Origin of the sequence: Jiangella ureilytica (genome assembly GCF_004348545.1) — a bacterium.
Taxonomy (GTDB): Bacteria; Actinomycetota; Actinomycetes; order Jiangellales; family Jiangellaceae; genus Jiangella; species Jiangella ureilytica.
In genome coordinates, this window is the sequence record NZ_SMKL01000057.1 from 1 (window position 1) to 40,893 (window position 40,893).

At 73.4% G+C, this 40,893-nt stretch carries 33 protein-coding genes and 1 pseudogene; 11 read left to right on the forward strand and 23 right to left on the reverse strand.

The features are described 5' to 3' along the window. Positions 1-245 precede the first annotated feature (245 nt). The 9 genes and pseudogenes from E1212_RS21330 to E1212_RS21370 all read right to left on the reverse strand — a co-directional run bounded on the left by E1212_RS21330 (position 246) and on the right by E1212_RS21370 (position 12,950). Positions 246-1,430, reverse strand: a complete 1,185-nt coding sequence (locus tag E1212_RS21330) for a lysylphosphatidylglycerol synthase domain-containing protein (RefSeq protein ID WP_162605573.1) — start codon at positions 1,428-1,430, stop codon at positions 246-248. Positions 1,431-1,532: 102 nt separating this feature from the next. Then, a complete protein-coding gene (locus tag E1212_RS21335; RefSeq protein ID WP_131986187.1) occupies positions 1,533-2,804 on the reverse strand; it encodes a hypothetical protein in 1,272 nt (423 codons plus the stop codon). Beyond that, on the reverse strand, positions 2,801-4,729 hold the full coding sequence (pknB, locus tag E1212_RS21340) for a Stk1 family PASTA domain-containing Ser/Thr kinase (protein WP_131986189.1): 1,929 nt from the start codon (positions 4,727-4,729) through the stop codon (positions 2,801-2,803). Before pknB ends, E1212_RS21335 begins: the two co-directional genes overlap by 4 nt. Positions 4,730-4,731: 2 nt before the next feature. Then, on the reverse strand, positions 4,732-5,502 hold the full coding sequence (locus E1212_RS21345) for a lytic transglycosylase domain-containing protein (protein WP_131986191.1): 771 nt from the start codon (positions 5,500-5,502) through the stop codon (positions 4,732-4,734). Between the two features lie 16 nt (positions 5,503-5,518). Then, complete coding sequence (locus E1212_RS21350; protein WP_131986193.1) at positions 5,519-6,382, reverse strand: phosphate ABC transporter ATP-binding protein; 864 nt, start codon at positions 6,380-6,382, stop codon at positions 5,519-5,521. 99 nt (positions 6,383-6,481) lie between these two features. Further along, a complete protein-coding gene (locus tag E1212_RS21355) occupies positions 6,482-8,362 on the reverse strand; it encodes a LamG-like jellyroll fold domain-containing protein (RefSeq protein ID WP_131986195.1) in 1,881 nt (626 codons plus the stop codon). Between the two features lie 259 nt (positions 8,363-8,621). Next, positions 8,622-11,414, reverse strand: coding sequence for an ABC transporter permease (locus tag E1212_RS21360; protein WP_238992433.1), 2,793 nt, complete (start codon positions 11,412-11,414; stop codon positions 8,622-8,624). A gap of 74 nt (positions 11,415-11,488) precedes the next feature. Next, positions 11,489-11,746: pseudogene (locus E1212_RS31190) on the reverse strand (ATP-binding cassette domain-containing protein); the annotation flags it as partial. Positions 11,747-12,161: 415 nt separating this feature from the next. Then, positions 12,162-12,950 (reverse strand): ABC transporter ATP-binding protein, encoded by a 789-nt coding sequence (locus E1212_RS21370; RefSeq protein WP_131986201.1) that lies wholly within the window; start codon positions 12,948-12,950, stop codon positions 12,162-12,164. Positions 12,951-13,148: 198 nt separating this feature from the next. On the opposite strand from E1212_RS21370, the gene E1212_RS21375 reads away from it, so the two are divergent. The 3 genes from E1212_RS21375 (at position 13,149) to E1212_RS21385 (ending at position 15,496) form a co-directional block, all read left to right on the forward strand. Continuing rightward, entirely contained in the window at positions 13,149-13,784 is a 636-nt protein-coding gene (locus E1212_RS21375; RefSeq protein WP_203417066.1) for a PadR family transcriptional regulator, read from the forward strand. Between the two features lie 344 nt (positions 13,785-14,128). Next, positions 14,129-14,776, forward strand: a complete 648-nt coding sequence (locus E1212_RS21380) for a response regulator transcription factor (protein ID WP_046768881.1) — start codon at positions 14,129-14,131, stop codon at positions 14,774-14,776. Between the two features lie 105 nt (positions 14,777-14,881). After that, entirely contained in the window at positions 14,882-15,496 is a 615-nt protein-coding gene (locus E1212_RS21385; RefSeq protein ID WP_131986203.1) for an ACT domain-containing protein, read from the forward strand. 321 nt (positions 15,497-15,817) lie between these two features. Here the strand turns inward: E1212_RS21385 and E1212_RS21390 are convergent, their stop codons facing one another. The 5 genes from E1212_RS21390 to ligA form a co-directional block, all read right to left on the reverse strand. After that, positions 15,818-17,935 carry a RecQ family ATP-dependent DNA helicase gene (locus tag E1212_RS21390; RefSeq protein ID WP_131986205.1) on the reverse strand — a complete coding sequence of 706 codons (2,118 nt, stop codon included), beginning with the start codon at positions 17,933-17,935 and terminating at the stop codon, positions 15,818-15,820. 237 nt (positions 17,936-18,172) lie between these two features. Next, positions 18,173-18,586 (reverse strand): hypothetical protein, encoded by a 414-nt coding sequence (locus tag E1212_RS21395; RefSeq protein WP_131986207.1) that lies wholly within the window; start codon positions 18,584-18,586, stop codon positions 18,173-18,175. Positions 18,587-18,833: 247 nt separating this feature from the next. Further along, positions 18,834-21,368: a ThuA domain-containing protein gene (locus tag E1212_RS21400; RefSeq protein WP_131986209.1), complete on the reverse strand. Its 2,535-nt coding sequence runs from the start codon at positions 21,366-21,368 to the stop codon at positions 18,834-18,836. A 231-nt stretch (positions 21,369-21,599) separates the two neighbouring features. Beyond that, positions 21,600-22,706, reverse strand: coding sequence for a DUF1611 domain-containing protein (locus E1212_RS21405; protein WP_131986211.1), 1,107 nt, complete (start codon positions 22,704-22,706; stop codon positions 21,600-21,602). A gap of 572 nt (positions 22,707-23,278) precedes the next feature. Next, on the reverse strand, positions 23,279-25,549 hold the full coding sequence (gene ligA / locus E1212_RS21410) for an NAD-dependent DNA ligase LigA (protein ID WP_203417067.1): 2,271 nt from the start codon (positions 25,547-25,549) through the stop codon (positions 23,279-23,281). Positions 25,550-25,650: 101 nt separating this feature from the next. Between ligA and E1212_RS21415 the strand changes: the two genes are divergently transcribed. The 3 genes from E1212_RS21415 (at position 25,651) to E1212_RS21425 (ending at position 27,461) form a co-directional block, all read left to right on the forward strand. Then, the gene (locus E1212_RS21415) at positions 25,651-26,670 is read left to right on the forward strand and encodes a type IV toxin-antitoxin system AbiEi family antitoxin (RefSeq protein ID WP_131986215.1); all 1,020 of its coding nucleotides are present in this window, start codon (positions 25,651-25,653) and stop codon (positions 26,668-26,670) included. Beyond that, positions 26,648-27,196 (forward strand): hypothetical protein, encoded by a 549-nt coding sequence (locus E1212_RS21420; protein ID WP_131986217.1) that lies wholly within the window; start codon positions 26,648-26,650, stop codon positions 27,194-27,196. The genes E1212_RS21415 and E1212_RS21420 overlap by 23 nt, the downstream gene beginning before the upstream one ends. Positions 27,197-27,281: 85 nt before the next feature. Continuing rightward, complete coding sequence (locus E1212_RS21425; RefSeq protein WP_131986219.1) at positions 27,282-27,461, forward strand: hypothetical protein; 180 nt, start codon at positions 27,282-27,284, stop codon at positions 27,459-27,461. On the opposite strand, the gene E1212_RS21430 is transcribed toward E1212_RS21425, so the two are convergent. Beyond that, complete coding sequence (locus tag E1212_RS21430; RefSeq protein ID WP_420814407.1) at positions 27,458-28,486, reverse strand: methionine synthase; 1,029 nt, start codon at positions 28,484-28,486, stop codon at positions 27,458-27,460. The two genes, E1212_RS21425 and E1212_RS21430, sit on opposite strands and share 4 nt — an antisense overlap. Before the next feature lie 406 nt (positions 28,487-28,892). On the opposite strand from E1212_RS21430, the gene E1212_RS29600 reads away from it, so the two are divergent. Beyond that, positions 28,893-29,057: a hypothetical protein gene (locus tag E1212_RS29600; protein WP_162605575.1), complete on the forward strand. Its 165-nt coding sequence runs from the start codon at positions 28,893-28,895 to the stop codon at positions 29,055-29,057. Between the two features lie 521 nt (positions 29,058-29,578). On the opposite strand, the gene E1212_RS21435 is transcribed toward E1212_RS29600, so the two are convergent. The 3 genes from E1212_RS21435 to E1212_RS21445 all read right to left on the reverse strand — a co-directional run bounded on the left by E1212_RS21435 (position 29,579) and on the right by E1212_RS21445 (position 31,807). Continuing rightward, the gene (locus E1212_RS21435; RefSeq protein ID WP_131986223.1) at positions 29,579-29,788 is read right to left on the reverse strand and encodes a hypothetical protein; all 210 of its coding nucleotides are present in this window, start codon (positions 29,786-29,788) and stop codon (positions 29,579-29,581) included. Between the two features lie 330 nt (positions 29,789-30,118). Then, positions 30,119-30,847, reverse strand: coding sequence for a GAF and ANTAR domain-containing protein (locus tag E1212_RS21440; protein ID WP_131986225.1), 729 nt, complete (start codon positions 30,845-30,847; stop codon positions 30,119-30,121). A gap of 36 nt (positions 30,848-30,883) precedes the next feature. Then, positions 30,884-31,807, reverse strand: coding sequence for an ANTAR domain-containing protein (locus E1212_RS21445; protein WP_203417069.1), 924 nt, complete (start codon positions 31,805-31,807; stop codon positions 30,884-30,886). Between E1212_RS21445 and E1212_RS21450 the strand changes: the two genes are divergently transcribed. The 3 genes from E1212_RS21450 (at position 31,766) to E1212_RS21460 (ending at position 34,610) form a co-directional block, all read left to right on the forward strand. Continuing rightward, the gene (locus E1212_RS21450; RefSeq protein ID WP_131986229.1) at positions 31,766-32,488 is read left to right on the forward strand and encodes a VIT1/CCC1 transporter family protein; all 723 of its coding nucleotides are present in this window, start codon (positions 31,766-31,768) and stop codon (positions 32,486-32,488) included. The two genes, E1212_RS21445 and E1212_RS21450, sit on opposite strands and share 42 nt — an antisense overlap. A 437-nt stretch (positions 32,489-32,925) precedes the next feature. Next, positions 32,926-33,690 (forward strand): TetR/AcrR family transcriptional regulator, encoded by a 765-nt coding sequence (locus E1212_RS21455; protein WP_131986231.1) that lies wholly within the window; start codon positions 32,926-32,928, stop codon positions 33,688-33,690. Between the two features lie 23 nt (positions 33,691-33,713). Further along, entirely contained in the window at positions 33,714-34,610 is an 897-nt protein-coding gene (locus E1212_RS21460; RefSeq protein ID WP_131986233.1) for an alpha/beta fold hydrolase, read from the forward strand. Here E1212_RS21460 and E1212_RS21465 read toward each other — a convergent pair. From E1212_RS21465 to E1212_RS21485, 5 genes are all read right to left on the reverse strand, one after another. Beyond that, the gene (locus E1212_RS21465) at positions 34,600-35,241 is read right to left on the reverse strand and encodes a three-helix bundle dimerization domain-containing protein (RefSeq protein ID WP_131986235.1); all 642 of its coding nucleotides are present in this window, start codon (positions 35,239-35,241) and stop codon (positions 34,600-34,602) included. The two genes, E1212_RS21460 and E1212_RS21465, sit on opposite strands and share 11 nt — an antisense overlap. A 60-nt stretch (positions 35,242-35,301) precedes the next feature. After that, positions 35,302-36,405, reverse strand: a complete 1,104-nt coding sequence (gene mnmA / locus E1212_RS21470) for a tRNA 2-thiouridine(34) synthase MnmA (RefSeq protein ID WP_131986237.1) — start codon at positions 36,403-36,405, stop codon at positions 35,302-35,304. A 2-nt stretch (positions 36,406-36,407) separates the two neighbouring features. Further along, positions 36,408-37,607 (reverse strand): cysteine desulfurase family protein, encoded by a 1,200-nt coding sequence (locus E1212_RS21475; protein ID WP_131986239.1) that lies wholly within the window; start codon positions 37,605-37,607, stop codon positions 36,408-36,410. A gap of 94 nt (positions 37,608-37,701) precedes the next feature. After that, on the reverse strand, positions 37,702-38,652 hold the full coding sequence (locus E1212_RS21480; protein WP_131986241.1) for an electron transfer flavoprotein subunit alpha/FixB family protein: 951 nt from the start codon (positions 38,650-38,652) through the stop codon (positions 37,702-37,704). A gap of 11 nt (positions 38,653-38,663) precedes the next feature. Further along, positions 38,664-39,446, reverse strand: a complete 783-nt coding sequence (locus E1212_RS21485) for an electron transfer flavoprotein subunit beta/FixA family protein (RefSeq protein ID WP_131986243.1) — start codon at positions 39,444-39,446, stop codon at positions 38,664-38,666. 273 nt (positions 39,447-39,719) lie between these two features. Here E1212_RS21485 and E1212_RS21490 point away from each other — a divergent pair. Further along, a partial coding sequence (locus E1212_RS21490) for a glycosyltransferase family 4 protein (RefSeq protein ID WP_162605576.1) occupies positions 39,720-40,893 on the forward strand: 1,174 nt, incomplete at its 3' end.

Below are 40,893 nucleotides of genomic sequence, written 5' to 3' on the forward strand. Positions count from 1 at the left end.
AGAGAACCTCGTGATGGCCCGCGAAACGCGCCAAATCCCACATCGCGGACGTACCAGGGCCCGCCGACCCCGGACCCGTCGCCAGACTCCCCCCGTCCCCCTGATAGCTGCCCGTTCTTAGGCCGCGCGGGTGCGGTCAAGTCCAAGCGCCCCCAGGGCGCGCGGACTTGAGGGCACCCGGGCGGCTTGAGAGAATGGGCAGCAGGGGGACGGGGAACCCCACCCAACCCCACAAGACCCCAAGCTCAAGGAGCGGCGGCTTCGGGCGCGGGCGACGGCTCGATGGCGAGGATGACCGCGGGCATCGCGGGCAGAGCCGACAGGTGCGGGTGCGGCATGCGCGCCGTCCGCCGCCGGGCCCGGGCGGCCACGACCAGCCGGACGGACACCCAGGCCGCCGCCATGAGGGCCGCCGCGACCACTGGGGCGATGAGGATGACGGCGCGGAAGAGGAACACCGTCGGCAGGGCCTCGCCGAGGCTCGCGCCGGCCAGCATGAGCGTCCCGATGAGCGCGGTCTCGGCGGAGCCGATGCCGGCCGGGGTGGGTGTGGCGGCCGAGAGCGCGGTGCCGGCGAGGTAGGCGGCCATGGCGACGCCGACGCTGATGGGCACGCCGAAGCTCACCGCGGCCAGGGCGAAGCCGGTGGCCAGGCAGGCCGCCGCGGCGAGCTGGGCGGTCAGGGCCGCCAGCGCCAGGATCGGCCGGGCGCGGACGGCGTCGAGCACGTCGCGCGCCGTCAGGACCAGCCGGCGCCACTTCGAGGGCGGCGCCACCACGGCAGGCAGCGAGGAACCGGCCCGCGCCGTCCGAACGGCCGGGTGGGCGCCGAACCGGGCCGGCGAGGCGGCCACCCGCTCGGCCCGCGCCGCACGGCGTCGCGACAGCCAGCCGGCCAGCAGGCGCACCGCGACGACCAGCAGGGTGGCCAGCGCGACCACCGTCAGCAGTCCGCTCCAGCCCTCGCGCAGCCAGGCCACGCCGAGCAGCAGCCCGCCGGCGTGGGCCAGGCCGCCGGCCATGGCCCACAGCGCGATGACGCCGGCGGCGGCCGTGTTCGAGGCGCCGCCGCGGTGCAGGGCGGCGGCGAAGACGCCGGCCGCGCCGACGCCCGCCGGGACGATGCGGTTGGCGACCGTGCCGCCGATGTGGGCGGTGGCGGTCTCGGTCCAGCTCAGGTAGCCGGTGCAGATGGCCCGCTTGCCGGTGATGGACGCCACCGTCGCGAGCACCCAGAACAGCGCCACGATGAACGGCACGGTGGGGTTGCTGCGCATGGCCGTGACGAGGTTCGGCAGCGCCGCGGGAACCACGACCAGCCCCACGGCGACGAGTCCGGCGATGATCGCCAGCAGACCGACGACCCGGCGAGTGCTGCAGAGAATCGCACGCCGCCGGGTCCTCGTGGTGGTCTGCTCGTGGATCGCCACACCCCTATGGTGACCGACCGAAACGACCTGAGTCTGTAGTAGAGGCGTACAACTGGCGTCGAAACACCCTCTCACCAGGACTGTTGACGCGGAAAATTCGCGTCAGCCCACGCGCCGCAGCCACGTGAAACCGGTGTTCGCGCCGATGCAGGTCTGCAGGACGACGTCGCAGCGCTCGCCGCAGGTCCACTGCTCGGCCGGCCCGAGCTCCGCCGCCCGCCCCGGCGCGACGACCCGGTCGACCACCTCGTAGAGGCCGGCCTGCTCCCCGGTGAGCTGCACGTGGGCGCCCATGGCGAGCTCGTTCCACCAGGCGTTGCCGAGGAAGTCGTGCCCGACGACGAACACGCCGGCATCGACCGACGTGTAGTGACAGCCGACGCCGTGCGGGAGCGCGTCGACGGCGGCCTGGTCGGCGCAGGACCGCACGGGGATCGTCGCCGCCGAGACCGCCGTCACCGTCACGCCGGCACTGGTCACCGGCAGGTAGCGGGTGCCGCCGGGGTAGGCGGCGCGGTAGGCGGTGGTCGCGGCCGGGGTGACGGTGGCCGAGGCCGCGCCGTCGGAGCCGGTCGTCACCGTGGCGACCGCCGTCCAGGATCCGTCCACCCGCGCCTCCACGACGATGTCGCCGATGATCGGGACGGCGTCGGTGTTGTGCCAGCCGACCGTCAGCACCGCCGCGCCGCCGGCCGCGACCCGGGCGGGCGCCGCCGTCAGCGTCAGCGCCGACTCCATGCGGGTCTCGGCGATGACGGCGACCTCGTCGGACACCTGGGGGGCGATCGAGTCGCTGCCGGGGTAGGCGAGCCGGTAGATGGCCGACGCCGCGACGGCGACGCTGGTCGACGCGCGGCCGACGGACGTGGTCAGCTCGGCGACGGTGGCCCAGGTGTCGCCCTCGGCGCGCTGCAGCAGGACGACGCCGTCGACGCCGTAGCCCGCGCTGTCGATCCAGGTCGCGGTGAACACCTCGGTCGCGCCGGGATCGGTCAGCCCGGGCGCGGTGAGGTAGAGCTCGGTCGGTGCGGGCGCGGCCGGCGCGCCGGGGTCGCCGCCGGGCGGCTGGGCGGGCGGCGTTCCGGGCGACGACGGCGTGGGCTCCGGCCGGCCGGGGGCGGGACTCGCCGGCTGCGACCCGCCGGAGCCGGCGTCCGGGCCCGCCGGATCCGTGGCGGGCATTCCCGGTGCGCCGGGCGGTGCGGTCAGCGGCGTCGGCGCGGGGGCGAGGGGATCGTCGGCGGTGTGCGCGACCACCGGATGTGCGGCCGCGGGCACGTCGGGCAGCGCCGGCCGGCCGGTCGCCGACACGGAGAAGCCGACCGCCGCGGCCAGCGTCAGCATCGCGAGGATGCCGCCCAGGATCCGGTTCATCGCTCGCCGCCTCCGCTCGGGTCGGTGGGCCGGTCGGTCGGCTCGCCGAGCGACGGCCCGGTCGGGGTCGACGACGGCGTGCCGCTCGGATCGGGCGTGGACGTCGACGACGGCGACGCCGGCCCGCTGGGATCGTCGGTGGGCGACGGCCCGACGGCGACCACGAGCGTCACGGTCGAGCCCAGGCGCAGGCTGGTCCCCGCCGCCGGCTGTACTCCCAGCACCGTCCCCGGCGGCCGGTCGTCCTCGGCCGGCAGCACCTCGACGCCGAACCCGGCGTCCTGCACCTGGGCCCGGGCGATGCCGATGCCCAGCCCTGTCACGTCGGGAACCACCTGGTTGCCGCTGGCCAGCGTGAGGGCGACGACTGCGCCCGGCTCGAGCGTGGTGCCCACGCCGGGGTCGCTGGCCAGGACGGTGTCGGCGGGCCGGGCGGAGTCCTCGCGGGTCAGCTCGCCGAGCACGAGGCCGGCCCGCTCGATCATCGCCCGCGCCTCGGTGAGCGTGGCGCCGTCGAGCTGCGGCACCGAGACCGACGGCCGTGCCTGCGGTCCGCCGGACACCACGATGAGCACCGGTGACTCGGCCGCGACGGACTCCCCCGCCGCCGGGTCGGTGCGCACGACCAGCCCGGCGGGCACGGTGTCGTGCGCCTCGGTGCGCACGCTGCCGTCGCGCATGCCCGCGGTGTCGAGTGCCTGCCGGGCCGCCTCGGTGGTCTGCCCGGCGACGTCGGGGACGGTGACCGACGCCGGCACCACGGGGTCGGGCCGGAAGAACAGCCAGAGCAGCAGCGCGGCCAGCCCGGTGGTCGTCATGACCAGCAGCGTCACCGGCCAGAGCACCGAGCGCCGCCCGGGCTCCGGCGGGCGGGGCGCGACCAGTGGCCGGGCGTGCACGATGCAAACCGGCTCCTGCCGCCGTCGTTCTGCCAGCTCGCGCGCCACCGGGACCGGCACGGTCGCCGGGCCCGCCGGGCGCCGGACCGGGGCGAACGCCGTCGTCGTCGACACCCGCGGGATGACGGTGGTGGTGCTGTGGTCCGGGCCGGCGGCGCGCAGGCCGGCGGCCACGCGGAGCACCTCGTCGCGCAGCGCCCCCGCCGTGGCCGGGCGGTCGCCCGGGCGCTTGGCCAGCAGCCGCACCAGCAGCGCGTCGACCTCCGCCGGCACGCCGGGCAGCCGCGACGACGCGCGCGGCACCAGCGCCGTCACGTGCATCAGGGCGACGTCGCGCACCTCGTCGGCGAGGTACGGCGGCGCGCCGGTGACCAGCGCGAACAGCAGACAGCCGACGGAGTACAGGTCGCTGCGGCGATCGACGGGGACGCCCTGCGCCTGCTCCGGCGACACGTACGCGACGCTGCCGTGCACCACGTCGGACTCCGTGCGCTGCTCGCCGATCGCCGCGATGCCGAAGTCGAGGACCTTCACCGCGCCGTCGTCGGTGATCATGACGTTGCCGGGGCTGATGTCACGGTGCACCACCCCGCGCTGGTGGGCGTGGTCGAGCGCGGCCAGCACGTGCGCCGTCAGGTCGAGGGCGTCCACGGGATCCAGCGGCGGCACCGCGCCACTGGCCAGCAGCGAGCGGACGGTGCGCCCGCGAACCCGTTCCATGGCGATCCAGGCGATCGTCCGGTCGCCGACCTCGTCGGCGCCGACGTCGTGCACCGTCACGATCCCGGGGTGCGACAGCATCGCTGCCGCCGTCGCCTCGACCTGGAACGCCGCCTGCGCCCCGGCGTCGGCGGCGAGGTCGGGCCGCAGCACCTTGACGGCGACCGGCCGGCCCAGGCGGGTGTCGCGGCCGGCGAACACCGTCGCGGACCCGCCGGTGCCCAGGACCTCACCCACCTCGAACCGGCCGCCGAGCACGGTGCCCGGCGGGACCAGCGGCGGGATGGCGAGGTCGTGGGTGGTCATGGTCAGCTCCAGCTGGCGCGGGCGTAGCCGTTGGCGGTCTCGAGCACCTTCGCGGCGTACTCCGCGGACCGGTTGTAGGTGAGCACGGCGTGCTGCCAGTCGGCGCCGTCGCTGAGGTCGCCGCCGTCGGCGCACAGGTAGCGCCCGGCCGCGAGAGCCACGTCGTCGAGGTTGTGCACGTCGCTGACGCCGTCGCCGTTCCCGTCGGCGCCCCACCGCCGCCACGTCGACGGGATGAACTGCATGGGGCCGACCGCGCGGTCCCAGACGGTGTCGCCGTCGAGCGCGCCGCCGTCGGTGTCGCCGATGGCCGCGACGCCGGGGCCGCCGTCGAGCGCGATGCCGATGATCGGGTCGGCGGTGCGGCCGTCGGGCTCGACGTGGGTGCCGCCGAACGTCCCGTGGTGCGACTCGACGGCGCCGATGCCGGCCAGCGTCGGCCAGCTCAGCCCGCACGCGGGCTGCTCGTCGCCCAGCCGCACGGCCGCCGCCGCGTACGAGACCAGCGCGCGGACCGGGATCCCCGTCCGCCCGCCGACCTCGCGGGCCCAGTCCGGCGAGACGCCGAGCTCGGCCGCCGCTCCCAATTCAGCGGTGACGGGGTCCGCTGCGGGCGCGCTGCCTGCTGGGCCACCCGCGGACTGGCCGATGACGCCGTCGTCGATCGAGGCGGCGACGATCAGGGGCTGCGCGCTGCCGTCTGGCACGGTCCGGGACACGGCGAGCACCAACCCGACGACGGCGACGATCACGAACGCCGACAGGACGGTCATGCCGCGGCCGACCCCGTCACCCGAACCGCCCGTGCACGTAGTCGCTGGTCCGCTCGTCCTGCGGGCTCTCGAACATCACCGACGTGGGCCCGTGCTCGACGATGACGCCGGGGGTGCCGTGCGAGGCGAGGAAGAACGCGCACCGGTCCGAGACGCGGGCCGCCTGCTGCATGTTGTGCGTGACGATGACGATGGTGACCTCGGAGACGAGCTCGGCGATGGTCTCTTCGATGCGCCGGGTCGACGTCGGGTCGAGCGCGGAGCACGGCTCGTCCATCAGCAGCACCCGCGGCTGGATGGCCAGCGACCGGGCGATGCACAGACGCTGCTGCTGGCCGCCGGAGAGCGCGCCGCCGGGCTCGCGGAGGCGGTCGCGGACCTCCTTCCACAGACCGGCCTTCGTCAAGCAGGACTCGACGAGGTCGTCCTTGCTGCGCTTCGAGGCGCGCAGCCCGGTCAGCTTGAGCCCGGCCACGACGTTGTCGTAGATCGACATCGCCGGGAACGGGTTCGGCTTCTGGAACACCATGCCGATCTGGCGGCGCGCGTCGGTGAGCCGCCGGTTCGGGGCGTAGATGTCCTGCCCGTCGAGCATCACCTCGCCGGCCAGCGACGCCGACGGGATCAGCTCGTGCATGCGGTTGAGGATCCGCAGGAACGTCGACTTCCCGCAGCCGGACGGGCCGATGAGCGCCGTCACCTCACCGGCCCGCATGCTGAGCGAGACGCGGTCGAGCACCTTGTGGGTGCCGAACCAGGCCGAGATCGACCGCGCGTCCAGGCCCGCCAGCGACGCGACGTTCGCCGGCGCGCCGTTCGGTGACGGCCGGCTCGCGTGCACGGCGGGGAGGGCGGTGGTGTGGTCGGTCGATGCGGTCATGCCACCACGGTCGGCGGTGAGCGTGTGTATGCCGCGAATCCATTCCTTCGCGCGCGTGAACGCCAGACGGACATCGGGGCCGCCGCGGCAGGGCGTCGCTCACTCGAACGGCGTCATGAACTCCGTCGGCGCGAGGGCGCGCTTGCTGATCCGGACGTCGCCGAGGAGACCGTAGAAGCCCTGACCGAAGCCGAGGTCCCAGCCGGTGGCGCCGATGGTGAACGGCCGGCCGAGCGTCGCGATGCCGTGTGCCGGCTGGCGAGGGTTGCGGGTGATGGGCGAGCCCTCGACCCACACGACCGTCTGCGCGCCGTCGTTGACCACGGCGACGTGGAACCAGCGGCCGACGGGCAGCGCGTGGCTCCACGAGGTCGGCGAGGCGTCCTCGACGTGCGGGTAGAGGACATACTGCAGGAACCGCTCGGGCGACACGTTGAGGCTGCAGGTCGGCTCGAGCGGCGAGTAGCCGGCGGTCTTGCCGGCGTCGCCGGCGCGTCCCTGCCAGCTGAAGATGCCCATCCAGGCGTGGTTGCCCTCGAACGGCTCGGGCAACTTGAGGAAGACCTCGATGGTGTAGCCGCCGAGGAACTTCTCCTTGTTGATCGGCGCGTTCGCGACGGCCTCGAGGATCGCGCCGCGGTCGGGCGACTGGCCGCCGTCGAAGCGGAGGCTGGCGTGGGTGGGCGCGCCGTCGTGGTGGTCGAGCGAGCGGGTCAGCAGCCCCGCCGCCGTCGAGTGCAGTCGCCGCACCACCAGGTCGTTGCCCTTGCGGGTGAGGTCCTGGGCGACGGCGCCGTCGGCGACGGTCAGGCCCTCCTCGACCCGGCCGCGCAGGCCGAGCGCGTCGAAGCGCCAGTAGGCGACGGTGTCCTTGCCGATCACGCGCGTCGGCGGCACCTGCGGCGGCTTCGGCGCCGGCGCGAAGGCCTCGAACCGCGCCTCGAAGTCGACCGGCAGGCTGAACCGGTCGACGTCGCCGGTGAGCTCGATGACCTCGGCGCCGAGCGGCGGCCGCTCCCCCGCCTCGCGGGTCAGGAACCACGGCGCGAACGTCTCGACGTCGATGGTCCGGCGGGCCAGGTCGAACTGGTAGAGCCGGATCATGCCGGCTCCGCCGTAGTAGCGGTCCTGGTAGTTGGTGATGTGCACGTGGACGTCGTGGCCGGCGTCGTTGGTGAGGACGGTACGCCCGGGCGGCCAGTAGTGCCCGCCGAGGGCCAGGAAGATCTGGTCCTTGCCGCGGATGAGGCCGTCCCACAGTCGCCGCCCGTTGCCGGACAGCTCCGCGGCGCCGTCGTCGTCGGCGTAGGCGAGGTCGTGGGTGGTGACGATCGCGGGCAGCTTTGCGTGCGCGTCGACGACCCCGCGGGCCCAGGCGAGACCGGCGTCGGAGACCCGCCAGTCCAGGGCGAGCACCAGCCACTCGCGGCCGGCGGCCGGGATGACGTGGAAGCTGTTGTAGCCGTCGGGCGACGAGCCGCCGTACGTCTGGCTGCCGGCGAAGCGGGACGGGCCGAACGCGCGCAGGTACGGGGTGTCGCCGCGCTGGTCGTTGCCGCCGGGGATGTCGTGGTTGCCGGCCAGGACGCTGAACGGCACGACGCCGTCGATCGCCTCGAACGTCTGGTCGGCGAGGTCGATCTCGTCCTGCGTGCCGTGCTCGGTGATGTCGCCGAGGTGCGTCATGAACGCGACGTTGGCGAGGCCGCGCTGCTCGCTGAGGTACCGGAACGTCGTGGCCAGCGGCTGCGGGTCGGAACGGTCCTCGTCGAAGAGGTACTGCGTGTCCGGCAGGACGGCGAGCGCGAACCGCGGGCTCTCCGGGTCGAACCCGGCGGGGTTCGGCGGGACGACGGGCGCGGCGGCCGCGGTGCCGGCGGCGCCGCCGACGAGGCCCGGGACGGCGAGCGCCGCGGGCGCGGCGATCGCGCCCTGCAAGAGACGACGGCGGGCGACCCCGCCCGAACGGTTGTCAGACATGCGTAACCTCCGATGGGTGCTGCGGATCAGCACTCATCGGACCAACCGGACATGGCCGACCGGCGACGCGCACGTGGCCACTGGAGTGCGCCCGAACGAATCCCCGCCGACCGCAGCGTGCGTCACCAGCGCAAGCGGGCTGACCAGTGCCGAGGGGCGGAGGATGCGGAGCCGGCGTCAAGTGGCCGCGCCCGATGGACACCACGGTTGGCCGCAGAGCCGGCGCAGCATCCTCCGCCCCTCGGCACGAAACCAGTCCTCAGGCGTCCCTGGTCAGCGTCGACGCGACGGTCATGCGACGCAGGGCGGCGGCCGGGACGAGGCTGGCGAGGACGGGCACGGCGGTGCCACCCGCCACGGTCGTCGCCGCGGCGACCAGCAGCTCCGGGCGCAGCTCGCCGGCCAGGCCGGCCGCGATCGCCAGCCCGGCCAGCGTCCCGGCGGCGGCGCCGGTCAGGCCGATCAGCGCGGCCTCGGCCAGCACCACCCGGCGGACGCGGCCGTCGCCCCAGCCGACCGCCTGCAGGACGGCGAACTCGGCCCGCCGGTCGCGCATGTTGAGGAACACGACGTCGGCGACGGCGACGCTGGACAGCAGGATCGTCACCAGGACGGCGACGTAGTCGATCTCGCGGGCGCGGACGGAGACGGCATCGCCGAGCACGGAGCCGACGACGGCGCCGTTGAAGGCCAGCGTGATGCCGAGCAGGGCGGTGAGCGCGGCGCAGCCGAGGGCGACGGCGAGCATGCCGAGCACCGTCCGCCCCGGCGAGCGCACCACGTTGGCGACCGCAAGCGACCGCACGCCGCGCACCACCGGGGACCGCTGCCCGGGCAGGACCCGCGGCTGCAGCATGCCGGCGACCGCCGGCTTCGACGCCCGCCAGGCCGGCCAGGCCGCGGCGACGAGCGCGACGAACACCGAGACCGGCACGGCGACCACGGCCCGAGTCAGCGTGACCTCGAGCCCGGTGATCCAGCCGACCGCCACCGACACCAGCGCACCGACGAGGCCCGCGGCGACGCCCACCAGCACGACCTCGGCCAGCAGCAGCCGCAGCAGGTGCCGGCGGCTCCAGCCGACCCGGCTCAGCACCGACAGCTCGCCGCGCCGCGACCGGGCCGACGCCGCCGACACGTTCGCCACGAACAGCGCGCTCACCGCCAGGACCAGGACGAACAGCGCCAGACTCTTGTGATCGACGGCCTGCATGACGGCGGCGACCACGCCCTGGCGCATCCAGGTCTCGGCCACCGCCAGCTCAGGCCGGCCGAACGCGCCGGCCGGCAGCACCACCGTCTGCTCCGTGGCGGCGCTGCCGAGGACGACGTCGACGTCGAGCCCGGTGGCGGCGCGGATCTGGTCGGCGACCAGGCGGACCCGCTCGCGGTCGACCGGGCTGACGCCGTCGACGCCCGCGACCCGGACCCGGATCGCGCTGATCGGCGCCGCGGGGTCGGCCAGCTCGATGCCCGAGCCGGTGAAGGTGTCGAGGTCGGAGAGCCGGATGAACGCCGTCGGCGGCCCCAGGTGGTAGGCGGCCGGGCTGCCCGACGGCAGCAGCGGGCGGTCGCCGAGCAGCTCGCGGCTGCGCGCGTCGGCCGGCGGCAGGCCCTGGGCGCCGTCGAACTCGGCGGCCTCGAAGTCGGCCGAGTCGAAGAAGTCGACGATGCGCATCTGCGGCAGCGAGTGACCGGCCTGCGAGATGGCCTCGCCGGGGTGCGGGCGGACGGCGCGGAAGCCGGTGTCGGCGGCGACGGCCGGCGTCGGCACGAATCCCTCGAACCGCACCGTCGAGCGCCACACGTCCTGGGGGTTGTCCACCGGGCGCGGCTTCAGGACGCCGTCGGAGCCGACGTCGTACACCGTCGGCTCCGTGGTCCAGAAGCTGTCGACGAGGATATTCACCTCGCTCGCCCGGGCGCGGTCGATCAGCGCGTCGTAGGCCTGGTCGGCGGTGACGGTGTCCCTCGCGACGACGGGCCCGGGGGTGGACAGCAGCGCCCCGAACTGGTCGAGCGGCTGGCCCGCGGCGAACCGGTCGGCCGCCTCGTCGGGGAGCCGGCGCACCGTCACCTCGGCCTGCGCGTCGATGTCGGGAGCGGCCGCGACGACCACCGGGACCGGCCGGCTGCCGATGCCGGTGGCGGGCGCGAAGTCGGCCAGCGCCCGCAGCGACGGCGGCACCGCGCCGCCGTCGTCGAGCGCCGCCTCCTGGGCCGGGTCGACGGCCGCCACGAGGACCGGGAAGGACCACTCGAGCATGACGGTGCGCCGCACCGGCGCCTGCTGGGCGAGTGCGGCGGGATCGGACCCGGGCCGGGTGGTCAGGCAGCTGCCGGCGCGCTCACGGGCCGCGGTCGCCGGCGAGTCGGCGACGTCCTCGCGGCTCTCGTGCCGGGGGCAGACCAGGACCGTGGAGCCGTCGGGCATGGTCTCGGCCAGGCCGAACGGGGCGCCGTCGTCGTACGGTTCGCCGACCAGCGAGATCGGGTTCGGAGTGACGTAGGAGTACGACGCGGCCGGCTGCTCGATGGTGGTGAGCCCGCGGTCGCTGGTGTAGACGACGTCGGCGACCAGCAGCTCGCGGCCGCCGTCGGTGCGCGGCCCGGCGTCGACGGCGACCTGGGTCGCGGACATGACGTACCCGACCATGGCCACCGGCGCGGCCACCTCGACACCGGCGACGTCGCGGATGGCGTCGTAGTCCTCGAGCGAGATGCCGCCGAACTGGCCGGACAGCTGGTACGGCCGCACCAGCCCGCGATCGGCCTCGAGCTCGCTGCGCGTCCCCGGTGGCCGGACCAGCACGTGGTACGTGCCGGGGGCGGCGGCGACCTGGCCGCGCAGCTCCAGCCGTTCGACCTCGGACGCACCGGTCAGCACGGTGAACACCGACGTCGCCGCCACGACGCCCAGGCCGAGCGCCAGCGCGCGTCCCCAGTGCGCCCGCAGCTGCGCCCTGACCAGCGGGACCACGCTCGGGCGCGAGGGCCGGCGCGACGGCCGGCGCGGGACGGCGCCGCCGTGGGGGTCAGCCGGCGACGGCATCGACCGGCCTCCCGAATCCGTGCGCCTGCCGCCGGTGGAGCCGGGCGTCCTCGCCACCGGCGGCAGTCCTGGAACAGCACGCCGATGCGGCGCCGGACGGCGTCGGGGTCGAGGCCCGCGACGTCGTGACCGTCCCACCGGATCTGCCCGGACGTGGGCTCGTAGAGCCGGCAGAGCAGCGTGACGATGGTGGACTTGCCTGCACCGTTCGCCCCGACCAGCGCGACCATGGCGCCCGGCGGGATGCTGAACGTGACGCCACGCAGTACCGGCGCATGGTCGGGAGCGTAGCCGAAGGAGATGTCACAAAGGTCCACACCGGCCGCCCGCACCGGCCGCCCGCACCGGGCGCGGACCGGCGACCGGCCGGGCGGGTGGCACGGTGATCGCGGCTGCCGCCGGCACCAGCGCGGCCAGGCTCACCGTCGTGCCGGGAGCAGCACCCCAACCGGAACAGGTGGTCTCGAACCGGCGGTCGGCGGGCAGTCGCGCACCGCGTTGAGCGGCGCGAACACGGACCGCACCGCGGACATGATCCCGGTGGACATGGCCTGCTCCCCGAGTCGTGCTTCTGGCGCCATGGCCTCGTTTTCTCCCTTGTCTCTAGGTACTTGGCAGAGCGCCGCGTCGGCTGTGACGGACTGTCCGCCTGGGCGCGGCACGCCGCTCACCTGCGACGCCCGGACGCCGCACGGAGGTCACCGAACGATCATGCCGGGAACGGAGGGGCGCCGGATGAGCGCCCGCTCAGCCGAGGCCGGTGGCCCGGCGCAGCGTCTCCTCGGGCTGCGGGTCCCAGAGCGCGTGGTCGGCGACGACCGCGCCGTCGCGCAGGCTGACCACGCGCGAGCACTGGGCCGCGACCGCCGCCTCGTGGGTGGCGAGGACCATCGTCATGCCGTAGTCGGCCTGGATCTGAGCCAGCAGGTCGAGCACCTCGTCGCCGGTGCGGGAGTCGAGGGCGCCGGTGGGCTCGTCGGCGAGCAGCAGCCTCGGCCGGGCGACCAGCGCGCGTGCGATCGCGACCCGCTGCTGCTCACCGCCGGAGAGGTCGCCGACCCAGGCCGCGTGCTTCGCACCGAGGCCGACGGCGTCGAGCAGTTCGTGCGCCCGCTCGTGCCGGTCGAACGTCACGTGAATGGGCATGAGCGGGACCACGACGTTGTCGAGCGCGCTGAGTTGCGGGAGCAGGTGGTAGTGCTGGAACACGAAGCCGACGCCGCGCCGGAACGCCGCCGCGGCGCGCCGCGACAACTGCTCGACCCGGGTGCCCCCGACCACGACCGTGCCGGTGTCGGGGCGGTCCATGGCGCCGATGACATGCAGCAGGGTCGACTTGCCCGACCCCGACGGCCCGACGACGGCGACCGACTCGCCCGCGCGGACGTCCAGGGTGACGTCGACCAGGGCCGGCACCTCGGTGCCGCCCTGGCGGTAGTGGCGCGTCACGTTGTGCAGCGAGATGGGCGCTCCGGGGAAGCGGTCGTGATCCCCCGACCGGGCGTCCGCAGCCTCGCTGGGACCCTGCCGTCTCATGTGATCATCATGACCTTCGACTAGGCACGACTAACGGCCGGGGTCGATTCTCTCACTCTTGCGCAACCCCCGCCTCTTGCGAACGGCGTTCCCCATCGCGATCGGAAGACGGCCTGACCGCGCGACGAGGCGTGGTAAGCGGATTCCCGCCCTTCCAGGCTCGTGACAGTCGGAACGACCATGGATCAGCGGCCCTGAATGTCGATGGAACGGCCGGTTCACCCTTACAGTGTGAGAGTGCCGCTTCAGCATGCCGTTCTCGCCCTGCTGGCCGACGGACCCAGCTACGGGTATGAGCTCAAGGCGAATTTCGAGAAGGCCGTCGGACCCCAGTGGGGCGGGCTGAACATCGGCCACGTCTACCAGATCCTCGATCGACTGCACCGCGATGGCATGGTCAGTTCGCATACCGTGCCGCAGGATTCGCGGCCCGACCGGACGGTGTATCTCATCACGTCCGCCGGGCGCAGCGACCTCGACGAGTGGCTGGCCACGCCCACCACGCGCACGTCCGGCTATCGCGACGACTTCATCCTCAAGGTGCTCGCCGCGGGCCGCCGTGGGCCCGAGGCGATCCGCGAGGTCTGCCGCATCCAGCACGACTCCCGCCTTGCCGAGCTGCAGACGCTGCGCACCAGCCGGCGCACGCATCAGCACGACGCGCTCGCGGCGCTGACCATCGAGGCGGCCATCCTGCACACCCAGGCGGACATCAAGCTCATCGAGGCGGTCGAGGCGCGCGCCGACGAGCCACTGATGCCGATCGCGCAGGCCCCGGGTGCTCAGGCCAAGGACACCACCGAGCAGGACGGCAGCGCGCGGCACGCGTCCTGACCTCCACCGGCCCCACTCCCGCTGAGTTGCCGGCGTCACCCCATGTCCGCCGGACGACACCTGCTGTTCCCCTGACGGTCATCTCGCGGCCACCACGCACCGCTCAGTGCGGGCCCCGGGTCGCGGACCGGTCGTGCAGGGGGGCTGAGTGACGTGAGTGATGGTTCGTGCCCGGCGACGCTCGCGCCCGTCGTCGTCGACCTTTGCATCACCCACAGGCTGTCTGTGAATGCGGGTGATGCGGAAGCACAATCCACCTCGATTCCTCCGGCAGGCACGCACAGAACGCACGCGCCCGCCGTCGCCGTCGAGCCTCCGCATCACCCACCTGGCATGCTGTGCGGGTGCGTGTCGTACTTGCCGAGGATTCCCTGCTGCTCCGAGAAGGCCTCGTCCGTCTGCTGGGCGAGGCCGGCGCCGACGTGGTCGACGCCGTCGGCGACGGCGACACGCTGGTGCGGTCGGTGCAGGAGCACCGCCCCGACGTCGCGATCGTCGACGTCCGCATGCCGCCGACCTTCACCGACGAGGGCCTGCGGGCGGCGCTGGCGGCGCGGTCGGCGGTGCCCGGGACCGGCGTGCTGGTGCTGTCGCAGTACGTCGAGGAGTCGTACGCGGGCGACCTGCTCGCCGACGGCGCGGGCGGCGTGGGCTACCTGCTGAAGGACCGCGTGTCGGCACTGGCCGACCTGTCCGACGCGCTCGATCGGGTCGCGTCGGGCGGGACGGTCCTCGATCCCGAGGTGGTGGCGCAGCTGTTCGCCCGGCGCCGCCGCGACCCGCTGCAGACGCTGACGGCGCGCGAGCGCGAGGTATTGGCGCTCATGGCCGAGGGCCGCACGAACGTCGCGATCGCCCGGCTGCTGGTGGTCACTCAGGGCGCGGTCGAGAAGCACATCTCGTCGATCCTCACCAAGCTCGACCTCCCCCCGTCCGACGACGACCACCGGCGGGTGCTGGCGGTGCTGGCGTGGCTGCGCGCGGAACACTGAGGCACGCCTGAGCGCAATACGGTCGTGACAGTTCTGTGTCACGCTGTGCGGGTGTCGTTTCTCATGCGCGTGGTCGTACCGGATCGTCCCGGTTCGCTCGGTGCCGTGGCGTCCGCGGTGGGCGCCGCAGGCGGCGACATCGTCGGGGTCGACGTCGTCGAGCACCGCGGCGACGGTTTCGTGGTCGACGACTTCCTCGTCGACCTCCCCGGGGGGCGGCTGCCCGACTCGCTGGTGACGGCCTGCCGCTCGGTCGCCGACGTCACGGTCGAGTTCATCGGGCACTACTCCCCCGGCGCCAGCCTGCACCGCGACCTCGAAGCCGTCGAGGCCATGACCGACGAGCCCGACCGCGCCGAAGAGATCCTGGTCGACCTCATTCCCGGCATCTTCCGCTCCGGGTGGGGCCTGCTGCTGCCGGCCTCGGGATCGACGCTGAAGGTGCAGCGGGCCAGCGGCGGCGCCCCCGAGGACGACGGCTACGAGGCGCCCTGGCTGCCACTGACCGAGCCCACGCGCATCACCATCGGCGCCGACGCCCCCGAGCCCTGGCAGGACGTGGTGGCCGTGGGTGTCCCGGTCGACGACACCGGCCAGGCCATCGTCTTCGGCCGCGACGGCGGGCCGCGCATCCTCGACTCCGAGCTGGCCCGGCTGGCCCACCTCGTGGCGCTCGCCCAGGCCATACGCCGCGCCGCTCCCGCCGACGACGTCGCCTGACCCCCGGCGTCGGTCCGAGGCCGGAGCCCGCCTCGGCCCACGTCCGCCATGATCATGTCCTCTCGCGGCCGCCGACCCGCCGCCACCGAACATGATCAAGGAAACCGGCGCGCCACACCCGGGACGCCGACCCCGCACTCGTCGCCAGACTCCTCTCGGCCCCACTGATAGGTCCCCGTTCGTGGGCCGGAGCGGGTGCGGTCACGTCCAAGCGCCCAGCCGCGACGGCACGCAAGCACAGAGCGCGCGGACTCGAGGGCACCCGCGGGGTTCGAGAGACTGGGCAGCTGGGGGACGCAGGACCCCCCACCCACCCTGACATCACGCCGCGCTGGCCAGGGCGAACGGCAGCACCTGCCCGGCCCCGGCGCGGCGAACCTCGCGCCCGGCCACCGTCAAGGTCCAGCGCGAGTCGGCGAGGTCGTCGACCAGGAGGACGACCGGGTCGGGGCCGAGCGCGGCCAGGGCCTCTTGCGCAGCCGCGCCCACCCGCCAGCCGCCCCACACCGAGGCCAGGCGGAAGGCGCTGTTCCCACCCGGCTCGGTCGCGCCGTGCGAGCCGTCGCCACCCACCGCCTCGAGCTCGCCGAGGTCGGCCAGCCGGCCCACGGAGGCGAGGTAGCGGCCGACCGAGCCGACCAGTTGCGGGTGCCGCCGTGACGGCAGGCTGATGACGGCGTCGGGCCGGCGGTCCCAGCGCCACTCGCGCAGCACGTCGATGCAGGCGGCCAGCAGGGGCTCCGGCGCCGGCGCGTCGTCGGCGTCGAGGAGGGAGCGCAGCCGCTGGCCCCAGCCGAGGTCGGTGAGCCGGGCGACCACGCGGCCGGGCTCGACCTTCTCGTCCGGGCCGATCTTGCCCTTGACGTCGACCCCCAGGCGGCCCATGCCGGACGGCCACTGCACCCGCGGCTCGAGCAGCACGCCGGCCCGGGCCAGGGTGGTGCGGGCGGCGGCCCGGGCGCCGGCCGGGACCTCGTCGGTGAACCAGGGGCCGGCGCAGACGTCGCAGCGCCCGCACGGCGTCGCGCTGGGATCGTCGAGGGCGGCCTGCAGGAACGCCATGCGGCACTGCTCGCCGCGCTGGTAGGTGAGCATGGACCGGGCCTCGGCGTCGCGCGCGGCGGCGACCCGTTCGTACCGCTCGGCGTCGTAGGCCCACTCCTGCCCGGTGGCCTGCCAGCCGCCGCGGACCCGCTGCACGGCGCCGTCGACGTCGAGCACCTTGAGCAGCAGCTCGAGCCGTGTGCGGCGGACGTCGACCACGGTCTCGAGCGCCGCCGTCGACATCGCGTCGCCGGAGGCGGACAGCGCGCGGATGACCACCGTCGCCTGCTCCTGCCGCGGCATCGAGACGGTGGCGAAGTACTGCCAGATGGCCTGGTCCTCGGCCGCCGGGAGCAGCAGGACGTCGGCCCGCTCGGTGGCGCGCCCGGCCCGGCCCACCTGCTGGTAGTAGGCCACCGGCGAGGACGGCGCGCCGAGGTGCACGACGAAGCCGAGGTCGGGCTTGTCGAAGCCCATGCCCAGCGCGCTGGTGGCCACCAGCGCCTTGACCTCGTTGTGCAGCAGCGCCCGCTCGGCCTCGACGCGGTCGGCGGGGTCGGTGCGGCCGGTGTAGGCGATGACGTGGTGACCGGCCTCGCGCAGCAGCGCCGCGGTGTCCTCGGCCGCCGACACCGTGAGGGCGTAGACGATGCCGCTGCCGGGCAGCTCGCCGAGGTGCGCGGACAGCCAGGCGAGCCGGTGCTCGGCGTCGTCGAGCGACAGCACGCCCAGCCGCAGGCTCTCGCGCGCCAGCGAGCCGCGGATGGTGGTGACCTCGGCTCCCCCGGCGCCCAGTTGCTCGGCGACGTCGGCCACGACGCGAGCGTTCGCCGTCGCCGTCGTCGCCAGCACCGGGGTGCCGGCCGGAAGGGTGCCGAGCAGGTCGCGGATGCGGCGGTAGTCGGGCCGGAAGTCGTGGCCCCAGTCGGAGATGCAGTGCGCCTCGTCGACCACGATGAGCCCGGCGCTGGATGCGAGCGTGGGCAGCTGCTCGTCGCGGAATCGCGGGTTGTTCAGTCGCTCGGGGCTGACCAGCAGGACGTCGACGGAGTCGTCGGCGAGCTGCTTGGCGACGTCGCCCCACTCGTCGGCGTTGGCGGAGTTGATGGTGACCGCGCGCACGCCCGCCCGCGCCGCCGCGGCGACCTGGTCGCGCATGAGCGCCAGCAACGGCGACACGATGACCGTCGGACCCGCGCCGCGCGCCCGCTGCAACCCCGTCGCGACGAAGTACACCGCCGACTTGCCCCAGCCGGTGCGCTGCACGACCAGCACGCGACGTCGGTGCTCGACCAGGTCACGCACGGCGTCCCACTGGCCGTCGCGGAACTCGGCCGCGTCGTTGCCGACCAGCCGCCGCAGCAGTGCTTCCGCCTCGTCCTTCAGATCCACCATGCGATCACACCTCACGTGGCGGGCCACGCATGACCCGCACTATCGGTCAATCGCCGGACTCCGCGGACCGACGACCTCGTGGGAGCCTTCGGCCCCCGGTCGCCGCCGGGGTGCCTGGCCCTCCACCTGGACGCTAGCCGCCCCATCCGACAGCCCGCCACCGCGCTCGCCGCGATTGTGGACAACCTCGCGAACTCGGCGCCCCTGTGGACGACGGACCGGCGCGCCGCGCGAGCCTCAACCGAGGCGCGCACCCAGGTCCGCCGCCGACGGCGTCTTCAGGTGCACCTCGACCCGCCCGCTGCGGTCCGCGTGGAAGTCGCCCGGGTCGTAGCCGAACACGATCCGCCGGGGCTCGGCCCGCACCTCGATCCCCACCGGGCGCCCGTCGCGCAGCGGCACGTCGATGTGCTTGCCGCGGTGCGGGCCGCGGCTGGTCCACACGACCAGCCGGCCCGGCGTCAGCAGGATCGCGCCCGCCGTCCCCTCGATCTCGTTGTGCAGCCGCTGCCGCGCGTCGCGATAGTCGCGGTACCGGACCGACCCGGTCAGGCCCTCCTCGGCGAACACGATGCCTTCGGCGGCGAGCTCGCCCCGTAGGGCGTCGGAGATCCGTCCCGACCCCAGGAGCAGCCGCTTCACCGGATTCACGGGTGCGACGCTAGCGGCGGGCCCGAACCACCGCCACCACGCGGGAATGAACACCGGCGACACACCGTTGATCATCCAGGCCGGTAGACATACGGCAACTACCCACCAGGGTGAGGCGGTCCGAGGGATCCCCCCGCGCCCACATGCGAGGTTCGACTCCTCGCCCGGCCACCACGAGAACGGCGAAGCGGCCCGCCGCCCCCAACGCGAGGGCGACGGGCCGTCCGCAGACACGAACCCGGCAGGATCAGCCGACGCCCGACTGCGTCGCGGCGCGGACGATCGAGCCCTTCTGCCGTGCGGTGATCACACCGCGCTCGACGTAGTAGTCGGCCACCTCACCGACGTGGCGGACGAAGTCACCACTGCTCGCCCAGGAGGCCGGGTCGTCGTCGATCAGCTGGTTGACCGAGCAGCTCGCCCCCGCCACCCGGTTGGGCACGCCGGAGTCCACGCCGCCGATGACGACGGTGCTCGCCCCCACGTCCCGCGCCGAGCACGTCGGCCCGCCGGTGTAGTCGATCCGCTGGATCGTCGAGATGCCGGTCGTGCCGAACGTGTGCCCCCACTGGATGACGTAGAGGGCGCCGTCGGGCCCGAACTCGATCTCGTGCGGACGGGTCCACGGGTTGAAGACGCCGTGGAACAGCGGGCTGATCTCGTGGACCTGCTGCTGGTCGTCGAGGATGAAGTTGTACATGTTGTTGTTCGTCCGGCCCCACTCGCCGAAGAACGCCTGGCCGTCGTACGACTCCGGCCACCTCCGGCTCCCGGACAGCACCGGCACGTCGTCCGCCTCGTAGCGGTACACCGGCCCGACCGTGGGCGCGCCGCCGGTGCCGATGTCGGGCTGGTTGGCGCCGCCGCTGGCGAACGGCAGCCGGCCGTAGAAGATCTCCGGGTCGACCACCGGCGGCAGGTCGGTCATGCCGGTGTTGTTCGGCGACTCGTTGACCGGGTTGGCGCAGTCGAACGTCCCGGCGGCCGGCCCGCTCGGGAAGGCCCAGTCGCGGTAGGCGGCGCCGCCGTGGCAGTACGGCCAGCCGTAGTTGCCCGGCGTGATGACGTTCCACTCGACCCGGCCCTCGGGACCGCGGTCGGCGTTGGGCCCGCCCGCGTCCGGCCCGTAGTCGATCGCGTACAGCTGGCCGGTCTCGGGGTCGGCCTCGATGCGGTACGGGTTGCGGAAGCCCATGGCGTAGATCTCCGGCCTGGCGCCCAGCGTCCGCGGCGGGAAGAGGTTCCCCTCCGGGATGGTGTAGCCGCCGTTGGCGGTCGGGGTGATCTTGAGGATCTTGCCGCGCAGGTCGTTGGTGTTGGCCGACGATCTCTGCGCGTCGAACGGCTGCCGGCCCGGCCGCTCGTCGATCGGGGCGTAGCCCTGCGACTCGAACGGGTTGGTGTCGTCGCCGGTCGAGATGTAGAGGTTGCCGTCCTTGTCGAACTCCAGCGAGCCAGCCTCGTGGCAGCACTGCTCCCTCTGGACGGTGACGTCGAGCATGACCTTCTCCTCGGTCAGCCCCTCGCCGGTGAGCGTGAACCGCGACAGCCGGTTGACCCCGCAGCTCCCGCCCGTGATGTCGCTGGTCGGGCAGGCCACCGGCCCCGGCACCGACCGGAACAGGTACAGCCAGTTGTTGGTGTCGAACGACGGGTCCAGCGCGAGGCCGAGGAGCCCGTCCTCCTGGGCGTTGCCGGTGGCGATGCCGGTGTAGACGTCGAGGGTGTCGACGACGGTGGTCGTTTGCGTTCCGGGGTCGATCACCTTGAGGTTCGCGGGGGTCGTCGCCTGCCGGCGCTCGCCCATCTCGATGAAGAACACCCGGCCGTCGCCGGCGACGTCGAGCTCGCTCGGGAAGCGGGTGTTGGTGTCGATGGCGACCTTCTCGAAGTGCTCCCAGTCGGTGCCGCCGCAGTCGCCGCCGGCCGCGCCGGCCGCCCACTCGATGCCGCCGAGGATGTGCTGCAGGAAGGCCGGCTCGGTGTAGGACTGGTTGGTGTGGCCGAGCGCGGTGTACCAGGAGCGCCCGCCCTCGAAGGTGTGACACCACGCCATCGGGTGGTCGGTGCCCATGGCGCCGCTGCCGGGGTTGTACGACCGCTCGTCGATGGTCAGCAGCACGTGCACGTTGCCCCGCGGGTTGGCGGTGAAGTTGTACCACTCGTCGTGGCGGTTCCAGACCGTCGCCAGATGCGCGGTCGACGGGTGCGCGTCGTCGGCGACGACGAGCTTCGCGTCCTGGTTCGCCGGATGGTTGCGGAAGTACGCGCCGACGAGCTGGCCGTACCAGGGCCGGTTGTGCATGGTGTCGGTGGCGGCGTGGATGCCGGCGAAGCCGCCGCCGTTGCGGATGTAGCCCTGGAACGCCGCGAACTCGCTGTCGTTCAGCAGCGGCGCGTTGGCGGGGTTGTTGGTGCCGTCGACGGGCGACAGGAACACGATGGCGTCGTACTGCGCCAGGTTCTCGACCGTCGTGAACGGGGTGCTGGGCAGGGTGCGCGTCGGCTGGGCCGGGTCCCAGACGTCGACCTCGAAGCCGTTCTCGGCACCGAGCTGGATGATCGCCGTCGTGCCCGGGACGATGCTGCCGTGCCGGAAGCCGAGGGTCCGGCCCACCACGAGGATCGAGTAGTCCTCGTCCTGCTGGGCCTGGACCTCGGGTGCTGTCTCTTGCGCCGATGAGGTGGTCGCCGCGACGAGCGGGAGCGCCAGGGCTCCGGCCGCCAGGATCGCGAGAGCGCGGGTGCCCGCGTCTCGCGGGCGCCAGGTGACGTGTTTCACCGTTGTCTCCTTGGTGATCGGTTGGAACACGCGCTCCTGACCGGGACGTCTGCCCCGGGATCTCGGCCCAGTGTGGAGTTGTGTGACGATTGCGCCTACGGTGCCGGCGCAGCTTTCGAGGCGTCCGTCAGCCCCCCGACCTCCTCTCCATACCGGTGCCAAGGCCCCACGGTTGTACGGCCGGACCGGCCCGATGGATTGCCTGAACCTTGGCCTGTGCGCGGCCGTGCGTCAAGCGGCCTCGGAATCCTGCGTGACGAGTGCCGCGGCGATGGTGGGCTCCATGAGGTCCTTCGTGGCCACCACCGGGACGTCGACCAGCCCGGCCGCCTCGCGGGCGGCCAGCGGCGACGCCGTCACCATGCCTGTCACGGCCGTGACCCGCAGGTGCCACGACCGCAGCAGGTTCACCCCGGACAGCGCACCGAGCGCGTCGCCGGCCGCGAACAGCACGCCGCTCAGCGTGGCGCGGACGGCGGGCTCTGCCAGCAGCCGGGCGGTCTCGATGTGCGCGACGCCGTCGGCGATCTCGATGACCACCATGTCCGGTTCGGCCGCCGACACCGCCGACAGCAGCCCGAAATACGTCGCGACCAGGTCGTCGGACGACACCAGGTGCGTCGACGGGTACCCGGCGTCGGTGAAGTCGAGCACCGGCGCGCCGCCGGCGTCGATGAGGTGCCAGCGGTCGTTGCCGGCCCCGGTGCCGGTGACCTTGGCCGCGGCGACCCGCCGGCCGGCTCGGGTCATCCCCCGCACCAGCGACGCCGCCGACGTCGTCTTGCCGGCGTTCATCGAGGTGCCGACGACGGCGACGACCGGCGGGTGCACGGGCGGCGGCACCGGCGACGGAACGATGGGCGCGCCGTCGCGGACCGTCAGCCCGCTGCCGTCGCGCCCGGCCAGCTGGCCGATGGGCACGATGCGGGTGGGCGCGGCGAAGCCGGTGTACGCGCCGACCACGCGACCGGCCATGCCGCCGGCCGCCACGAGATCGCACGGCCCGAAGTCGTCGGGGACGACGGCCTCATAGGCGTCCGTGGCATAGCGGGCGCCGTAGGCGACGACGATCTCGTCGCCGGCGAACAGCCGCGCCTTGCGGCCGTCGGGCCGCTCGATCCAGTCGTGCGCGCCGATGGACTCGACCCGCGCGAGGATGACGTCGCCGGCCGACGGGATGGTCGCCGGCGCCAGCAGCAGCTCGTCGCCCGCGGGGACGAGATCGATGACGTGCCGGGTGATGTACGAGGTCTTCGCCGCTCCGAGCCGGCCCGGCCAGGAGGCTGCGCCGGGGAACAGCTCCGCCGCTGGAGCCACATGCTCAGCGAAAGAGGTCATGGGAACCTCACTCCGGGAACGGGCGCAGAGGTGGCACTGACGATGGTGTGACCACCGGGTGTTTCTGCGGCGAGACCTGCCTTGACGACGCAAGAATGCATGAGCGGATGCCTCGCGCGCCACCCCCTGAAGGTCACATTTTTCGCCGACGTAAAACAGCAGGCCAAACCGGGTATATCGCGCATAGCGGCGAGGCGCTTGACGCGCTCTCCGGGCGGAACGATCATGGAGGGACAACTGAACACTGGAGTCCCGCTCGGGACACCGGCACATCGTCTGGTTCCCGAGCGGTCGTGTGGCGGCTCGCGGAACCTCGTAGGTAGCGAGAGGACCCCCCATGAGTCGTCAGCACGGACGGAGATTCCTCAGCCGGCTGCGTTCCAGCCGGTACCTCGCCAAGGTGCGGCTGCAGGCGTACGCCGCCGTCGCAGGCCGGTTCTCGGCCCGGGCGTGAGGCGTCCTCCGTCTCCGGTTCCACGGAGCAGTTCGCCCGGCGCCCACGGGCGGCGGGCGAACGTCTGTGGACACGAAGGGTCTGGCATCTGCCGGACCCTTCGCGCGGTCTCCGCCCCTTACCCCTCGGCCTCGCTGCCGCCGTCGCCACCGTCGCCGTCGCCGTCGCCGTCGGCGCCCACCTGGGCGACCTTCGCCGCCTCGTCGGGACCGGACTCGAGGAGCACCCGGAAGCCGGCCTCGTCGAGCACCGGCACCTTCAGCTCGATGGCCTTGTCGTGCTTGGACCCGGCGTTCTCGCCGGCCACCACGAACGACGTCTTCTTCGACACCGAGCCGGACGCCTTGCCGCCGCGCGCCAGGATGGCCTCTTTCGCGTCGTCGCGGGAGAACTCCTGCAGCGACCCGGTGACGACGACGGTGATCCCCTCGAGCGTGCGGGGGATGGAGCCGTCGACCTCGTCGACCATGCGGACGCCGGCGTCGCGCCACTTGCGCACGATCTCACGATGCCAGTCGACCGCGAACCACTCCTTCACGGAGGCGGCGATGGTGGGGCCGACCCCGTCGGTGCCGGCCAGCTGCTCCTCGCTCGCGTCGACGATGGCGTCCATGGACCGCAGCGCCCCCGCGAGCGCGCGGGCCGCCGTCGGGCCGACGTGCCGGATGGAGAGGGAGACCAGGACCCGCCAGAGCGGCTGCTGCTTGGCCTTCTCGAGGTTGTCGAGCAGGCGGCGGCCGTTGACCGTCAGCTCACCGTCGGCGTTGGTGAACAGCGGCACCTGCTTCAGCCGGTCGGCGTCGAGCCCGAACACGTCGCCCTCGTCGACCACCACGCCGGCGTTGACGAGCGCGATGCCGGCCTCCCAGCCCATGGCCTCGATGTCGAAGCCGCTGCGCCCGGCGAGGTAGAACAGCCGCTCGCGCAGCTGCGACGGGCAGGATCGGCTGTTGGGGCAGCGGATGTCGACGTCGCCCTCTTTGGCCGGGGCCAGCGTGGTGCCGCAGGCGGGGCACTCGGTGGGCATGACGAACTCGCGCTCGGAGCCGTCGCGCAGCTCCGCCACCGGGCCGAGGATCTCGGGGATGACGTCGCCGGCCTTGCGCAGCACGACGGTGTCGCCGATGAGCACGCCCTTGCGCTTGACCTCGGACGCGTTGTGCAGGGTGGCGTTCTCGACCGTGGAGCCGGCCACCCTCACCGGCTCCATGACGCCGTACGGCGTGACCCGGCCGGTGCGCCCGACGTTGACCCTGATGTCGATGAGCTTGGTCGTCACCTCTTCGGGCGGGTACTTGAACGCGATGGCCCAGCGCGGTGCCCGCGACGTGGAGCCGAGCTGACGCTGCAGGTCGACCTGGTCGACCTTCACCACCACGCCGTCGATCTCGAACTCGACGTCGTGCCGGTGCCGGCCGTAGTGGTCGATGTACTCCTGGACCGCCTCGAGGTCGGGCACGACCTTCGGCCGGTCGCTGGCCGGCAGCCCCCACGCGCGCAGCGCCTCGTACGCCTCGGACTGGAACCGGATGTCGAAGCCGTCGCGCCGGCCGATGCCGTGGCAGACCAGGATCATGCGGTTGAGGTTGCGCCGGGCCCGCTCGTACTCCTCGAGCACCTTCTCGTAGGCGACCTGCGACCGGCCCTCGTTCCCCGCGGCGTCGGCCTTCGCCTTGGCGGCGTCGAGCTTCTCGCGGCGGCGGTCCATGCGCTGACGGAGCACGCCGGCGCCGGAGTTGCGCGCGTTGGCGAACAGCGGCAGCCCGAGGTCGGCGCGCTCGGCGTTGACCGCCTCGAACTCGGCGCTGGGGAAGACCGCCTCGCCGCGGATCTCGACCACCGACGGGACCGGGTAGTCCTTCGTGCCGGTCAGCTCGGCCGGGATGGCGTCGACGAACTGGGCGTTGTACGTGATGTCCTCGCCGGTGCGGCCGTCGCCGCGGGTGGCGAGCGTGGCCAGCTTGCCGTCGCGGTAGGTGAGGTCGACCGCGAGCCCGTCGACCTTCGGCTCGCACAGATACCGTGCGCCGGTGCCGACCTCGCGTTCGACCCGCTGCGCCCACTCGGCGATGTCCTCGGCGGAGAACGCGTTGTCGAGGCTCAGCATGCGCTCGAGGTGCTCGACCGGGGGCCAGGACGCCTCGACCCCGGCGCCGGGGTCGGCGACCGGCGCCCCCACCTTCTGCGTCGGGGAGTCGGGTGTGCGCAGCGACGTGTACTGCTCCTCGATGCCCTCGAGCTCGCGCATGAGCTGGTCGAACTCGGCGTCGCTGACGGTGGGCGTGGCGAAGTAGTACCGCTGGCGGTGGTCCTCGATCTCCTGCGAGAGCGTGGCGTGGCGTTCGCGAACGTCCGTCGGGACGTCGTTGATGTCGGCTGGCTCGGTCACAGCACAGACGGTAACGCCCACCACCGACGACGTTCGACAACGGTATGCGTTCAGTTTCCGCCGGAGTTCATTTTTCCTGAACGCGCTCCTAGAATGAACGCATGGCCGATGAACTGCCCGAACAGGGCGTGTTGAGCGAGGTCGCCGCTCGGCTGGACGAACTGGGCCTCAGCCCAGAGCTCGTGATCGAGCCTCCAGATCAGAGCACCGATGCGGTCATCAGGATGTCAGTGGACCATCGGCCAGTCACGCTACACGCCCTCGTCAAACTGTTTCGGACGCCCGCCGTGCTCACCATCGGCAATGAACTGCGGGCCCGCCGTCCTGAGGGGGACGCCGTGCTCGTGACCGAGCACGTGTCACGAGAAGCAGCACGGCAGTTTCGCAAGCACGAAGTGCAGTTCCTCGACGCTGCCGGCAACATGTACGTGCGACACGATGGGGTGTACCTCTGGGCAGTGGGCCAGCCGCCACGGGTCGTGCGGCCCCGGGAGCAACCGACCCGAGCGTTCCGGCGGGTCGGTCTCCAGGTGCTTCTCGGCCTGTTGGCCGAACCCACGCTCGTCCAAGCGCCATACCGAGAGATCGCCGGCGCGACGGGGGCCTCCCTCGGCGCGGTCCCCCCGGTCATCCGCGAGCTGCGCGGACTCGGCTACGTCGTCGGGCCGGACGAGCAGCGGTCTCTGCAACGCCAGGACGAGCTACTGACGTCCTGGGTGGATGCCTATGGCCAGACTCTTCGCCCGAAACTGCTCATCGACCGGTTCCGGGCCGACGACCCGCGATGGTGGGTGAACGTGCGGCCGTCGCGCCACGAGATCGCGTGGGGTGGCGAGACGGCCGCAGCAGTCCTCACGAACGTGTTGCGGCCGGAGGCCACCACGATCTACGCCGACTCGCTACCCAAGGACGTGATCGTGGCGGCGCGGCTGCGCCGCGATCCGAACGGGAACGTCGACATCCGCAGGCGGTTCTGGACGGGCCGGCTCCCCACACCGCACTCCGATGTCGTGCCTGCTCCCTTGATCTACGCCGATCTCATCGCCGCCGGCGATGCCCGCAGCGCACAGGCCGCAGAACGGATTCGTAAGGACTACCTTGATCGACCTGACCGGGCGTGACGAGGTTGCCCACCTCGTCGAGCCGCTCCGCCGCATCGACCGCCAAGCCGAGACGATGGGACTGCACGATCTCGTCGTGGGTGCCGCGGCGCGAGACATGCTCCTGCACGCTGGGCACGGCGTGCCGATCCGCCGCATGACAACCGACCTCGACATCGCCGTCGCGGTCGAGGACTGGCGTGGGTTCGAGGCACTGCGCTCGACGTTCCCGCACGCCAGCGGCGGGCCAGAACACCGCGTCACGGTGGGTGCGATGCAAGTCGACCTTGTCCCGTTCGGCGGCGTCGAACGCACGGACCGCACCATCGCCTGGCCACCGGCCGGCGATTGGGTGATGTCGGCCTTCGGCCTGGCGGAGGCGCTGACGACCGCCGATGAGACCGGGCTCGCCCCCCGATCTCGTGGTCCGGGTCGCTTCGCTGCCGGCACAGGCGGTCCTCAAGCTGACCGCATGGGAGGAGCGCCATCTCCTGCATCCCCGGCACGACAGCTTCGACCTCCAGCTGATACTGAAATCGTACGGTGAGCCCTGCAACTTCGACCGCCTGTACACCGGCGAGGGCGCTCCGATACTCGAACGGGCCGGCTACGACGTAGAGCTCGCCGGAGCGATGCTCCTCGGCTCCGACGTCCGCCGGATGCTGCCGCCGCCGGCGATGGGCCGGTTCGGCGATCTCCTGGCGGCGACCACGAGCGATACGAGTGGGCTCGCTGACGACATGTCCGGAGACCGGGACGCGAACGCGAAGCTGATCGAGGCGTTTCGCCAGGGAGTCGAGCAGCCGATCTAAGAAGCCTCGGTGACGAGGTCGGCGAAGGCGCGCCCCGTCGTGCGCGCGAGGATGTAGGCGCGCCGCGCCCAGTCGGGGTCGGCACCGGCCAGGCCGCACGAAGGAGTGACGACGGTGCGGGCGGCCATGTCCGCCGGGCTCTGGTCGAGCCGCCGCCACAGGCCGACGATCCGCTGGGCGAGCTCGCGGTCCGACGGCGGCGTCGACGGGCGCAGGGAGGGGACGATGCCGGGCCAGAGCGCCAGCCCAGCGTCCACCGCCTCGGCCAGCGGCTCCAGATCCGCGGCGCCCAACACCCCCACGTCCAGCGAGACCGCCACCGCTCCGGCGGACCGTACGACCCCGATCGGCACCGACGGCGCGCAGCAGTGCACCACCACCGGCACCCCGGCCCCCGACACGGCCGTCACCACCGACGACAACAGCGCAACCGCCTCCGGCGTGTCCACCGCCCGCACCCGCCCGAACCCGCTCACGGTCGGGATCGAGCCGGCCAGGACGGCGGGCAGCGAGGGTTCGTCGAGCTGGAGGACGACGGACGCGCCCGGCACCCGCCGGGCCACCTCGGCCACGAAGTCCGCGACCCCTTCGGCCAGCGACGCCGCCACATCCCGCCGCGCGCCGCCGTCGGACACCAGAGCACCGCCCCGGTTCAGTTCCACCGACGCCGCCAGCGTGAGCGGCCCCGCCACCTGCACCTTCAGCGGCCCCTGGTAGCCGTAGGCCGCGATCTCCAGCGCATCGACATCAGCCCCGAGGAACGATGCCGCCCGCCGTTCGTCCGCCCCCGCCCGGTCGACCAGGCGCCAGCCGGCCGGCTGCAGGTCGACGTGCAGGTCGACCAGGAGCGACGCGGCCCGGCCGATCATGTCCGCGCCGACCCCGCGCGCCGGCAGCTCCGGCAGGTGCGGGAAGTCGGGCAGCTCGCCGACGGCGATGCGCGCGGCCTCGTCACGATCCGTCAGCGGCAGAGAACCCACACCTGTCGCCGTCGCCGGCCCCCACGAGAAGTCCACGAGCGCCAACCCTAGGCGATCGCCCGCAGCAGCTCGATGAAGCGGCGCAGATGCCGGTCCGGCGGTGCAGCCGGTCGGCCGCCCGGCCGAAGTGGAGCTCCTCGGCGACGGCGACGAACGAGGCCAGCCAGCTGAGCCTGGGATCCATCGCGACATCTCTCACGCTCGGTCCGTGCACGGCAGGGCGCTTTCCGCGGCCGTCCGCGGCGACGGACCGACGACCCGTGGAGGCCTCCGGCCACCAGTCGTCGCCGCTGTGCGCGCCCCTCGACTTGGGACCCTCACCCTAGACGGAGGGCACGAACTCATCGTGAACGGCCGACGGACGATCGGGCCCGAACGCGGGACGATCGTTCAGGCCGCGGTCGCCGCCGGGACAGATCGTTCACGCCCGCGCTCTCTAGCGTCGCTGAACGTGACCAACGACCTGAACCCGTTCGCCGCCCCGCCGACACTGGAGCACTACCGCTCCGCGCTGGACGCCCTCCCCCTCGTGCGGCTGGTCCTCACACCGCCGTCATGTCCGCCGCCGTGGCGATGGGGCAGCTGGCCGTCGCCACACTGGCGGCGTACGGGCTGACGCAGTACCGCTTCCGCGCCAAGGGAGTGGCGTTCGCGCTGCTCATCGGCACCGCGCTGGTGCCACAGCAGGCGCTCGTCGTGCCGCACTACCTGCTCGTGTCGCGGCTCGGGCTGCTCGACTCCTACGCCGGACTGGTGCTGCCGCAGCTGGCGTCGTCCGCGCTGGCGGTGTTCCTGCTGCGCCAGCAGCTCGCGGCGTTCCCGGCCGAGCTGATCGAGCCGGCGAAGCTGGCCGGCGCCTCCGATCGGCTGATCCTGCTGCGCATCGTCGTCCCGAACCTGCGGCCGTGCTGGCCGCCGTCGGCATCGTCGTGTTCACCCAGACCTGGAACGAGTACCTGTGGCCCCCTGCTGGCGACCAGCGGGACGTCACGGGCGACGGTGCAGGTGGGGTCCCCTGATGGCCGCCGCTTCGCTGGTGGCGGCGCCGCTGGTCGTCGCGTACGCGCTGGCCCAGCGCCGGGTGACCGACGCGTTCCTGCGCTCCGGACTCGGCTGAGCCGACGAGGGGTCGCGGCATCAGTCCGAGATCACGCCGACCGACGACTGCCGCGCCAGTGCGCCGCGCTGCAAGTCGTCGGCCATGGCGTCGAGAGCGCCGAGCGCGATGCGCAGCGAGATCGCCCGCGACTGGTCGTCCACCTCGGCGAGCAGCACGCCGAGGTCCAGCCCGGCGGCATGGATGCGTTGCAGCAGCCCATCGTCCGTTCGACCGACAGCAGGGTCCACCGTCCACCCCCGTCTCCGGCAAGCCGAGCCCCACCCGACCGGCACGCTCGCCGCCGGGCACGCCCCCTATCGGCCGGGTGCGACCCGGCTTGTGCCCGGCGGCGAGCGGCCGGAATGGGCCGGCCGCCTCTTCAGCCCGGCCGCGGCCGGAACCGCGACCGGTGCTGCCGCCGAGGTCCAGGGCGACGTTCGTCAGTGCGGCCGGGGCGGCGGCGCCTCACTCGCCGGCACCACGATCAGCACTGCTCGGGACGCTACGCCGCAGGTGGACCGGGGGTCAAGGGGCCGCTATGCGGCGGGTCAGCGCTCGGCCCGCCGCTACGCGGCGGGTCAGCGCTCGGCCGGGCCCAGCTCGGTGATGCTCCCCCCGACCACGTCCTCGGCGACGTCGCGCAGCTTGGTGTTCGTCGAGCGCGCGTGGGCGCGCAGGACGGTGAACGCGTCGTCGACGCTGATGGCCAGCCGCTCGGCGAGCACGCCCTTGGCCTGCTCGATGATGATGCGGCTGTCGAGGGCGGACTGGAGCTGCCCGGCGACGGACTCGTACTGCCGGACGGCGCGCTCGTGCAGGATCCCGATGGTGGCGACGTCGGCCATGGCCTGGCCGAGCGCCAGCGACTCGCCGTCGAGGCGGCCGGTGGCAGTGCCGAAGAGGTTCATCGCCCCGATGACCACCTCGCGCAGCCGCATGGGCAGGGCGTGCACCGAGGTGAAGCCGGCCTCGCGCGCGGCGGGCGCGAACCGCGGCCAGCGGGCGTCGCCGTCGGCCGCGAGATCCTCCTCGGACACCGGCGCCCCGGTGCGGTAGGAGTCGAGGCACGGACCCTCGTCGTTCTGCAGCTGCGACAGCTCGAGGATGCGGGCCTCCTCGGTGGAGGCGGCGACGAGGTTGAGCGTGCCGTGGTGGTCGACCAGCACCACGCCGCAGGCCGTGACGTCGAGGAGCTCCACCACCCGGTGCGCGAGCAGGTCCAGCAGGCCGATGACGTCGTAGTCGTCGACCAGGGTGTCGGCCAGCTCCACGAACGTCTCACGGACCCGCCGGTCGGTGATGTTCATTCCTCGTCCTCCGTCTCCGGCTCGTTCGGAGGCGGGTCAGTCGATCCCTGCCCCTGTGCCGTCAATCGTGCCGTAAACCTCCGGTACGAACCGCAGCCGTCGCGCGACGACGTCGGCTGCCACGTCGGCCAGCCGCCGGTCGTGGACGTAGGCGTACGCGCGCAGCCTGACCAGGGCTTCGCCGATGCCCACACCGAGCTGGACGCTGACCATGCCGGCCGCTTGGTGCACCTCGGCCCGCCGCTCGGGCAGCAGGTCCCTGCCCTCGCGCGGCGCGCCGCCGGCCACGTGGCCCCGTTCGTCGAGCACCAGGACGAGGACGGCATCCGCGTAGGCTAGCGCGGTCGTCAGACGTTTCGCCCCGAGGTCCCCCGCAGCGGCGCGGTAGACGTCGAGGACGCCGATACGGGCGGCCCCCGCGGCGACCGGGAGCGCGAACAGCGCGCGGACGCCGTGGTGCATCGCGGCAGGCGCGAACACCGGCCACCGGCGCACGGCCTCGGGGCCGGCGAGATCGGGAACGAGGACCGGCCCCTCGCCCGACGCGGCGTCGATGCCGGGGCCCTGGCCGAGGGTGAACTGGAGCTCCTCGAGCTCGTCACAGTGGTCGCCGATCGCCAGGACCGGTTCGCGACTGCCCGACGCACCCATCATGGACAGCCCGCACCCCGCCGCGTCGACGGCCGCCGCACAGGCTTCCAGCACATGGCGCACCGACGGTTCCACACCCTCGGCCCGCGCTCGCTCGAAGATCGCCGCCCAGACGCGATCCGCGTGTCGCTCAGCGGACAACCGGCACCGCGTTTCCGTACGACTCCACCGTCTCTCCTCCCCGTGACCGGCCCATGCTGGCAGGCCGGCCCCCTGGATTCCAGTGCCTACCGACGCTGTATCGATCGCGTCGCTAGGCTCGGCGGCATGGCCGAGGCGACCGCGCCGCACGACGGCGAGCAGCACCATCACGGGCGGCTGGCCGGTCGGCTCAACTGGCTGCGCGCCGGGGTGCTGGGCGCCAACGACGGCATCATCTCCACCGCCGGCCTGGTGGTCGGCGTCGCCGGCGCGACCACCGACCGCGACTGGCTGCTGCTCACGGGACTGGCCGGGCTGGTCGCCGGCGCGTTCTCGATGGCCGGCGGCGAGTACACGTCCGTCAGCGCCCAGCGCGACACCGAGCAGGCGGCGCTGGCCCAGGAGCGGTGGGAGCTGGAGCACCTGCCGGGCGAGGAGCTGACCGAGCTCGCGCAGATCTACGAGCAGAAGGGCCTCTCGCCCGCGCTCGCGGCCCAGGTCGCACGGGAGCTGACGGCCGAGGACGCGCTGGCCGCGCACGCCGAGGCTGAGCTCGGCATCGACGCCGACGAGCACACCAGCCCGTGGCAGGCGGCGTTCTCGTCGTTCGTGTCGTTCGCGCTGGGCGCGGCGCTGCCGCTGCTGGCCATCGTGCTGCCGCCGCCGACGGCGCGCGTGCCGGTGACTATGGCGACGGTCGTGCTGGCACTGGCCCTGACGGGGTACGCGGGGGCACGGCTGGGTGGCGGGCGGCGTTCGCGTGCGGCCGCCCGGGCGGTGGTCGTCGGCCTGCTCACCATGGCGGTCGCGTACGCCGTCGGCTCCGCCCTCGGCGTCAGCGTGTCCTGACCACGCTCTGCCGCCGCGCCCGTGTTCACCGCTGGGGCCCGTCTCCACTGCTGGGGCCCGTCTTCACTGCTGGGGCCCGCCCTCACTGCTGGGGCCCGTCCTCACCACCGCCGCCCGTCCTCACCACCGCGGCCCGTCCTCACTCCCACGGCCCGTCCTCACCACCGCCGCCCGTCCTCACTCCCGCGGCCCGTCCTCACTCCCGCGGCCCGTCCTCACTGCTGGGGCTCGTCTTCACTGCCGCGAACCGGCTTCTGCGCGTTCTCGGGCGGTCAGAAGACGGTTCGCGGAAGTGAAGACGACCTTCGCGACTGAAGACACCCGGCAGCAGTGAGGACGGCCGGCGGTGTCGACGTCGAGCCGTTCTCGGTCGCGGCGAGTGACGTCGGTCGCATCGTATTGACAGTGGCACGAACGGTCGTGCTATTTTCACTCTCGTGACCAAGGGCGCCGAGACCCGGCAGGCCATCCTCCGCAAGGGAGTCGAGACGGCCTATCGCGTCGGCCTGGGCGGGCTCACCATCGGCGCGCTCGCCGCCGCCACCGACATGTCGAAGAGCGGCCTGTTCGCGCACTTCCGGTCCAAGGAACTGCTGCAGATGGAGGTCCTGCGCGAGGCCCGGACCGAGTTCGTCGACGCCGTCATCCGGCCCGCCGTCCTGGCGCCGCGCGGCGAGCCCCGGGTCCGCGAGCTGTTCGAGCGCTGGGTCGTGTGCGGCCGCACCCGCATGCCGGGCGGGTGCCTGTTCGTCAAGGCCTCCGCCGAGCTCGACGAGCAGGACGGCCCGGTGCGCGACCAGCTGGTCCGCGACCACCTCGACCTCTACGACTCCTGCGCGCGCATGTTCGCCACCGGCATCGCCGAGGGCCACTTCCGCGAGGACGCCGACCCCATGCAGTTCGCCGCCGACCTCGACGGCATCATGCTCGGTTTCTACCACGCCCACCGCCTGCTCGAGGACGCGCAGGCCGAGGCTCGGGCCCGGCACGCGTTCGAGCGGCTCATCGCCGACGCACGCGTCCCCGCGGGCGCGACGGCGGCACCCGCCGCTCCGCCCGCCGGCGCGACGACGGCACCCGCCGCGCCACCCGCCGGCGCGACGACGGCACCCGCCGCGCCACCCGCCGGCGCGACGACGGCACCCGCCGCGCCGCCCGCCGCCGCTCCGCCCACACCCGCATCCGCCGCCTCACCCGCGTAACCACCCGTCCGAAGGGACCGGCCATGACCACCACGACCACGACCACGTCCTCGCCGCAGAATCGCACGATCGTTCGTGCTGGAACGAAGCTCCGTGCGATCCGGGTCGCGTTCCGGGCCCTCGAGCGGGTCGCGCCGGGCATCGGCGCGCGCTGGGCGACGACCCTGTGGTGCACGCTGCCGAACACCGGCGGCCGCCGTCGCGACGAGCGGCCCCGGCCGGGTGAGCGCAGCACGCTCACGCTTGCCGACGGGCGGGTCGTCGCGGTCGAGAGCTGGGGGTTCGGCCCGCCGGTCTACCTGATGCACGGCTGGGGCGGCTGGCGCGGGCAGCTCGGCGCGTTCGTCCAGCCGCTGGTCGACGCCGGCCGCCGGGTGGTCGCCGTCGACGCTCCGAGCCACGGCGACTCCGGCCCGGGCCGGCTCGGCCGCGGCAGGGCCACCGGCGTCGAGTTCACCGAGGCGCTGGCCGCGGCCGCCGGCAAGCACGGCAAACCGGCCGCCGTCGTCGCCCACTCGCTCGGCGGCGCGGCCGCGGCGGTCGCCGTCCTCGACGGGCTGCCCGCGGCAAAGCTGGCGCTGGTCGCGCCGAGCACGCGGCTCAGCGAAGGGCTGGCGGCGTTCCAGCGCACCGTCGGCTTCGGCGAGCGGACCCGCACCCGCATGCTGACCCGCATGGAGGGACTGGCCGGCCGCCCGCTGGCCGACTACGACGTCATCGGACTCGCCCGCCGGGTCGAGCTGCCGCCCACCCTCGTCGTGCACGACCGCAACGACAAGGAGGTCCCCTACGACGACGGCGCGGAGCTCGCGGCCACCTGGCCGGAGGCCGAGCTGGCGACCACCGAGGGGCTGGGGCACCAGCGCATCCTGCGCGACCCCGCGGTGATCGACGTGGTCGTCGACTACGTCACGCGCTGACGCCCACCCCCAGCCGGGTCAGCAGGTCGCGGACCTTCTCCTCGATGCCGTCCCGGACGGCGCGGACACCGTCGAGGTCGCGGCCGGCGGTCTCGGGCACGTCCCAGTGCTCATACCGCTGGCCGGGCAGCTCCGGCACGGCGACCCCGCCCATGATGACCACGACGTCGGCGGCCTGGATGATCTCCTCGGTCCACGGCTTCGGGAACTCGTCGCCGAGGTCGATGCTGCGCTCGCGCATCGCCTCGGTGACACCGTCGTCGACGTCGAGCGCCGGCTCCGCACCGCCGGACCAGCCGAGGGCGCCGTCGCCGGACAGCTCCTCGAACAGGCCGAGCGCCAGCAGCGAGCGGCCGGCGTTGTCGGGGTCGAGGAACAGGACGGTGGGCTTGTCCTGCTCGCGCTCGACCCGGGCGAGCGCCCGCAGCCGCTGCCGCGAGAACCGCTCGGCCATGAGCGGCACGAACGTCGGGATGCGAGCACCGGCGGCGAAGTGCTCGTAGCTGGTCTCGAGGAACTGGTCGATGGTCTCGCGGCCGATGCCGGTGAACTCCTTGCCGAGGCGTTCGCCGGCCAGCCGCAGAGCGAGGTCGCGGTCGATTCCAGGTACACCGGTGGTCGGTGTGCTCATGCTGATGTTCCCTCCCTCGTGGGACACGACTGGTGCATACCCCGTGACGAGGGATCCGATTCAGGCGGAGGTGCGCACCGCCGAGCGCGTGGTGTCGATGGTGGCCGAGCCGACGACGCGGGTGCCGTCGTAGAGCACGATGGCCTGGCCTGGCGCGACGCCCTCCTGCGGCGCCGCGAACGCGACCCCCACGGAACCGTCGGCCGACACCGTCGCGACCGCCTCGACCGGTGCGCCGTGCGCCCGGAACTGCGCCTCGCACCGCACCTCGCCCTCGCTTGGCACCGGCGCGGAACCGCACCAGCGCGGCGCCACGGCGGTGAGGGCGTCGACGGCGAGCGCCTCGCGCGGGCCGACGGTGACCCGGCGGTCGACCGGCGAGATGTCGAGGACGTAGCGCGGCTTGCCGTCGGCGGCGGGCGTGCCGATGCGCAGCCCCTTGCGCTGGCCGATGGTGAACCCGTAGGTCCCGTCGTGCGAGCCGACCACCGCGCCGGACGCGTCGACGACCTCGCCCGGCTCGGAACCGAGGCGACCCCGCAGGAACCCGGCGGTGTCGCCGTCCGCGATGAAGCAGATGTCGTGGCTGTCGGGCTTGCGCGCGACGGCCAGGCCGCGCCGCTCCGCCTCGTCACGCACCTCGGACTTGACGGTGTCGCCCAGCGGGAAGATCGCGTGCGCCAGCTGGTCGGCCGTGAGCACGCCGAGCACGTAGGACTGGTCCTTCTCGGGGTCCGTGGCGCGGTGCAGCTCGCGGCCGTGCGGCCCCTCGAGCACACGCGCGTAGTGCCCGGTGCCGACGGCGTCGAAGCCCAGCGCGAGCGCGCGGTCGAGCACGGCGGAGAACTTGATCCTCTCGTTGCAGCGCAGGCACGGGTTGGGCGTCCGGCCGGCGGCGTACTCGGCGACGAAGTCGTCGACCACGTCGGCGCGGAACCGCTCGGCGAGGTCCCACACGTAGAACGGGATGCCGAGCACGTCGGCGGCGCGGCGGGCGTCGCGGGAGTCCTCGATGGTGCAGCAGCCGCGCGCGCCGGTGCGGAACGACTGCGGGTTGGCCGACAGCGCCAGGTGCACCCCGGTGACGTCGTGGCCGGCCTCGACGAGCCGTGCGGCCGCGACCGCCGAGTCGACTCCGCCGGACATCGCGGCGAGGACGCGCATGCTCAGCTCTCCCTGCTGGTCGAGACGTTGACGATGCCGGCCGCCCGGGCCCGCTCGACGGCCGGGCCGATGGCCGCCACCAGCGCGTCGACGTCGTCGGCCGTCGACGAGTGGCCGAGCGAGAAGCGCAGCGAGCCGCGGGCCCGCTCGCGCGGGGCGCCCATGGCGAGCAGCACGTGCGACGGCTCCGGCACGCCGGCCGTGCAGGCGCTCCCCGTGGAGCAGTCGATGCCCGCGGCGTCGAGCAGGAGCAGCAGGGAGTCGCCCTCGCAGCCGGGGAAGGAGACGTGCGCGATGCCGGGCAGCCGGCGGTCCGGGTCGCCGTTCAGGATCGCGTCGGGCACCGCGGCGCGCACGCCGGAGACCAGCCGGTCGCGCAGCCCCGCCAGCACGGCGGCTCGGCCCGGCACATCGGCCAGCGTCGCCCGCAGCGCGGCCGCGAGCCCGGCCACCGCGGGCGCGTCGAGCGTGCCGGAGCGGACGTCGCGCTCCTGGCCGCCGCCGTGCAGCACCGGCACGACGTCGGCCTCGCGCCGCAGCAGCAGGGCGCCGACGCCGACTGGGGCGCCGGCCTTGTGCCCGGACACCGTCATGGCGTCGAGCCCGGAGTCGCCGAAGTGCACCGGCAGCGCGCCGACCGCCTGCACGGCGTCGGAGTGCACCGGGATGCCGAACTCGTGCGCGACGGCGACGACCTCGCCGATGGGCTGCACGGTGCCGACCTCGTTGTTCGCCCACATGACGGTGATCAGCGCGACGGAGTCCGGGTCGGCGCCGACGACCCGCCGCAGCGCGTCGACGTCGAGCCGGCCGGTGTGGTCGACCGGCAGCCACTCGACCTTGGCGCCCTGCTCGGCGGTCAGCCAGTCGACGGAGTCGAGGACGGCGTGGTGCTCGACGGCGGAAGCGAGGATGCGGACGCGGCGCGGGTCGGCGGCGCGGCGGGCCCAGAAGAGGCCCTTGACGGCGAGGTTGTCGGCCTCGGTGCCGCCGGAGGTGAACACGACCTCGCTGGGGCGGGCGCCGAGGCCGGCGGCGACGGACTCGCGCGCCTCTTCGACCAGCTTGCGGGCGCGGCGGCCGGACGCGTGCAGCGACGAGGGGTTGCCGAGGGTCGCCATGGCCGCGGCGACGACGTCGATCACTGCGGGAAGGACGGGGGTCGTCGCCGCATGGTCGAGGTACACGCGGCGGTCAGACATCTCCCGTCCAGTTTACGTCGTGCGACGACGGCCGGTCCCCCACGCGTCCCGGGGAGCGGCCGCCGTCGTCGATGGGTCAGCCCGTTGCGGGGGCTCAGCCCTTGCGCTTCTGGATCTCGGCCGTCGCCTGCGGCAGGACGGTGTGCAGGTCGCCGACGACGCCGAAGTCGGCCATCGCGAAGATGGGCGCCTCGGGGTCCTTGTTGACCACGACGATGGTCTTCGACGTCTGCATGCCGGCCCGGTGCTGGATCGCGCCGGAGATGCCGCAGGCCAGGTAGAGCTGCGGCGACACCGTCTTGCCCGTCTGCCCGACCTGGTAGGCGTGCGGGTACCAGCCGGAGTCGACGGCGGCCCGCGACGCGCCCACGGCCGCGCCCAGGGCGTCGGCCAGCGCCTCGACCGGGCCGAAGTCGCCGCCGGTGCCCCGTCCGCCGGAGACGACGATGCTCGCCTCGGTCAGCTCGGGCCGGCCGGTGGCGGCGCGCGGCTTGCGCTCGACGATGCGGGCCTTCGTGGCGGCGTCGGAGAACGCGACCGCGACCTTGTCCTCGGCGCCGACGGTGCCGCCGGTGGCCTCGGGCGTGACGGAGTTGGGCTTCACCGTGATGACCGGCGTGCCCTTCGTGACCTGCGCCGTCACGGTGTAGCCGCCGGCGAAGACGGACTGCGTGGTGGTGAGGTCGGCGGCAACGTCGACCGCGTCGGTGACGACGCCGGAGCCGAGTTTGACGGCCAGCCGGGCCGCGATCTCCTTGCCCTCGGGGGTGGAGGTCAGCAGCACGCCGCCCGCGCCGGACGACTGCGCGATCTGCGCCAGCGCCTCGGCCTTGGGCACGACGAGGTACTGCTCGAGCTCGGGCGCCTCGACGACGTACGCCTTGGCGGCGCCGTACTGCCCCAGCGTGTCGCGGGCGGCGTCGTAGCCGGAGCCGAGGAAGACGGCGGCCGGCTCACCGGCGCGCCGCGCCAGCGTCAGCAGCTCGAGCGCGGTCTTCTTGACCTCGCCGTCGACGTGGTCGACCAGGACCAGGATCTCTGCCATCGTCATCCCCCTCAGATGAGCTTCTGCGCGGCGAGGAACTCGGCCAGCTTCGTGCCGCCGTCGCCCTCGTCGGTGACGACCGAGCCGGCCGAGCGCTCCGGCCGCTTGGTGACCTCGCGGACGACGCAGAGCGCGGCGTCCAGCCCGACGGCGCCGGAGTCGACCCCGAGGTCGGCCAGCGTCCACGTCTCGACCGGCTTCTTCTTCGCCGCCATGATCCCCTTGAACGACGGGTACCGGGGCTCGTTGATCTGGTCGGTCACCGAAACGACCGCCGGCAGGGCGGCCTCGATGGTCTCCGACGCCGCATCGTCGTCGCGGCGAGCCGTGACCGCAGTGTCCGAGACCGTCAGCTCGCCGACGAATCCCACGTGCGCCAGCCCGAGGTACTCGGCGATCATGGCCGGGACGACGCTCATGCCGCCGTCGGTCGAGGCCATACCAGTCAGGACCAGGTCGACATCGCCGATCTTCGTGACGGCGGCCGCCAGGACCTGGGCGGTGGCGAGCGCGTCGGACCCGTGCAACGAGTCGTCGACGACGTGCACGGCGGAGTCGGCGCCCATCTGCAGCGCCTTCTTCACCGCGGCCTCGGCACCGCCGGGGCCCATCGTCAGTGCGATGATCTCGACGTCGGTACCGGCGTCGCCGACCTTGAGAGCTTCCTCGACGGCATACTCGTCGAGCTCGGACAGCAGGCCGTCGACACCGGCACGATCGGTGGTGTTGTCGGCGGTGAAGGTCCGGTCCGCGGTGGCGTCCGGAACGTGCTTGACCAGGGTGACGATCTTCATGGCCGGGTTGCGACCTCCTAGGCCGGGTGGGTTGCGCGACGCCGTCGCGGCGTCCATCGCGAGGCTAGCCCACGCTGAGGTGAGCACGTCTTCGACTGTGCCGATGTTACCGACAGGTAACCTCGGGCCCAAGCCCTGTTGACGTGCAACACGTCACAGTCCGGGACGGCCCCGTCTACCCGTTTTCGCCGTCCTCACTCGGTCCCGATCTTGAGTCCGCTGTGAAATGATCGCGCGATGCGGATACTTGTCGTTTCGTGGGAGTACCCGCCAGTGATCTACGGAGGTCTCGGCCGTCACGTCCAGCGCCTCACCGAGGGACTCGTCGCCGACGGCCACGACGTCGCCGTCGTCACCCAGTCCGCCCCGGGCATGCCCGAGGAAGAGGACGACAAGGGCGTACGCGTGTTCCGCGCGCCGCCCGATCCCCCGGCCGGGGAGCGCGGTGAGGACCTCGTGCCGTGGGTGCTGGCGCTCAACACCAGCCTCATGCGAACCGCCCATCGCCTGACCCGCGAGTGGATGCCCGACGTCGTCCACGCGCACGACTGGGTCGACGCGCACGCCGGCATCAACGTCGCCCGGGCCATCGACGCGCCGCTCGTCGCCACCGTCCACGCCACCGAGGCGGGGCTCTGGGACGGCTGGCTGTCGACGCCTCTGTCGCGGGCCCGGCACGACATCGAGGCCTGGCTGGTCGCCGAGGCGACGCGCTCCATCGTCTGCTCCGAGGCCATGCGGGTTGAGGCGGCGGCCGCGTTCGACGTGCCGCCCGAGGAGCTCACCGTCATCCGCAACGCCGTCGACCATCCGGCCTGGCGCACCACGGCCGAAGCGCGGCGGGCGACACGCGAGCGGTTCGGCATCCCGCCGAAGACCCCGCTGCTGGTGTTCGGCGGCCGGCTCGAGTGGGAGAAGGGCGTCGACGTCTGCATCGAGGCGCTCTCGCTGATCCGCCAGCGTCACCACGACGCGCGGCTGGTGCTGGCCGGCGCCGGGTCGCAAGAGGTCAACCTGCGGCGGCTGGCCCAGCGTCTCCAGATCGACCACGTCGTCCAGTTCGCCGGGCGCATGGGCCAGCCCGAGCTCGCCGCGCTGTTCGGCGCGGCCGACGTCGCCCTGGTGCCGTCGTCGTACGAGCCGTTCGGCATCGTGGCGCTCGAGGCGTGCGCGGCCGGCACCCCGGTCATCGCCGGCGACAGCGGCGGCCTGCGCGAGGTCATCGAGCACGACGTCACCGGCCTGCTGGTCCCGCCGCGCGACCCGAGCGACCTCGCGACGGCGGCCATGCGGGTGCTCGAGGAGCCCGGCCTGTCGCAGCGGCTGGTCCGGGCCGCCCACCAGCGCATCGCCTCGGAGTACGTCTGGACCGCCGTCGCCCGCGAGACCGAGAAGGTCTACGCGGCCGCCGTCGCCGATCCCCGTCCGCCCCGCCCGCGGCCCGCAC

Coding starts and splice junctions, on each gene's coding strand:
- E1212_RS21335 (WP_131986187.1), bottom strand. CDS start 2,804: ATGAACCGGATCCTGGGCGGCATCCTCGCGATGCTGACGCTGGCCGCG.
- pknB (WP_131986189.1), bottom strand. CDS start 4,729: ATGACCACCCACGACCTCGCCATCCCGCCGCTGGTCCCGCCGGGCACC.
- E1212_RS21345 (WP_131986191.1), bottom strand. CDS start 5,502: ATGACCGTCCTGTCGGCGTTCGTGATCGTCGCCGTCGTCGGGTTGGTG.
- E1212_RS21350 (WP_131986193.1), bottom strand. CDS start 6,382: ATGACCGCATCGACCGACCACACCACCGCCCTCCCCGCCGTGCACGCG.
- E1212_RS21355 (WP_131986195.1), bottom strand. CDS start 8,362: ATGTCTGACAACCGTTCGGGCGGGGTCGCCCGCCGTCGTCTCTTGCAG.
- E1212_RS21360 (WP_238992433.1), bottom strand. CDS start 11,414: ATGCCGTCGCCGGCTGACCCCCACGGCGGCGCCGTCCCGCGCCGGCCG.
- E1212_RS21370 (WP_131986201.1), bottom strand. CDS start 12,950: ATGAGACGGCAGGGTCCCAGCGAGGCTGCGGACGCCCGGTCGGGGGAT.
- E1212_RS21375 (WP_203417066.1), top strand. CDS start 13,149: ATGTCGATGGAACGGCCGGTTCACCCTTACAGTGTGAGAGTGCCGCTT.
- E1212_RS21390 (WP_131986205.1), bottom strand. CDS start 17,935: ATGGTGGATCTGAAGGACGAGGCGGAAGCACTGCTGCGGCGGCTGGTC.
- E1212_RS21405 (WP_131986211.1), bottom strand. CDS start 22,706: ATGACCTCTTTCGCTGAGCATGTGGCTCCAGCGGCGGAGCTGTTCCCC.
- E1212_RS21415 (WP_131986215.1), top strand. CDS start 25,651: ATGGCCGATGAACTGCCCGAACAGGGCGTGTTGAGCGAGGTCGCCGCT.
- E1212_RS21425 (WP_131986219.1), top strand. CDS start 27,282: ATGCTCCTCGGCTCCGACGTCCGCCGGATGCTGCCGCCGCCGGCGATG.
- E1212_RS21440 (WP_131986225.1), bottom strand. CDS start 30,847: ATGAACATCACCGACCGGCGGGTCCGTGAGACGTTCGTGGAGCTGGCC.
- E1212_RS21450 (WP_131986229.1), top strand. CDS start 31,766: ATGGCCGAGGCGACCGCGCCGCACGACGGCGAGCAGCACCATCACGGG.
- E1212_RS21445 (WP_203417069.1), bottom strand. CDS start 31,807: ATGGTGCTGCTCGCCGTCGTGCGGCGCGGTCGCCTCGGCCATGCCGCC.
- E1212_RS21460 (WP_131986233.1), top strand. CDS start 33,714: ATGACCACCACGACCACGACCACGTCCTCGCCGCAGAATCGCACGATC.
- E1212_RS21465 (WP_131986235.1), bottom strand. CDS start 35,241: ATGAGCACACCGACCACCGGTGTACCTGGAATCGACCGCGACCTCGCT.
- mnmA (WP_131986237.1), bottom strand. CDS start 36,405: ATGCGCGTCCTCGCCGCGATGTCCGGCGGAGTCGACTCGGCGGTCGCG.
- E1212_RS21475 (WP_131986239.1), bottom strand. CDS start 37,607: ATGTCTGACCGCCGCGTGTACCTCGACCATGCGGCGACGACCCCCGTC.
- E1212_RS21480 (WP_131986241.1), bottom strand. CDS start 38,652: ATGGCAGAGATCCTGGTCCTGGTCGACCACGTCGACGGCGAGGTCAAG.
- E1212_RS21485 (WP_131986243.1), bottom strand. CDS start 39,446: ATGAAGATCGTCACCCTGGTCAAGCACGTTCCGGACGCCACCGCGGAC.